General features: G+C 46.5%; 44 protein-coding genes and 2 tRNA genes (1 of these 46 running past the window's edge). 27 read left to right on the top strand and 19 right to left on the bottom strand.

Annotation, left to right across the window (positions count from 1 at the left end):
- Positions 1 to 2,091, top strand: the 3' portion of a protein-coding gene (locus tag IX315_RS00830; RefSeq protein WP_211837087.1) for a carboxypeptidase-like regulatory domain-containing protein. The gene continues 549 nt to the left of window position 1, outside the view; the window shows 2,091 of its 2,640 coding nt (coding positions 550–2,640); its start codon lies beyond the left edge, outside the window; it ends in the stop codon at positions 2,089 to 2,091.
- 7 nt (positions 2,092 to 2,098) lie between these two features.
- Here IX315_RS00830 and IX315_RS00825 read toward each other — a convergent pair whose 3' ends face one another.
- From IX315_RS00825 to IX315_RS00815, 3 genes are read right to left on the bottom strand one after another with little or no spacing between them, the layout of a single operon-like run.
- Positions 2,099 to 3,739: an alpha-amylase family protein gene (locus tag IX315_RS00825; protein WP_134849058.1), complete on the bottom strand. Its 1,641-nt coding sequence runs from the start codon at positions 3,737 to 3,739 to the stop codon at positions 2,099 to 2,101.
- 14 nt (positions 3,740 to 3,753) lie between these two features.
- A complete protein-coding gene (locus tag IX315_RS00820; protein WP_211637850.1) occupies positions 3,754 to 4,770 on the bottom strand; it encodes a M28 family peptidase in 1,017 nt (338 codons plus the stop codon).
- A 1-nt stretch (position 4,771) separates the two neighbouring features.
- Positions 4,772 to 6,001: a M16 family metallopeptidase gene (locus IX315_RS00815; RefSeq protein WP_211837086.1), complete on the bottom strand. Its 1,230-nt coding sequence runs from the start codon at positions 5,999 to 6,001 to the stop codon at positions 4,772 to 4,774.
- A gap of 451 nt (positions 6,002 to 6,452) precedes the next feature.
- Between IX315_RS00815 and ileS the strand changes: the two genes are divergently transcribed.
- The 5 genes from ileS (at position 6,453) to IX315_RS00790 (ending at position 14,049) form a co-directional block, all read left to right on the top strand.
- Positions 6,453 to 9,851, top strand: coding sequence for an isoleucine--tRNA ligase (gene ileS, locus IX315_RS00810; protein WP_211837085.1), 3,399 nt, complete (start codon positions 6,453 to 6,455; stop codon positions 9,849 to 9,851).
- A gap of 20 nt (positions 9,852 to 9,871) precedes the next feature.
- A complete protein-coding gene (locus tag IX315_RS00805) occupies positions 9,872 to 10,252 on the top strand; it encodes a TraR/DksA family transcriptional regulator (RefSeq protein WP_026215612.1) in 381 nt (126 codons plus the stop codon).
- 7 nt (positions 10,253 to 10,259) lie between these two features.
- A complete protein-coding gene (locus IX315_RS00800; protein WP_244973041.1) occupies positions 10,260 to 10,967 on the top strand; it encodes a lipoprotein signal peptidase in 708 nt (235 codons plus the stop codon).
- A complete protein-coding gene (locus tag IX315_RS00795; protein ID WP_211837084.1) occupies positions 10,948 to 11,799 on the top strand; it encodes a DUF4296 domain-containing protein in 852 nt (283 codons plus the stop codon). Before IX315_RS00800 ends, IX315_RS00795 begins: the two co-directional genes overlap by 20 nt.
- A gap of 99 nt (positions 11,800 to 11,898) precedes the next feature.
- The gene (locus tag IX315_RS00790; RefSeq protein WP_211635700.1) at positions 11,899 to 14,049 is read left to right on the top strand and encodes a M3 family metallopeptidase; all 2,151 of its coding nucleotides are present in this window, start codon (positions 11,899 to 11,901) and stop codon (positions 14,047 to 14,049) included.
- A gap of 76 nt (positions 14,050 to 14,125) precedes the next feature.
- On the opposite strand, the gene IX315_RS00785 is transcribed toward IX315_RS00790, so the two are convergent.
- Together IX315_RS00785 and greA are read right to left on the bottom strand one after the other, a co-directional pair.
- Positions 14,126 to 14,518 (bottom strand): HIT family protein, encoded by a 393-nt coding sequence (locus IX315_RS00785; RefSeq protein ID WP_018358079.1) that lies wholly within the window; start codon positions 14,516 to 14,518, stop codon positions 14,126 to 14,128.
- Positions 14,519 to 14,525: 7 nt separating this feature from the next.
- Entirely contained in the window at positions 14,526 to 14,996 is a 471-nt protein-coding gene (gene greA, locus IX315_RS00780; RefSeq protein WP_018358078.1) for a transcription elongation factor GreA, read from the bottom strand.
- A gap of 408 nt (positions 14,997 to 15,404) precedes the next feature.
- On the opposite strand from greA, the gene IX315_RS00775 reads away from it, so the two are divergent.
- From IX315_RS00775 to IX315_RS00760, 4 genes are all read left to right on the top strand, one after another.
- A tRNA-Met gene (locus IX315_RS00775) sits at positions 15,405 to 15,476 on the top strand.
- A gap of 106 nt (positions 15,477 to 15,582) precedes the next feature.
- On the top strand, positions 15,583 to 16,863 hold the full coding sequence (gene eno, locus IX315_RS00770; protein ID WP_018358077.1) for a phosphopyruvate hydratase: 1,281 nt from the start codon (positions 15,583 to 15,585) through the stop codon (positions 16,861 to 16,863).
- A 351-nt stretch (positions 16,864 to 17,214) separates the two neighbouring features.
- Positions 17,215 to 17,718 carry a flavodoxin FldA gene (gene fldA / locus IX315_RS00765; protein WP_018358076.1) on the top strand — a complete coding sequence of 168 codons (504 nt, stop codon included), beginning with the start codon at positions 17,215 to 17,217 and terminating at the stop codon, positions 17,716 to 17,718.
- A gap of 24 nt (positions 17,719 to 17,742) precedes the next feature.
- Complete coding sequence (locus IX315_RS00760; protein WP_134849062.1) at positions 17,743 to 18,072, top strand: DUF2023 family protein; 330 nt, start codon at positions 17,743 to 17,745, stop codon at positions 18,070 to 18,072.
- 243 nt (positions 18,073 to 18,315) lie between these two features.
- Here IX315_RS00760 and IX315_RS00755 read toward each other — a convergent pair whose 3' ends face one another.
- Both IX315_RS00755 and IX315_RS00750 read right to left on the bottom strand, forming a co-directional pair.
- Complete coding sequence (locus tag IX315_RS00755; protein ID WP_211637841.1) at positions 18,316 to 19,944, bottom strand: M56 family metallopeptidase; 1,629 nt, start codon at positions 19,942 to 19,944, stop codon at positions 18,316 to 18,318.
- A 2-nt stretch (positions 19,945 to 19,946) separates the two neighbouring features.
- Positions 19,947 to 20,327: a BlaI/MecI/CopY family transcriptional regulator gene (locus IX315_RS00750; RefSeq protein ID WP_018358073.1), complete on the bottom strand. Its 381-nt coding sequence runs from the start codon at positions 20,325 to 20,327 to the stop codon at positions 19,947 to 19,949.
- 485 nt (positions 20,328 to 20,812) lie between these two features.
- Here IX315_RS00750 and serS point away from each other — a divergent pair, with 485 nt between their 5' ends.
- From serS to IX315_RS00720, 6 genes are all read left to right on the top strand, one after another.
- Positions 20,813 to 22,105: a serine--tRNA ligase gene (gene serS, locus IX315_RS00745; protein ID WP_018358072.1), complete on the top strand. Its 1,293-nt coding sequence runs from the start codon at positions 20,813 to 20,815 to the stop codon at positions 22,103 to 22,105.
- Positions 22,106 to 22,148: 43 nt separating this feature from the next.
- Positions 22,149 to 22,952, top strand: coding sequence for a DUF3108 domain-containing protein (locus IX315_RS00740; protein ID WP_018358071.1), 804 nt, complete (start codon positions 22,149 to 22,151; stop codon positions 22,950 to 22,952).
- 7 nt (positions 22,953 to 22,959) lie between these two features.
- Entirely contained in the window at positions 22,960 to 23,538 is a 579-nt protein-coding gene (locus IX315_RS00735) for an HD domain-containing protein (protein ID WP_018358070.1), read from the top strand.
- A gap of 117 nt (positions 23,539 to 23,655) precedes the next feature.
- Positions 23,656 to 24,648, top strand: a complete 993-nt coding sequence (gene trpS / locus IX315_RS00730) for a tryptophan--tRNA ligase (RefSeq protein WP_134849069.1) — start codon at positions 23,656 to 23,658, stop codon at positions 24,646 to 24,648.
- A 46-nt stretch (positions 24,649 to 24,694) separates the two neighbouring features.
- A complete protein-coding gene (locus IX315_RS00725; RefSeq protein WP_240704045.1) occupies positions 24,695 to 25,171 on the top strand; it encodes a DUF3127 domain-containing protein in 477 nt (158 codons plus the stop codon).
- A gap of 249 nt (positions 25,172 to 25,420) precedes the next feature.
- A complete protein-coding gene (locus IX315_RS00720; protein WP_211837083.1) occupies positions 25,421 to 27,382 on the top strand; it encodes a DUF7017 domain-containing protein in 1,962 nt (653 codons plus the stop codon).
- Between the two features lie 78 nt (positions 27,383 to 27,460).
- On the opposite strand, the gene IX315_RS00715 is transcribed toward IX315_RS00720, so the two are convergent.
- A complete protein-coding gene (locus IX315_RS00715; RefSeq protein ID WP_211837082.1) occupies positions 27,461 to 28,516 on the bottom strand; it encodes an ecotin family protein in 1,056 nt (351 codons plus the stop codon).
- Positions 28,517 to 28,692: 176 nt separating this feature from the next.
- Positions 28,693 to 30,051 carry a dihydrolipoyl dehydrogenase gene (gene lpdA, locus IX315_RS00710; protein ID WP_134849065.1) on the bottom strand — a complete coding sequence of 453 codons (1,359 nt, stop codon included), beginning with the start codon at positions 30,049 to 30,051 and terminating at the stop codon, positions 28,693 to 28,695.
- 501 nt (positions 30,052 to 30,552) lie between these two features.
- Between lpdA and IX315_RS00705 the strand changes: the two genes are divergently transcribed.
- The 3 genes from IX315_RS00705 (at position 30,553) to IX315_RS00695 (ending at position 34,532) form a co-directional block, all read left to right on the top strand.
- Positions 30,553 to 31,710, top strand: coding sequence for an NAD(P) transhydrogenase subunit alpha (locus tag IX315_RS00705; RefSeq protein ID WP_018358064.1), 1,158 nt, complete (start codon positions 30,553 to 30,555; stop codon positions 31,708 to 31,710).
- A gap of 72 nt (positions 31,711 to 31,782) precedes the next feature.
- The gene (locus tag IX315_RS00700; RefSeq protein WP_018358063.1) at positions 31,783 to 32,091 is read left to right on the top strand and encodes an NAD(P) transhydrogenase subunit alpha part 2; all 309 of its coding nucleotides are present in this window, start codon (positions 31,783 to 31,785) and stop codon (positions 32,089 to 32,091) included.
- Entirely contained in the window at positions 32,088 to 34,532 is a 2,445-nt protein-coding gene (locus IX315_RS00695; protein ID WP_134849246.1) for an NAD(P)(+) transhydrogenase (Re/Si-specific) subunit beta, read from the top strand. Before IX315_RS00700 ends, IX315_RS00695 begins: the two co-directional genes overlap by 4 nt.
- Before the next feature lie 135 nt (positions 34,533 to 34,667).
- Here the strand turns inward: IX315_RS00695 and pruA are convergent, their stop codons facing one another.
- The 8 genes from pruA to tyrS form a co-directional block, all read right to left on the bottom strand.
- Positions 34,668 to 36,296: an L-glutamate gamma-semialdehyde dehydrogenase gene (pruA, locus tag IX315_RS00690; RefSeq protein ID WP_211639692.1), complete on the bottom strand. Its 1,629-nt coding sequence runs from the start codon at positions 36,294 to 36,296 to the stop codon at positions 34,668 to 34,670.
- 28 nt (positions 36,297 to 36,324) lie between these two features.
- On the bottom strand, positions 36,325 to 37,254 hold the full coding sequence (gene ctlX / locus IX315_RS00685) for a citrulline utilization hydrolase CtlX (RefSeq protein ID WP_211837081.1): 930 nt from the start codon (positions 37,252 to 37,254) through the stop codon (positions 36,325 to 36,327).
- 9 nt (positions 37,255 to 37,263) lie between these two features.
- Positions 37,264 to 38,502, bottom strand: a complete 1,239-nt coding sequence (gene rocD, locus IX315_RS00680) for an ornithine--oxo-acid transaminase (protein ID WP_134849248.1) — start codon at positions 38,500 to 38,502, stop codon at positions 37,264 to 37,266.
- 193 nt (positions 38,503 to 38,695) lie between these two features.
- On the bottom strand, positions 38,696 to 39,808 hold the full coding sequence (locus IX315_RS00675; RefSeq protein WP_211639690.1) for a TlpA disulfide reductase family protein: 1,113 nt from the start codon (positions 39,806 to 39,808) through the stop codon (positions 38,696 to 38,698).
- 300 nt (positions 39,809 to 40,108) lie between these two features.
- Positions 40,109 to 40,372: a GNAT family N-acetyltransferase gene (locus IX315_RS00670; RefSeq protein ID WP_134849250.1), complete on the bottom strand. Its 264-nt coding sequence runs from the start codon at positions 40,370 to 40,372 to the stop codon at positions 40,109 to 40,111.
- A 92-nt stretch (positions 40,373 to 40,464) separates the two neighbouring features.
- The gene (gene aroC / locus IX315_RS00665) at positions 40,465 to 41,526 is read right to left on the bottom strand and encodes a chorismate synthase (RefSeq protein WP_211636055.1); all 1,062 of its coding nucleotides are present in this window, start codon (positions 41,524 to 41,526) and stop codon (positions 40,465 to 40,467) included.
- Entirely contained in the window at positions 41,526 to 42,758 is a 1,233-nt protein-coding gene (locus IX315_RS00660) for a nucleoside recognition domain-containing protein (RefSeq protein WP_018358849.1), read from the bottom strand. Before IX315_RS00660 ends, aroC begins: the two co-directional genes overlap by 1 nt.
- 3 nt (positions 42,759 to 42,761) lie before the next feature.
- Positions 42,762 to 44,060, bottom strand: a complete 1,299-nt coding sequence (tyrS, locus tag IX315_RS00655) for a tyrosine--tRNA ligase (protein ID WP_018358848.1) — start codon at positions 44,058 to 44,060, stop codon at positions 42,762 to 42,764.
- Positions 44,061 to 44,197: 137 nt separating this feature from the next.
- Between tyrS and IX315_RS00650 the strand changes: the two genes are divergently transcribed.
- From IX315_RS00650 to murQ, 8 genes are all read left to right on the top strand, one after another.
- Positions 44,198 to 44,743 (top strand): pyruvoyl-dependent arginine decarboxylase, encoded by a 546-nt coding sequence (locus IX315_RS00650; protein ID WP_018358847.1) that lies wholly within the window; start codon positions 44,198 to 44,200, stop codon positions 44,741 to 44,743.
- 136 nt (positions 44,744 to 44,879) lie between these two features.
- Positions 44,880 to 46,925 (top strand): M13 family metallopeptidase, encoded by a 2,046-nt coding sequence (locus IX315_RS00645; protein WP_018358846.1) that lies wholly within the window; start codon positions 44,880 to 44,882, stop codon positions 46,923 to 46,925.
- 173 nt (positions 46,926 to 47,098) lie between these two features.
- Positions 47,099 to 47,173 (top strand) — tRNA-Val (locus IX315_RS00640).
- Between the two features lie 195 nt (positions 47,174 to 47,368).
- A complete protein-coding gene (gene rlmD / locus IX315_RS00635; protein ID WP_018359123.1) occupies positions 47,369 to 48,793 on the top strand; it encodes a 23S rRNA (uracil(1939)-C(5))-methyltransferase RlmD in 1,425 nt (474 codons plus the stop codon).
- 93 nt (positions 48,794 to 48,886) lie between these two features.
- A complete protein-coding gene (gene rsfS, locus IX315_RS00630; RefSeq protein WP_018359124.1) occupies positions 48,887 to 49,255 on the top strand; it encodes a ribosome silencing factor in 369 nt (122 codons plus the stop codon).
- A 54-nt stretch (positions 49,256 to 49,309) separates the two neighbouring features.
- Positions 49,310 to 51,304 (top strand): ATP-dependent zinc metalloprotease FtsH, encoded by a 1,995-nt coding sequence (gene ftsH, locus IX315_RS00625; RefSeq protein WP_244973044.1) that lies wholly within the window; start codon positions 49,310 to 49,312, stop codon positions 51,302 to 51,304.
- Between the two features lie 119 nt (positions 51,305 to 51,423).
- Positions 51,424 to 52,887 (top strand): sodium:solute symporter, encoded by a 1,464-nt coding sequence (locus tag IX315_RS00620; RefSeq protein WP_211642212.1) that lies wholly within the window; start codon positions 51,424 to 51,426, stop codon positions 52,885 to 52,887.
- Positions 52,888 to 53,689: 802 nt separating this feature from the next.
- Positions 53,690 to 54,505 carry an N-acetylmuramic acid 6-phosphate etherase gene (gene murQ, locus IX315_RS00615; RefSeq protein ID WP_134849865.1) on the top strand — a complete coding sequence of 272 codons (816 nt, stop codon included), beginning with the start codon at positions 53,690 to 53,692 and terminating at the stop codon, positions 54,503 to 54,505.
- An 86-nt stretch (positions 54,506 to 54,591) separates the two neighbouring features.
- Here the strand turns inward: murQ and IX315_RS00610 are convergent, their stop codons facing one another.
- Positions 54,592 to 55,560, bottom strand: a complete 969-nt coding sequence (locus IX315_RS00610) for a YeiH family protein (protein ID WP_211636097.1) — start codon at positions 55,558 to 55,560, stop codon at positions 54,592 to 54,594.
- A gap of 85 nt (positions 55,561 to 55,645) precedes the next feature.
- Positions 55,646 to 57,424 carry a 30S ribosomal protein S1 gene (gene rpsA / locus IX315_RS00605; RefSeq protein WP_211636104.1) on the bottom strand — a complete coding sequence of 593 codons (1,779 nt, stop codon included), beginning with the start codon at positions 57,422 to 57,424 and terminating at the stop codon, positions 55,646 to 55,648.
- Positions 57,425 to 57,671: the final 247 nt, after the last annotated feature.

The following is a 57,671-nucleotide window of genomic DNA, read 5'->3' as shown; positions in this document are numbered from 1 at the left end:
GCTACCAAGAACCTTCGGGCAGAAGATATTTCGGTTGTGCAAGTGCTCGAGAATTACCAACCTATCAAGATGATGGATGGGATAGAAGTAACTCCGGATGCAGCCATTAACCTCAAGCTAAGGGAAGGGGCTAAGAATGTATTTTCACTACAAGCGCTACTCGGGGCGGGTATTGATAATAAGCTGCTATGGAAAGGAGAGCTTGTAGGGATGCTTTTTAATAGAGCTAATCAAAATATTACTACAGTAAAGAGTAGTAATGCTATGGATATTTCTTCTGAAGACGCTACAGATCTAAAAGGGCTGAATGAGATAGAAAGCCTCGCTCTAACGGATATCGCCATACCCGCAAGTCCTCCCATTAAGAGGGATAGATATATAGACCCTGTAGCTCATTCACTGGGCTCGAACCAACTATTTAAGCTAAAGAATACCGCGGAACTAACTCTAAACCTTCAGTTTACTAATCGCACGGAAAACCGACATAGCTATGCATCGTCTACCTATGATATACCTAATTCGGAGGCAACAGTAATTGAGGAAGAGTTATTTGCCCACTTGAAAAAGAATACTCTACAGGGAGGCATTTCGTATACTCTAAATCGGGATAACTCCTTTTTGGGGAACGAAACAACATTTATAGCGGACTGGCTCGATAATAGAGGGGAGTCTATCAATAAGGAGGTTATCAAGCAAAGACTCAGTGGTAAGTCTTTAGCTCTATTCAACTCTATCCAGTGGGGGATCAAGAATAAGGAGAATAAAGGCTTTGCGCTCCAGTTCGACAACGCTTTCCGCACCCAACCACACAACCTTTATTTACATCCAGGATTATATCCAGAGCTAATTAATGGAGGTGCACCATACACCTCTACGACCCAAACAATTAGGCGTAGTGCTTTCTTGTCTGCACTTCAGGCAAAAACACTTTCGATACTATCCTTGGGTTCAATTAATATAGACCCTACGCTCAATGTGAGGATAAATAACGAAACACTATTCTCAGATATTTTGAGAAATAGTTCTGAGCGACTGCTTGAGCCAAAGTGGAGTAATGATATGTCGTTTCTGATCTTCGATGCTTCACTGGGTATTGAACTGAAGTACCTGAGAAGAAATTTGAGTGTCGCCCTTCGGCTACCACTTTCTTATAGGTATGCCCGTGTAGATTATAGAGCGCAAAAACCAGAAAATACGATTCATCAAACATTTAAGTTACTGCCTAGCATAAGCGTAACTAATAAGTCTAGGAACCTCCAATGGGATATATTGGCTGCTTTATCAAGCTCCACACCAGGGCTCGACAACCTATACAAAGGCTATATCCTACAGAACTACAGAGTGCTTAATCGGTATGCTTCCAAGATTTTCGATACCCATACGTGCTATACGTCAGCGAACGTAGGTTACAAACTTGTCGATCATATACTCTTCCTCAATAGTAAACTTTCGTACAGGAGGATGTGGAGTAATGGCATACTCTCTCAATCCTTTCAAGACCAACTCTCGGTAACCGAGCTAGTAGAGTTTCCTAATAAGAGTGATTACCTATATACCTCGCTCGAAGCCAGTAAGGGTTTTTATTGGAAAGACTTAATTATCTCCCTACTCGGATATTGGAGCTCTTCTCGGAGCAATATCCTTCGTCAAGGATTGGATATACAGCACATCGGAAGTGGATATGGGCTTCGAGCCAAAGTGAACATAGCTCCATTTGAGTGGTGCAATACGGAGTATGTACTCAATTGGAATAGCATTGGAGGACGCGATACTTCGGGGAAAACGGTTGAACGTATCCACAATATGGATCAATACTTATCGCTTATTTTCGATGTCACACCTGATATTTCGCTTACAGCCAAGGGTGAGCATTATTACAATGGCTACACTCAAGGTACCCGCAACTTCTTTCTCGCCGATCTTTCGATGGTCTACTCCACTCCAAAAGTAAGGTATCAACTGGACTGGAACAATATCTTCAACACCAAGACCTTCGCTACCTACGGATATGGGTCCATGAGTACATTCTATTCGCTATACCATATTCGCCCAGCTGCTCTCATACTGACCATGCGCTTCAAAGTCCTATAGTTGGGACTCAAAGGGTGGTGAAGTGATGGATTGTAGCAGTAAGTGGATAGGCAGTGAGTGCGTAGTGCATATCTGGCGATAGGGTAACAAAGGTAGTCCGATTGCTATTAAGCTCGGTGCTACGATAGACCTTACCAGAACTGATACCCAAGGTACCCAGAGCGTGCTGTGGTATTGTTATCGCCAGCGCCACACTCTCTTTTCCGAAATTAATCGCCACTAGCGCAACCTCATGATGCAGCGCACGGAGGAACACCAATAGTCCACGCTCAGAGAGCGACCTATCGGTATAGGTAAGATCATAGAGTGTTCCTTGTGCGAATATTGGCAGCTGCGCAGTATGAAGTAGCCATTGGTACTGCGTTCGAAGCGCAAACGACTTTCCTTCGAGCCACTCTCGAACACTCTCAATAGCCCAGTAGTCGAATATAGTAGTGCGACCATCCAGTCCCGAAAAGCCTTCTTGATCCATCCCTCTCTCTCCCAGCTCTTGACCAAAGTAGGTCATCACAGGATTGCCATCGATAAGAGCGGTAGCGCACATGGCAGGAAAGGCAGTAGCGCCATCACCTACCACGAAATCCGAAGCGAGCCTTTGCTCATCATGATTTTCCATAAAACGGAGGAGGTGTTGCTTGACCCTCTCTTGCTCCCCGAGCACTCCGCTAATCTCAGAAGTACTTGCCGACCCTTTCAATATCTGTATAAGCTTATCATAGAGTCCTACCTTATCGTAGAGATAATCGAACCCAGCCTCTATGTACTCCTCATACCGATTGGGTTGGTATACCTCTGCGATGAAAAGAAGTTCTGGAAATCTCTTGCGGACTTCACCGATTACCCAACGCCAGAAAGGGCTTGGTACCAGCTCCGCCATATCACAACGGAAACCATCGATGCCCTTTGCAGCCCAGTAGCATAGGATATCCAGCATCTTTTGCCACGTGTCAGGGATGGGGTCGAAGTAAGATTGCCAATCGCCCTGTAGGTCAATCCCATAGTTGAGCTTGACCGTCTCGTACCAGTCATTCCGTGACGGAGTTGCGCTGAATACGTTGTTGCCTGTCGCCCTTGCGGGATACTCAGTGTACGGAACCGCTTCCCCGCCTTGAGCTGACGCAAGGGTCAAGGTCTCCTGTGGCAAGTAATAAAAGTTATTCTGCGGAGAGAAAGCGAGGGTTGGGTCATCCTCCGCCCCGAAGTCACGGATACCCTCAGGCTTAGCATCGCTCCGATAGGTTCTTGAGAGGTGATTGGGCACAAAGTCGATAAGCACCTTCAAACCTGCACTATGGGTACGCTCAACGAGTGCCTCAAACTCTGCCATGCGCTCCTCAGGCTGTGAGGCCAGCGCAGGAGCTATATCGTAGTAGTCGGAAATAGCATAGGGCGAACCAGCTTCGCCCTTGACGATAGCAGGATGATGAGCAGGAATAGAAGAGCCAAAGGCCGTCTTGGTCGCATGCTCTATGACCCCAGTGTACCAGATATGGGTACAACCGAGGTCTTTTATTGCCTCAAGCCGAAGGGGCGTGAAGTCATTGAGTTTTCCAGAACCGTTCCTCTCGTAATCGCCATACGGTTGGGGCGCGCTACAGAGGTTGCCAAATAGTCGAGGGAGTACTTGGTAGATAGATATCCGCTTCATTGAATAAGTTCCTCTTATTGTATGTGCCCTTGGTCTACATCCTGTAACACCTGCCAAAGGGTCTCACCCACAGCTTGGAGTGTCTCCTTACTTATGTTGTCCATATTATCATTATGGGTATGCCAGTAGGGCGCAAAGTCTCCGTCGTAATTGATGATATCGACACAAGGTATACGGAGGTTGCGAATAACGAAGTAGTGATCATCCGTAATCGCACCGCCCATCTTATTCACGAAGAAACGCTCATGCCCTAGCTCCGCAGCCGTGCGCCATATATCTGTAACCCTATTGCCTGCCGACTCCTGAGAGAAGTACTCACGCAAGAAACGTGCATCTTTGGCTCCTACCATATCCAGAAGAATCCCAAACTTCGGCATGTATCCCTCAGTGTGTAGGTTCTTAGTCCAGTATTGTGTACCAAGCGCCCAAGTATCGGTATGGTCGGCACCTGGGTCTCCTGCCCAATCGGGCTGCCCATAGTCCTCTGCATCGAAGAACATCAGGTCTACTCCAATATTTTGTAGCCCCACTTCCGATAGTAGGCGAGCTAGCTCCAGCATCACCCCCGGGCCACTGGAGCCATCATCGGCTCCGGGGATTGGACGAAGACGAAGCGCTTCATCGCTCTCCCTATCTGCCCATGGACGAGTGTCCCAGTGCGCGAAGAGCATCACACGCTCCTTAGCCTCTGGTCGGTAAGAAGCGATGATATTAACAATCTCTAGTGCAGTACCATCGTAGGCGGTTATGGTCGCCTTTTGCTCCGTTACAGGAATCCCCCACCCCGCCAGCACTTGAGTAAAGTAGGTCGAAGTTGCTTTGTGCCCAGGGGTATTGGGCACGCGAGGGCCTTGAGCCACCTGATACGCCACATGCTGATAGGCACTATCGGCTGAGAAAGGCGATGGTGCCAGAGTCCGAGCCTCTGTCGTGCTCTGTGTATTTTGGTTCTCTTGCTCTTGCTCATCGCAGGAAGCCGCACTCAGAGTGAGCGCGAGGGCTGCGAGAGATAGTAGAATAAACTTATTCATATTACTTTCCGAGGTATATTAGTTGTGAAATGTTTTGGGAATCAAATAACTTTTGTGCGAGCGCCTGAAGGCGGTCTGGAGTAACGGCATCTAGCCTAGAGAAGAGCTCGGAGAGGTCATTATAATGCCCCTTGAGTAGGAGTTGGCGCCCGAAGTTGAGAAATACAGACTCGCTCTGCTCGGTACCCATCTCGGCTTGTCCCTTTGCCTGCTTTATGCGAGCACGCAATGCTGTAGGCGTGAGGGGCTCATCTTGCAAGCGTTTCAGCTCATCGAGTGTTACTTGGAGGGCTTTCGAGGCATTCGCAGGATCGCTTCCGAAGTAAATCTGCCACCATCCGATATCGGGGAGGGTAGTGAGCGACGACTCCACGCCATACACCCATCCCCGCTGCTCCCTTAGCTGAATACTGAGTCTGCTATTCATCCCAGGTCCAGCTAGGATATTCATTAGGAGAGCCGCCTCAGTCCTCTCACGATCTGCGAGTGTGGGAGCGCCACCACCTATAAGGGTATGCGCTTGGTGGGTAGAGGTCTTCAGTGCCTCTTCAAACCTGACCATCACTGGGGCAGGTATCGGTGGGCATGGTGTGCGCTCTAGGAAAGGCTCCGATAAGAGTTGCGTACAAAGCGTATCGAACCTGAGGTCGGAGACCTGCCCCATACAGAAGAAAATCATCTGGCTAGGGTGAAAAGCCGAGCGGACATAATCGATACAATCCTGAGGTTGCATCCGCTTGAGGCTTCGGCTATTGCCCAAGATAGGGTGTGCCATAGGGTGCCCCGCAAATATCCGCTCCTCGAAATCATCGAAGATGAGATCCGATGGGGAGTCTTTGTAGATATTGATTTCGTCTTCGATAACTACCTTTTCCTTCTCCAGCTCTTGGGCAGGAAAGGTAGCGTGACGGATAAGGTCATTGAGGAGCTCTACGCTTCTCCTGAGTGCTTGTCGGGGTGCCGCAGTATAGACGAAGGTAGTATCCTTCGTGGTATAAGCATTGAGCTCACCGCCCACTAGCTCCATACGGTTGATGATATGCCAAGACTTGCGCCGAGTGGTGCCCTTGAATATGGTGTGCTCCACGAAATGTGCTAGTCCTGGCAGGTGCTCCGGATCATTGCTACTCCCCGAGTGAATGGCAAAGCCGCAGTAAACGACCTTGCTCTTGGTAGGGAGGAGTGCCACCCTAAGACCATTAGGGAGCTTATTTATCTTGTACTGTCTCAATCTGAAATCTTACTCTTTAGATACATAATACCCACTATACATCCTGTATAGATACCGCAAAATTAATCAATTAATCGCATAATTGTATAGAGCGGTCTCAGCAATAGGTGAGACCCAGACCAATGCTTCTTGGAATCAGGTAGGCTTCTTTTACGCAAACCAATAGGATGTACCAAAAGCAAAGATCTATACTCCTTCATGCCCCCCCATATACAGAGTCCTATTTTCCAAGGTTGGAAAGATAAGTTTCCAACGTTGGAAATAAAAGTTTCCAGGGAGGGAACGCTACCTTTCCAATATTGGAAAAAGAAATGGAAATACCAGCTTGATTCGCACGATGCCCATACGACACATTGGCAGCACCTAAGGAAAGAATTGGATAGTGTGTATCTAAATGAAAAGATGTATATTTGCGCACATTATATTAAAATAGGACAGGACTACAGCTAGTATGGGGCATAATAACAAATTTGCTGAACAAAGCGGACTCAACCTCTCTGAGGTAAATAAAGATATGCTTGCGAAGTGGCAAGCAGAAGATCTATTTAGAGCTACACTCAAAGAACGTGAGGGGGCTCCTCGTTTCGTATTCTACGAGGGACCACCTTCTGCCAACGGCATGCCTGGTATCCACCACGTGATGGCTCGTACCATTAAGGATATCTTCTGTAGGTACAAGACCATGAAAGGCTATCTCGTGGAGCGAAAAGCCGGATGGGATACGCACGGACTACCAGTGGAGCTTGGTGTGGAGCGCAACCTAGGGATTACCAAGGCGGATATCGGCACCAAGATTTCGGTGGATGAGTACAACGATGCTTGTAGGCGTGAGGTAATGAAGTACACCGCTGAGTGGCGCAATCTTACCGAGCAGATGGGCTACTGGGTAGATATGGATCATCCCTATATTACCTACGATAATAGATACATTGAGACCCTATGGTATCTCCTGAAACAGCTTTACCAAAAGGGACTCCTCTATAAGGGCTATACCATACAGCCCTACTCTCCTGCCGCAGGTACGGGGCTAAGTTCTCACGAGCTCAACCAACCTGGCACCTACCGAGACGTAAAGGACACCATGGCAACAGTGATGTTCGAGATTAAGTCGCCCGAAGCAGAACTTACGAAGCATGGGACACCATACTTCATTGCGTGGACAACTACGCCATGGACCCTTCCATCCAACACAGCGCTTGCGGTAGGTGCGAAGATTGACTACGTGGCTGTAGAGACCTACAACCCCTACTCTCTCGAACCTATGACCGCTATCCTAGCTAAGCCGCTTCTGAGGTCTTACTTCGCTGCCGAGGGTGAGGAGCTCCCAATGGAGGCTCCTGAGAAGGGGGCTAAGGTAATACCCTACCGCATCATCAAGGAGTACTCAGGGAGTGACTTAGTGGGCATGGAGTATCAGCAACTCTTCCCATGGGTTAATCCTGGAGAGGGCGCATTCCGCGTGATCTCTGGCGACTTCGTTTCTACCGAAGATGGTACCGGTATTGTGCATATAGCACCTACATTTGGTGCAGATGACCAGAAGGTGGCGCAGGCTAATGGTGTGCCTGGGCTACTTATGGTGGACAAAGACGGTAAGGAGCGCCCTATGGTAGACCTTCAGGGTAAGTACTTCCTCATTGAGGAGCTAGACCCAGAGTTTGTAGCTGCACGTATGGATAAGAACGCGTACGGCGAGTATGCGGGCAGATACGTAAAGAATGGCTACGACCCTCAACTATCCGACAAGGATGAGACGCTTGATATCGCCATCTGTATGGCTCTAAAGCAAAGAGGACTTGCCTTTAAGATTGAGAAGCAAAGCCACAGCTACCCACACTGCTGGAGGACAGATAAGCCTGTGCTCTACTACCCACTTGATAGTTGGTTTATCCGTAGTACGGCACTCAAAGATAGGATGCAAGAGCTCAATGACACGATCCACTGGAAGCCAGCTAGCACTGGTAGCGGACGCTTCGGCATGTGGCTCAAGAACCTTCAGGATTGGAACCTCAGCCGCTCTCGCTACTGGGGCACCCCACTGCCTATCTGGCGCACTGAGGATGGTCGTGAGGAACTATGTATTGGTTCGGTAGAGGAGCTCATCACGGAGATTAAGAAGTCCGTAGCCGCTGGTGTAATGACGGAGAACCCGTATGAGGGCTTCGAGGTAGGCAATAATAGTAGCGACAACTACGATAAGATAGACCTACACCGCCCTTACGTGGACAACATCGTGCTAGTAAGCCCTAGTGGCAAGCCTATGATGAGGGAGACCGACCTGATAGACGTATGGTTTGACTCTGGTGCAATGCCTTATGCACAGCTTCATTATCCGTTTGAGAATAAGGAGCTCATAGATGAGCGCGGCTTCTACCCTGCCGACTTTATTGCGGAGGGAGTAGACCAAACCCGTGGTTGGTTCTTTACCCTACACGCCTTGGGGACTATGATTTTTGATAGCGTTGCATTTAAGAACGTTATCTCCAATGGTCTAGTCCTCGATAAGGATGGTAATAAAATGAGCAAGCGCTTGGGCAATAGTGTAGACCCATTCGAGACTATAGATCAGAAGGGTTCAGACCCACTGCGCTGGTATATGATTAGCAACTCCTCTCCATGGGATAACCTTCGCTTCGATATTGATGGGGTAGACGAGGTGCAGCGTAAGTTCTTCGGCACATTATATAATACCTATTCTTTCTTTGCGCTCTATGCTAATCTGGACAACTTCGACCCAGAGACCGAGCAGGTACCTCATGCTGAGCGCCCAGAGCTAGACCGCTGGATTATCTCTGCGCTGAATAGTCTGGTGAAGAAAGTGGAGGAAGATTTGGATGACTATGAGCCTACGAAGGCCACTCGTGCTATCTCGGACTTTGTCAATGACCAGCTCAGTAACTGGTATGTGCGCCTTGCACGTAAGCGCTTCTGGGGCGGTGGTATGAGCCAAGATAAGCTCTCGGCATATCAGACGCTTTACCTGTGCCTAGTAACGGTGAGCAAACTGATAGCACCTGTAGCGCCATTCTATGCCGATAAGCTATATAGAGACCTTGGGGAATCTGTAAGTTCGGTACACCTAGCTATGTTCCCCGCAGTCGAAGAGGAGCTAATAGATAAGGCGCTCGAGGAATCTATGAGCTATGCACAGCGTATCAGTAGTATGATACTTGCCCTCCGCCGCAGGATGAATATCAAGGTGCGCCAGCCACTAGCGAAGTTCTTGGTGCTCACCAATGACGAGGAGGTTCGCACCTCTATCGATAAGGTAAAAGACCTTATCCTCAATGAGGTGAATGTGAAAGAGCTTGTCTTTGCGGATATCTCTGCAGACGTAGTGGTGAAGCGCATTAAGCCGAACTTCAAAGCACTTGGCCCTATCTTCGGCAAGGAGATGAAGCAGGTTGCTGCACACCTATCCGATCTTCCAAAGTCCGATATTCTCGCCCTCGAGCAGAGCGGCAAGATGGAATATCTAGGCAAGGAGATACTACTAGAGCATGTAGAGATTATCTCGGAGGATGTACCGGGCTGGTTGGTACAAAATGAGGGAACAATCACTGTGGCTCTCGACGAAACGATTACCCTAGAGCTAAGACTCGAGGGCTTGGCTCGTGAGCTCGTTAATCGTATACAAAACATTAGAAAGGCTCAGGACTTTAATGTCTCAGATAAGATCAAGGTAGTTCTACAACACCAGCCAGATATTATCGAGGTACTCAAAGCCCACGAGGAGTATATTGCAACACAAGTTCAGGCACTCAGCATCACTACCGAGGAGAAGGTAGAGGGAGAGGCATTGGAGCTTGACGACAACCTTTCTGTAATGGTAAAGGTTATCAAAGGGTAATAGAAGATTATATAAATTGAATCATGGAAAAGACTCAGTACTCACCCGAGGAGCTCCAGGAGTTCCGAGAGATCATAGAGAAGAAACTAAAGAAAGCGCGCCGTAATTATGATATCCTCGTATCTTCGCTAGACTCCAATGACGGTAATGATATCACTGACACTACCCCTACGTACAAGAACCTCACGGAGAGCGCTGTATTGCTCTCCAAGCAGGAGACAGCGAGTCAGGCAGCGCGCCAGCAAAAGTTCATTAAGAACCTAGAGGCTGCACTCGTTAGGATAGAGAATGGCACCTATGGTATCTGTCGTGTTACAGGTAAGCTGATTCCGAAGGAGCGCCTTCGTGCAGTCCCTCATGCTACCCTAAGTATTGAGGCTAAGGAAGCGGGAAACAAGTAAAGGCTCTATGTCAGAACAGATTGGACACACACAACAGCTATCTTCTACTCCTTTCTGCCACCCAAAGTGGCGTGAAAGGAGTGGAATAGCTATAGGGTTCGCTCTCCTACTCCTTGTGATAGACCAGACTATTAAGCTGTGGGTGAAGAGCCACATGATGCTAGGAGAGAGCAAAAGGATTACGGATTGGTTTTTTATCTACTTCACAGAGAATCCTGGAATGGCTTTCGGATGGGAGTTCTTCGATAAGATGTTCCTCACGATATTCCGTATCATTGCCAGTATCATTATAGCATGGCTTATCGCTAAGGTTATTAAAGGAAGGTACAATATCGGGTTCTTACTCTGCATGGTGGCAGTATTCTCTGGTGCAGTAGGCAACATCATCGACTCGGTATTCTATGGACACTTCTTTACCCATAGCTATGGTCAAGTAGCCACCTTCCTCCCCGAAGGTGGTGGTTACGCCACATGGCTACACGGCAAAGTAGTGGATATGTTTTACTTCCCTATTATCAATACTGTGTGGCCCGATTGGATGCCATGGGTAGGTGGGGAAGAGTTGGTATTTTTCCAACCTATATTCAACTTTGCTGATGCTTGTATATCGGTAGGAGTAGTAATACTAATCATTTTCTACGCCCATTCTTTTACTGAGCTACTCGGTGGAAGTGGGAAAAAGAAGGCTGTAGAGCATGATGCTGAAGAGGCTTAGGATCATACCCGTAGTACTCCTATTGGCACTGGCATTCGCCCAGTGCCAAAAACCCTCTTTCGTGCTCGGTCAGAAAAAGATGGCTGAGGTAACTAAGGATATGCTCCTTACCGACGCATACATACAGCATAGTTACCCACCCGATAGTGTGGCAGCACTATATTACGAGAGTGTATTGGAGAAATACGGTATCTCCAGAGAGCAATACGACTCTTCGGTAGTGTGGTATTCGGAAAATGCCTATCGACTTGCAGATATCTACGCTTTGGTTGAGAAAGAACTGACGGAGACCAAAAACCTCACCGATACATTTCTCGCCGATTCTCTCCATCGATACCGTATAAGGTTTGAGCGCCCTAGTCTAGAGAATGGCAACCTTTGGGCTAATAGTACGAGGCTAGTTATCCCAGCAAAAACTACTTTGTGGGCATACTCACAGAGTGTAAGCCCTATCGAAGCGTTTGAGCCTTCGGATACGATTCGATGGTCAGCGGATTTCATAGGGACACCGCCCGATAGCCTCAGCCTTTCGGCTCAACTGCTAATAGTATCGGAACTAGGGTACCGTTACCAGAAAATAAGCAACGCTGCGACTATTCAAGGGCAAAGGTGGGAAAGCACCTTTGTACTGCCAGACTCCCTCCCTACGTCTCCTCGCTATACGCTGACCTTACTTCTAAGGAAGTCGACTAACCCACTGAGGCTACAGCATATATCTCTAGGGAAACCCCAAATTCCTCAAACCCCTTCTGAAGGGCAAGTACAGATGACAGAAGCAGAAGGTTCTGAAGCTAATAGTGAGTTGGAGCCTCTATCTCAGGCACCTGAATAGTAGGTATTCACAATTGGGATGTTGGCATTTGATAGTTTTTAAGTAGCTTTGTGTGATAGAGTAATAATAACTAACTAATACTTTAAGAGAAGAAAAGTTATGTCTAACAAGTTTAAATCAATTCTCTTTGGCGGTTTTGTAGCTGTAGCTATGCTATCGGCAAGCTGTGGAGGAGAGCAAAAAGACCCTATGGAAGGTAATCCTTTTAAGGAGCCAAGTACACTAGCTTTTGGTGCACCTGACTTCTCAAAGATTAAGAACGAGCACTACAAACCAGCCTTTGAAGCTGGTATACAACAACAACGTGAAGAGATTCAGGCTATCATAGATAATCCTGAGGCTCCTACATTCGAGAACACCATCCTTAAGTATGAGGATAGTGGTGCTCTTCTGGAAAGAGTATCACAGACGTTCTTCAATGTTTCTAGTGCAGATGGTACTGACGAGATTAAGGCAATTGAGAGCGAGGTAATCCCTATGATTACTGCTTGGGGCGACGAGATGTCGTTCAACCAGGCTCTCTTCGACCGCATCAAGGTGGTATATGATAATGAGTATGCTACCCTTCAGGGCGAGGACAAGAAGCTACTCGGTGAGATTTACGATGGCTTTGTACGCTCTGGTGCTAATTTACCTGAGGATAAGAAGAAGGAGCTAGAGCAGATCAACGCTCGTCTAGCAGTCCTCCAGCAAGACTTCGTAAAGATGAATATCGATGCGCGCAACAATGCTATCGTACCTATCGAGACGGTAGAGGAACTTGCTGGTCTTAGCGAAGGCGAGATTGCTCAGAGCAAGGCTGATGCAGAGGCTAGCGACAAGGTAAGCACTCCTTACGCTATCGTGATCTCCAACACTACCCAGCAAGACATACTTTCACGCCTAGACAATCGTGCTACTCGCGAAAAGGTATACAAGGCATCTTACCACCGCTCTGATAACACTGGTAATCAGAACACCTACCCTATCATTGCGGAGATGGCAAAGCTTCGCCACCAGAAGGGTAAGGTACTTGGATTCAATAATTATGCTGAGTACTCTCTGCAGAATACAATGGCAAAGACACCAGCTATTGTTACCGACTTCCTTAAGAGCCTGACCGACCAGTACAAGCCCGTTGCAGCTAGAGAGACTGCAGAGATAGAGGCTTATGCTCAGAAGACTATGGCTAGCGACTTCAAGCTAGAGCCATACGATCGCTTCTACTATTCTGCTAAAATGAAGGCTGAGAAGTACAACTTCAATGCTGAGGACGTAAAGCCATACTTCCAGGTAGACTCAGTCCTCAAGAATGGTGTATTCTTCGCTGCTGAGCGTGTATACGGTCTCAAGTTTGAGGAGCGCACAGATATCCCTGTGTATCACCCAGAGGTACGTGTCTACGACGTTAAGGATGCAGCTACTGGCAAGCAGATTGCCCTCTTCTACACCGACCTATTCCGTCGTCCTACTAAGGGTGGTGGCGCTTGGATGAGCGAGTTTGCTTCACAGAGCCGTCGTAACGGCCAGTTGCCTATCATCTACAACGTTTGTAACTACGTTAAGGCTCCAGAGGGTCAGCCTAGCCTACTCTCTTGGGATGATGTTACTACGCTCTTCCATGAGTTCGGTCACGCCCTTCACGGTATGCTATCCGATGTTGAGTATGCTAGCCTAAGTGGCACCAGCGTACTTCGTGACTTCGTAGAGCTTCCAAGCCAGTTCAACGAGTACTTTGCTACAGTTCCAGAGGTATTCTCTAACTACGCTAAGCACTATGAGACAGGTGAGGCAATGCCTGAAGAACTAAAAGCAAAGATGCTTGAGTCTATCACTTACCATGCTGCTTATTCACTTGGCGAGAACCTTGCAGCTTCATCTGGTGATGTTGCATTCCATATGCTAACCGATGAACAGGCAAATGCTCTTACAGCTGAGACCGTTGAGCAACTAGAGAATGACGTACTAAGTGGCTTCGGTCTACTTGACCCACAGATTCCACCTCGCTACCGCACTAGCTACTTCAACCACGTATGGGGTGGTGGCTATGCATGTGGTTACTACAGCTACCTATGGGCTGAGGTACTTACCGTAAACGTAGCACAGGTATTTGATCGCGAGGGTTCACTCAACCCTGAGGTAGGTAAGAAGCTCCGCGAAACTATCCTAAGCAAGGGTAATACCGTTGACCTTGGTGAAGCATTCACTGCTATGACAGGACTAGCTCAGCCAGACCCAGCTCCACTTCTACCAGCTCGTGGAGTAAAGTAATAAGCTTACATACAAATAATAGAGGGTGTGTCCAAATGGGCACACCCTCTATTATTTGTATACAAACCGATAACTATTAGAGATTAGACTTAATCTTCTCAAGCATCTCCACCATCTTCGCCTTCTCGGGCTCGGATATCTTGTGGTTAAAGTCCATATCCCTTTCTTGAGTTATAGGCACTAAGTGTATATGCGCATGTGGCACCTCTAGTCCTATTACTGCCATACCTACTTTACGACAACCAGTAGCTTTCTGGATACCGGCTGCTACTTTCTTTGCGAATACCATCATACGCCCCAACTCCTCATCGGTGAGCTCGAAAAGATAGTCTTCCTCGCGCTTTGGGACGACTAAAGTATGTCCATACTGCACAGGAAAGGCATCGAGGAAAGCACAGAACTCCTCGTTCTCTGCCACGATATAGCCAGGTATCTCGCCCTGGATTATTTTAGTAAATATCGTTGCCATAGTAATATCAGATCGAAATCTCCTCTATCTTAAAGGTTACAATACCGGCTGGCACCTGGATATCTACTATGTCACCCACCTTCTTACCTATTATACCCTTAGCTATCGGTGTAGAAATTGCCATCTTACCCTTTTTAATATCGCTTTCGGTATCAGAGACTATGGTATAGGTCTTCACCTGATTGTTAGCCATATTACGGATAGTCACCGTATTGAGCATCTGAACCGTGTCGGTACTCATCTTACTCGTATCTATAATACGAATATTCTGCAGCTGCATACGTAGCTGACCTATCCTATCCTCCAACAGTGCTTGCTTCTCCTTCGCTGCAGAATACTCTGCATTCTCGGATAGATCCCCCTTGTCACGAGCCTCAGCAATCGCTTGAATCACCTCAGGGCGCTCCACCTCCTCCAGTTTCCTAATTTCCTCTAGGAGGTTCTGGTACCCCTCCTCAGTCATGTAAATGTAGTCCATAAGTATCTTATCTCTCAAGTAAACTCCCTGACGAACATAGTAAAAAACAACAATTCCAAGCAAGGACTACCACAAGGGTTCCTGCCATGGAATCGCTACCATTCTCCTCTCTATTGTCCTAATCGAAGGTGCTTCTAACTTATATTCTTAACTCTTAATGTATTAACACTCAATATTCGTCTCTCTACTGCAAAGGTAATTCCTTTTAGCGACTATTCCAAATATTCTGCTACTTCGTCATAAAATAGTCGAACACCTTTCCCCATTATCCACATCACGTGATAATCCCAGCCCATCTATAATCTCCCCAACACTTAATCTATAGTGGTATGCCTTACGAGAAATGAGATCTAATCAGAGAAATATTTGGTAGTGTAAAAAATTGTCTGTATCTTTGCAATCAGAAATCGCGGGGTGGAGCAGTGGTAGCTCGTTGGGCTCATAACCCAAAGGTCAGAGGTTCGATCCCTCTCCCCGCAACTATTTATAGTGACAAGTCGCTTTTCGGAGTAGACTTGTCACTATTTTTTGTATCTTTGTGCGACAAAAAAGGTAACTAAATTATTTTAAGTAACAAGATTTGATTATGGAGATTATTAGCATTCACGGACGTGAAATCCTTGACTCTCGTGGCAATCCAACCGTAGAGGTGGATGTTGCACTCGCTTGTGGCGCATTTGGTAGAGCTGCTGTTCCTAGCGGCGCCTCTACTGGTGAGCATGAGGCACTAGAGCTTCGTGATGGCGACAAGGGACGTTATTTAGGTAAGGGTGTCCAGAAGGCAGTTGAGAATATTAATACAATCATCGCTCCAGCTCTGATTGGTGAAGATGCTAGCAATCAGCGCCTAATTGATATGAAGATGCTTGAGCTCGATGGCACTTCTACCAAGAGTAAGCTTGGTGCAAATGCCATCCTAGGTGTTTCAATGGCTGTTGCGAAGGCTGCTGCCGACGCTTTTGGTATGCCACTCTATCGCTATATCGGAGGAATCAATGCACATACACTACCAGTACCTATGATGAATATCATCAACGGTGGTAGCCACTCAGATGCTCCTATCGCATTCCAAGAAGTAATGATTCGCCCTATCGGAGCTTCAAGCATCAAGGAGGCTGTTCGTATGGGTGCCGAGATATTCCACAACCTCAAGAAGGTACTCCACGATCGTGGTCTTAGCACTGCTGTTGGCGACGAGGGTGGCTTCGCTCCAGCACTCGATGGCACTGAGGATGCTCTTGATAGCGTACTCAAGGCAATTGCCAACGCTGGCTACAAGGCTGGTGAGCAGGTAACCATCGCTCTCGACTGTGCATCTAGTGAGTTCTACAAGGATGGTGTATACGATTACACCATGTTTGAGGGCGACAAGGGTGCAAAGCGCAACCGTGAGGAGCAGGTAGCATACCTCCAAGACCTCGTAACTAAGTACCCAATCGATTCTATCGAGGATGGTATGAGCGAGAACGACTGGGAGGGTTGGAAGATGCTCACCGATGCTATCGGTGGCAAGTGCCAGCTCGTAGGTGACGACCTATTTGTAACCAATGTAGACTTCCTACGCAAGGGTATCGCTGAGGGTTGTGGCAATTCAATCCTTATCAAGGTAAACCAGATTGGTACACTTACCGAGACTCTTGACGCTATCGAGATGGCACACCGCCATGGTTACACAACCGTTACTAGCCACCGTTCTGGCGAGACCGAGGATTCTACCATCGCTGATATCGCTGTAGCAACCAATTCAGGTCAGATCAAGACTGGTTCACTCAGCCGTACTGACCGCAATGCTAAGTACAACCAACTTATCCGTATCGAGGAGGAGCTTGGTGAGACTGCTAACTTCGGTTACAAGCGTATTAAGTAATACGTCATACGATAATCACAATACAGGCTACGTGGGTTTCCTACGTAGCCTATTTTTATTTTATCTTCGATTGAGTCCGTCTCACAACATACCTACAACAAGGTAATAGATGCAATAATTGCGGGAAGTAGAGAGGTCAAGACCTCTATTTATAGCCATTATAAGTGCAATATTCAATAGATATCCCTATTATCATCACGCAAATCAGAGGCTACGACAGTCCAAAACTACCAAAATTAGGTATTGACACACCATAACTTATTCCCTACCTTTGCCACTGAAACGATACAGAGGGCTATCCCCCCTATCGTACTAAGTGGCATTTTACCATTATAATAACAATAAGAAAGTATGAAGAAGATTTCTATTATCTATGGCTCGTGTACCGACCATACCAAGGACGCAGCAGAGCAGATTGCCGCACTTCTTGCCGAGTACTCCCCCGAAGTACTAAATGTAGCTGAGTGCAATGCCGAAAGTTTCACGAGTGCAGACTTCTTGATCCTCGGCACCTCTACTTGGGGATGTGGAGATTTGCAGGACGATTGGGTAGATGTTCTCGACCAGCTAAAGACTACAGACCTATCGGGCAAACGTGTTGCGCTCTTTGGTCTAGGTGACTCATCAAGTTTCTCCGATACGTTTGTCGATGGTATGGGCGAGCTCTATGAGTTCTTCAGCGATAAGAATTGCCAGATCGTGGGTAGCGTTTCTGCCGATGGCTATTCATTCGATTCATCTCGTGCTTTTATCAATGATGAGTTCGTAGGATTGCCATTGGATAGTGACAACGAAGACCATCTTACCAAAGAGCGTATCGTTGCTTGGGTAGGGGGTCTCAAGTCTTCATTATAAAGTCAATACCCTATGAATAGTGCTATGGAAGTGCTGTCACACTTAACGTACGAATATCATAAAAAGCTAAGGAGCTTAGCGCTCTATACCTTTTACTCATCTAGGAGAGAAGAAGTGGAGCAGTGGCTTCGTAGCCGTCATATTGATTATATCTTGCAAGAGGTTACACCCCTTAAGTACAATGTATTTTTCGGAGACACTCCTTGCCTCGATGTCATTCGCCACATCGGCAACGATAAACCGCTCGCCCAATATACTCCAGAAGAAGATTTCATGCTGGGCATTATGCTGGGTTACGATCGGCTAGAGCAATGCAGGAGGTACCAACATAGAGTGGATTTGTGCAAAAAGTAAGCCCCTTCCCTCCCTTCCTTTTTCATGTCACCGTCACAATTCGCAATACATCATCACTGTCGTATGGGTCGCCCGTTGGGTTATCGGGTTGGACAGCAATAGCGAAATAACTAGGAGGGTTGGGTGCTTCTTTTTGATCATACCACGAAGAGAGTGTACAACGGCTGAATAAGCTACAATATATCTACAAAAGGGCTACGTAGCATGGTGCTACGTAGCCCTTCTTAAATAAGGGACCCCCTATTATTTGCTTTCGTTTTGATCTGGCGTATCGGTTTTCTCTTTTGCGAACCTAAATTGTACAGGCAACACAAATGCTACTCTAGCCAAGGTACCATCCTTAAGCGATGCAGGCTTCCAATTAGGCATCATCTTCACCACTCTTATCGCTTCAGCATCCAAAGCTTCGTGCACCCCTTTTACTACTTTAACATCAGAGAGAGAGCCGTCGGTCTCTATAACAAAACTAAGCATTACTCTTCCCTGAATATTCTCCTTCACTGCTACATCTGGATACTTGATATTCTCACTAAGCCACTTCATCATTGCAGCCTGTCCGCCAGGAAATTCAGGCACATTATCGACATAATCGTATACCTTATCCTTCTCTCCTTCTGTCACCTTGTTCTTAAGAGCAAAAGAAATAGGTAGCGTAAAGCGAACTCGAACTGGCTTGCCCTCAGCCTTACCTGGTGTCCACTTCGGCATAGCTGCTACTACTCGCACAGCCTCGGCATCTAGCGATTCATGTACACTTCTAGCTATTTGAGGATTAGAAACGGAGCCATCTGTCTCTACCACAAAGTGTACCATCACTCTTCCCTGAATATTCTGCTTTTCCGCCTCCTCTGGGTACTTGATATTTTCACCAAGCCATTTCATGAGAGCGTCAATACCTCCAGGGAATTCCGGCATATCTTCGACAAACTCGAAAATTTCACCATCCTTTTCTGGCGGAGGAGCGACCTCTGTAGTCTCGGTAGCTAATGCTTCCTTCACGGTTATCATTTGCGTACCTACAAGTAGGAGTGCAACAATAGGCAGAGCTGCTACAGCGTACAGAACCGCTAAGCTCTTATGGCTTTTCTTATTACTATTCATCATCACAATTCTTTGTTTTAGGTTTTGCATCGAAAAAGATAGGGAGGGCAGTTGTACCATTCGACCTATTGTGCACGCCAGTAGATGATACTGATAGGTCTTACGGTCCTTACCCAAGCGCAATACACCTTGGTCTGCTAGGTACTCTAGGGTATTGCGTTGCTGTTGGAGCATACTCCATGCAAATGGATTCCACCACTGGACCAGCTGCAGCACACAGCCCAATAGCATATCTATATAGTGTCGTTGCTGTATGTGCTCCAGCTCATGCAGCAGTATGGAGTCTATGATTGTGCGGTCGTTCAGCGACCGAGGGATGTAAATAGACTTACCGAAGGTAAAAGGGGCGAGCTCCGCTTCAGTCAGGTAAAGGTTCACAGAATTAGGTAGATGCTGGTGGTCGGCATGGCGCTGAATCCGAAAAATGCTCACGATACCCACCAATAGCCAACCTCCCGTGACTAAGATGCCCGCCAACCAAACTAACTTAGCCACACCCCACCAGTCTATCGACTGGCTCTGTTCGGCCGTAACCACAAACTCATCCTCTAGGATAATTGTAAAAGTGGGGATATTGGCCTCTGCCACTCGAGACTGCCACCAAGGTGTAATCTCAGGCAAGAGAGGAAGAAATAGGCTTGCCACTATGGCAATGACATAGTAGTACCTCTGAGTCCGGAGTAGTGTACTTTTCCGGAGTATAAGCCTATCTATCAAGTAGAATAGAGCTATACCAAGCCCTGAGAGTGCCAAATATCTAAGTAGTACCATATTTACTCCTCCCCTTCATCTATCATCCGAAGTACCTCCTCTATCTCTTCGCGGCTTACCTTATCATGGCGCGCAAAGTATTGTACCATATTCTTATAAGAACCGGTAAAAAAGTTAGAAACCAAGTATTTGAGCGTCTTCCCATAATACTCCTCTTGTGAAATAAGGGGGGCGTATACGTGACCACGCCTTTTACCTACCTTTTGCACGTAATCCTTCTCTTCCAACTTTGCCACCACCGATGCGATAGTTGTATAGGGTGTATTACGATACTCCATCAACTTGATAGCATCGCTAATCTCTCCCTCGCCTATAGCCCAAAGTGCCCTCAAAAAGTCCTCCTCCATAGGGCTCAGACCGTTTAGAAACTCCTTATTACTCATATCAATATACGTGTATTACGAACTCTTCGTAGCAAATCTACGAATTATTCGTAAGTAGGACAAATATTTCGTGAAAAAATTACACTTTGCACCTAAAACGCCTCAGTAGAGGAGATAAAAATTTCCGGCATACTAGAGAAATTTATTCCTAGGAATAAATAAATTTATTTGTACAGATAAATATTTTTATTCCTAGAGAAAAATAAATTTATTCCTAGGAATAAATTTTGCCACTCGCGCCATTCACAATGCCTTCGTGCTAGAGCGCACTTTGGTCTTATACTATGAGCCATTCCTACTCATAGCTCTGACAGCACAAAACACCATTACAGCCACATCGTTAGTTGAATTGGAGGAGCGTAAAAAAATGCATTTGAAATAGCTGAGATAGCTACGTAAGGGAAAATAGGTATATTTGTGGAAATATTTGAGTGATCTATCGGTCACTGCATACACATATATAATATATAGGAATAGGAATCCAGATGCTAACGATTAAGTACCTTTTGGAGAATACCGAAGAGGCGATTGAGCGCCTGAGGGTAAAGCATGTAGAGGCTCGGGAAGTGATAGAGAAACTTCGTGGGCTGGATGAGGAGCGTAGAAATACACAGAGTGAATTAGATAATTCTCTTGCTGAGCAGAATAGGCTCTCCAAGGAGATTGGTGCCCTTATGCGTGAAGGTAAGCGCGAAGAGGCTGACCAAAATAAGGCAAAGGTAACTGAGCTCAAAGAGAGCTCCAAGGCATTGGATGCTCGGAAGAAGGAGCTAGAGGAGACCATTCAGCACATTCTAGTAGAGCTCCCTAATGTACCTCATGCATCGGTGCCAGAAGGACGCGTGGCTGAGGACAATGTAGTGGAACGCACTGGTGGGGATAAGAAAGTCTTTGCCAATGGCATGGAGGTACTGCCTCACTGGGAGCTTACCAAGAAGTATGACCTGATTGATTTTGAGCTAGGTGTCAAGATTACTGGTGCTGGTTTCCCTGTGTACAAGGGCATGGGTGCTAGGCTTCAGCGTGCACTGGTCAACTTTTTCCTCGACAATGCTAGGGAAGCCGGCTATCTGGAGATACAACCACCTTATGTTGTGAATGAGGATTCTGGTTATGGCACAGGACAATTACCCGATAAGGAGGGGCAGATGTACCACTGTGGGCTGGATAACCTCTATCTGATTCCGACGGCTGAAGTACCAGTGACCAATATCTTCCGCGATGTGATTGTAGATGCTAAGGATTTCCCAATCAAGTGTGCCGCATATTCGGCTTGTTTCCGTAGGGAAGCCGGTAGTTATGGTAAGGATGTGAGGGGACTTAACCGCCTGCACCAGTTTGACAAAGTAGAGATTGTGCGTATCGATCACCCTGAGCACTCTTACGAATCACTCTCTGAGATGGTAAACTATGTAGAGACCCTAGTGAATAAGCTAGAACTTCCTTACCGTATACTACGTCTTTGTGGAGGAGATATGAGCTTTACTTCGGCACTTACTTTCGACTTTGAGGTATATTCTCAAGCCCAAGAGCGTTGGCTAGAGGTTAGCTCTGTATCCAACTTTGAGAGCTTCCAAGCCAATAGGCTCAAGTGCCGCTTCAAGAATGAAGAGGGACGTATGGAGCTTTGCCATACCCTCAACGGTAGTGCACTAGCGTTGCCTAGAATAGTGGCTGCCCTTTTGGAGAATAACCAGACTCCTGAGGGAATTGTTATACCAGAGGCTTTGCGCCCATATACAGGGTTTGATATCATACGCTTACCCGAGGCAAAGTAATACAATGATACACGCCACTTAGTAGCGGTTAAAGGTCAATGATATGAATATTCGTTCGAAGCAACTACTTATAATAGCCTTACTGGCACTACTGCCTATCGGAGGTATGTGGGCACAGTCGGCTAGGATACAGAGGTCTGCCGCTTTTGAGCGCAAGGAAGTCATGAAGTACAAGGTGAGCTTCAAGTGGGGTTTACTTAGGGGCAAGTTGGCAAATATTACGCTAACCTCTGGTTCTGCTTCTGGCGGACAATACTTTAGTCAGTTGACGTTGCGCACCACTGGTATGGCGGAGACTTTCTACCCGATGCGGGACACACTGGAGACACTGTATGGAGCCAACAAGTTGCCTAGAAGGTTTGAGAAGCGCATTAATGACGATGGGTATCGAGCTCAGGATGTGATTACCTTTACTTACAATGGGGATCAGGTGCGGGCACAAAGCAAACAGAGGGTGAATGGGAACCTAGAGATAGATACCACACTATACCTAAGCAGCGCCAATGCGGAGGTGATAGACATGCTCTCTACGCTTATGCTGCTACGTACATACGACTTTGTAAATACGGACAATGTAGCGCCTGTAAGGGTCTATATACCCTTAGGCGCTGACAAACACCTGGTGGAGTATGTCTACGATGGGGTGGAGCGTATTCAGATGCCCGATGGCACCAAACGCCAGGCTATGAAGATCAACATCAATGTGAATGATAAGAACTTCAAGAAGAAGAGGAACTCTGTGACAGCGTGGATTACTCGAGATAAAGAGCAGGTACCGGTGAAGGTCGTTTCGGAAATATCAATAGGCTCAGCGGTTATAGACCTTGTAAGCTACACGAAGAGGTAATCTATTGATGGCAAAGGATAGGTCGGTTAAGCCTCCTAAGGGTGCGCGCAATGTGTATGATTTACTGGAGAAGTATTATGATTCTACTTCTAAGGCATATCAGATATTAGTGACACACAGTGAGCTTGTGGCGAAGAAGGCTTTGGAGATAGAGAAGCGCCATAGGGATTGGGGGCTTGATCGCATATTTATCTACGAGGGGGCAATGCTCCATGACATAGGGATTTACCTCTGCAATGCGCCAGGGATTGACTGCCATGGTGTAGAGCCGTACATCCGCCATGGCATATTGGGGCAAGAGATATTGGAGCGAGAAGGGCTTCAGGAACTCTCCCTCATCTGCGAACGACATACAGGTGTAGGGCTTACTCTAGAGGAGATACTGAGCCGAGAATTGCCTCTTCCTCATCGCGAGATGGTACCTATATCGCTGGAGGAGCAGATCATTTGTTTCGCCGATTGCTTTTACTCTAAGAGCGGTGACCCTGAGGAGGAAAAGACTGTAGCACAGATAAGTAGGAGCATGGCGAAACATGGGCAAGACGATGTACGAAGGTTCGAAGTGTGGTGCAAGCTATTCCTGTAGAAGCTAGTAATAATATAGTAGAGTAAAAAAGATAAGGGTATGGATATTTTGGTATCTTTGCCCAACTACGGTTACCCTAGGTAGCAATAACTTAGTAAGACATTAAGACACTAAATGATGGAGACAGTATTGAGTGGTATTCGCCCAACGGGCAATTTACACTTAGGTAATTATTTCGGGGCGGTGAGGAGCTTCCTAAAGATGCAAGATGAGTATAAATGCTATTTCTTTATAGCAGATTGGCACTCTCTTACGACTCACCCACATCCGGATAATATCCTCAATAATACCCACACAATACTGGCAGAGTACCTAGCTTGTGGATTGGATCCAGAAAAGGCCACTATCTATGTGCAGAGCGATGTAAAAGAGGTGCTGGAGCTATATATGTACCTCAATATGAATGCGTACCTCGGGGAGCTAGAGCGCACGACTACGTTCAAGGAAAAGGCGCGCAAGCAACCAGAGAATGTCAATGCTGGTCTACTCACCTACCCTACTCTCATGGCAGCCGATATCCTGATGCACAGGGCACACAAGGTACCTGTGGGAAAGGATCAAGAGCAGAATATGGAGATGGCTCGCAAGTTTGCACGCCGCTTCAATCACATCTATCAGGTAGAACTATTCCCCGAACCAAAGTCCTTTAGCTTTGGTAAGGAAGCGCTAAAAATACCAGGGCTAGATGGTTCGGGCAAGATGGGAAAAAGCGAAGGTAACGCTATATATTTGATTGACGACGAAAAGACGATCAAGAAGAAAGTAATGAAGGCAGTCACAGACTCAGGTCCTACAGAGCCAAACTCAGTGAAGCCCGAAGCGATTGCCAACCTATTTACTTTCCTTGAGATAGTGTCTACGCCAGAGACCTATAAGCACTTCAATGAGGCATATAACAACTGTAGTATCCGCTATGGCGACCTCAAGAAACAGCTAGCAGAGGATATCAACGCTTTCTGCGCACCTATCCGCGAACGCATATTGGAGCTAAGGAGCAATACTGATCTACTTGAGCGTGTTGCCCGCGAAGGAGCTGAAAAGGCAAGAGCTAATGCCAAGATAACCGTAGATATGGCGAGAGAAATCATTGGGTTTCCCCGCATGAGATAAGAGACTAGTAGTAAAATAAAAGATAAAGAGAAGAGAAGATACGAAGATGAACGGAATGCATGACAATCAAAACACATTATCCGGGAAGGTAATCAAGATCCTAGAACTAATCAGTGGAGACAGTAAGCGAAACCCGGGTGAGAAGTGGTATCGCCAAGAGTTCGTGATTGAGACGTACGCTCAGTATCCACGCCAAGTGTGTTTCCAGATATGGGGCGAAGATAAGATTAAGGCAGCCAACCTCCAGCTAGGCGAGGACGTTACGGTTACTTTCGAACTATCGAGCCGTGAATACATGGAGAAGTGGTACACCAGCGCAGAGGCACGAAACATCATGAAGGGTATACCTCAGCAGTATGCGCCACAGCAGCCTCAGGGTATGGGCTATGGCGCTGGCTATCCTCAGCAAGGTGGATACCAGCAACCTCAAGGTATGCCTGGCACCAATGTACCATTCGGCGGTGGTATGCCACAACAACCACAGGCGCCACAACAGGGAGGCAGTGACGATCTCCCATTCTAAAGAGAGTTAGTAGACTATCACCCGTAGCTGACTCCTACGGGTGGTAGTCGATTTTTATATCATAATGAGGTTTACTAGGCTTTGGGAAAAGCCTATGTCCACCCCCGTGACAATGGGGTGCTAAAGTATACATAACAACCTGGTAGTATAGCTTCTAACCCAAGAAGATCTACCTAGAAGTTGGACACAAAAGCTAGTGTCCGTGACCTGAAGATATACAAGACAATAAAATTAACAGACAACAAGATTATGGGATTTAAGGAGGTAATGGCGCTGAGGCAAGGAGGCAACCTAACAGAGGCTCTAGTTCTTGCTCGCGAAGATTATGCCACTAGGCAAGACCAGTGGTCAGCATCGGCACTCTTTTGGGTGCTCAAGGATATGGCTTCAGAGATGATAGCTGAGAAAAACACCTCGGATGCCTCGTCTCTTATCGCGGAGATGGAGCAGATAGTAGGCAATATGGGGGCGACTACCAATGTAGCAATGGAGGCTCTTGCAGTACTCCAGAAGGAGGTCATACCCTATTTCAATGAGTTGGCTAGCTTGGCCAATGAGATTGAGAAGACAAAGAACAGAAACCGAATCAAGGAGATCTTTACACAGGTGACCGATTGGTTTACAGGCGAAAACGTCACCTATCCAGACGAAGCTCTGCATGAAGACTATGCTAGAGTACTGTATGCTTATCTCGACTGCTACTACCAGCACATCCCCTATGAGGATTTTCAAGAAATCTACAATAGGTATCTCGATCTTAAGAACCTACGTCCGTCACAGATACATTCGAAGTTCCTCAAGCTGGGTCTATCTGCTAAGCGAACTTTCGGGCACCACCTAGACTTCAGCGACCTAGTCTCAAGGTGGGATTTATCCATGCTCACGGCTTCCGACTGGGAACAGCGCAAAATGGGAGCTAACGAGGTACGGAAGTCGCTTGCCGAAGAGGTGCTCTTTGAGGTCTCCTCTGAGTTCGTTGTAAGAGAGGATCAAGTAGAAGTGCCTCAGGCTATTCAGCAGCTCCTAGTGGATGCTCTCATTGCCTTCCCTGATGATCCAGTGGTTCAGCTTGTGCAAGCACGTGCCATTGTGATGGATGGTGACAGCAAGGAGGGCATAGAGCGCTACGAACAGATACTGCAGGATATAGAAGTGCCGATGGCTTGGTCGGAGTACGCCTTTCTTATTGAGGACAATGACGAACTGCGTATGGCAGCTCTCAGTATGGCACTTAGGGAGGAAAAGGACGAGTATCTGCCTTACCTCAAAAGAACCCGACTCGACCTCGCTCGTCTGTTGATAGACCGTAAGCTCTACGCCAACGCCCTTCGGGAACTCTCGCTCGTGGCACAAATCTGTCTTGAGAAGTCTACCGAACTTCCTAAGGAGCACGAGAAGCTAATGAAGAAGATACCAGCTGGCACGGAGCAGAGCAAGGAGAATAAAGAGCTCTACTATCAGTGGTCTCGACCTGTACTCAGCCATATCTTCCGCGCTCTTCCTGACATCATAGTGATGGTCTATGACGTGATGGCAATGCGACTAAAAGAGGAGAATCAGGTAGTCCCCATGCTTAAGCTGATAACGCCCCAAGGCAAGACATCGCTTGTCACGCCTAAGGAAGCAGGTATCCTTCCTGGCGACAATCGTGGGCGCATCTACGAAGTAAAGCTACAAGAGCGCCATCGCAAGCATACTCGTGTAGTGCTACTCACCCATAGAGAAGACATCGACCCACTAGCAGAATTCCCTACTCAAGTAGGTATCATCAATGGCTATAGCGAGTCTATGCACGCTTACCACCTAATGGATAGCAATAGCCGGCACCATTACCTCAATGGTCAGCCTAATGAGTACATGCAAGGAGAGTTTATCAAGTTTGTCATTCTTACGGAGAACCAACAGCGTAAGAACCAACCACCAACACCTCCTCGCGAGTACATTTACCATGTAGAGCGCATCGACCCACAAGAGGCGATACTCTCCTTTGACCCTATCAAAGCAACCGTAGAGCAGGTACGAGGCGACAACTACTACCTACGCACAGAACGTAATGTGCAAAGCATTGTCAACCAGTCTGTCGCTCCTGTCGAACTAGAGCTGGGCGAGAACGTTATCATCCGTGGATTCCAGCAGAGGTACAAGGATCGCCACACAGGACAAGTCACCTATAGCTTTGTTACCCTAGCCATCGAGCCCTATTTCGAGTAAGGACTAGCAATCAGAATACCAAGAAGGGCTACGTAGTTTCACAAAGTCTACGTAGCCCTTCTTGTATTCAATTGGTTATCAGAAGACGACCTGTGTCTCCACGTTACAATGCTTCTTCACCCACTCAGCATCAAACTCCGCAACCTCATGTCGTCTACCCTTATAAATATAGTAGACCGATGGCGTAGGTTCAGCTTTCGACTCGGGATCCGTAACCATGGGCATCCTATTCTCTATGATAGAGTCTGGACAGTCTTGAATCTTGGGTATCATTTTCAATACGTACGTATGCTTATACCCGTTGGCACGCTCCTCTGTTAGGATAAGTTTATTGCCTTCGATAGCATAGGACATACCCTGCTCCAAGCCCTCGATGACAATCATTGGCAACTTACCTTTGACAAATACAGAGCCATCATTACCCAGCCTATAGCGCCCACCTGGGGTCATCTCCCCATCCATAAACTTCTGGAATCTACCATCCTTATAGAAGGTGTACCTTTTGCTTAGTCCTGTTTGCTCTAGCGGAACGAAGCTATTTGTAAAGCTATCCAAAGAGCTTTTCCACTCCCAAGTTTGAAAAAGTGCTTCATGCCCTGCTTGTGGAATATATTCTGGATGATCAGGGTCTAAGAGCGTCCCCGATGTCCATATTCTATACCTCAATTCAAACCCCTTTGGCAGGTACACAACTATCGGTAACCGGCTATTGTAATCTATCATTAGAGGCTCTGCCGCTACAAAAGCTTCATGCTTACTCTCCTCAGGGCACCCCATCATGGTGCTCCATGCTTTGCCATCAGAAGTAAACGTGTAATACGTGTAATACGTGTACCCCATCCCTTCCACAGTCTTTTTCTCCCAAGAGCCATCCAGACCATGCCTATTGCAGTCGACGGTCATCGTCTTACCACCTATAAGCTCCACCTTGTAATTGCTTTCCATTGATAGATCTTCCTTGGCTGGTAGATGGATCACTACTTGCCTCTGATCGGAAGAGACTGTTGGGTATACCGACCTATCAAAGTCCAACTCACTATTTATCTCTCTTTGCTCTTGCCCCATGGCCGACACGGAAATGAAGAGCACGCAAGCCAATGTAATTAATTGCTTTGTCTGCATATTGTACTTCATAATCTGATAAAAACTCAAGTAACAAAATAATAAGTGATAATTGCTATTTTGAACAAATATAGTGATATTTCTGTCCAGACGCGTTATAATATCAGCTCATTAACGTTAGTTGTATATACACAACGAATATCCCATGATAATTGGAATAATATATCATATCGAATCAGAGTATGAGACTATTCGAACAGTGCTTCGTGAACTATCTCAGCAACAGTTGGGTGTGGGAATACATGGCTCTTAAAGTCCTCCACAGTGAGGTTCTCAGTCATAGCCATGCCTACCGTCACAATAATCTCAGAAGCTGGGTTCCCAATCATGTGACCACCTAAAATACGTTGGCTCTGCTTATCCACCAGGAGTTTGAAGTAGCCATTGCCGCCCTCATTCTCCACCACAAATCTGCCTGCATAGCTCGCTGCTAGACCAAGCACCTCATAGTCTATTCTAGTCTTTTGTAGCTCTTCCTCCGTAGCACCGACACCAGCAATCTCAGGATGAGTGTATACCACGCCTGGAATAACATCGTAGCGCATTGGGTCGCCTTCTCCATGTAGGATATGCTTGATAGCCACCTCGCCCTCTCGGTAGGCTGTATGTGCAAGCATCGACTTCCCATTGGCATCTCCTATGGCATAGACTCTAGAGTTAGAGGTTTGCAGATACTCATCTACCACTATGTTACGCTCCATCTTTAGGCCAAGTGTCTCCAATCCGAAGCCATTTAGTACAGGACGACGCCCAGCACTCACTAGGATACGTTCTCCCTCTAGCTCCTGCTTTGTGCCGTCTGATAGCTCAATCGTAAGTCCGGTAGCTGAAGCTGCCACGACCTTTGTATTGAGATAAAACTTTACGCCCCTCTTTTCGTACTCTTCTTGTAACTGGGAAGAGATAGCGCCATCCATAGGACCAAGAATCTTTGGGAGCATCTCCACCACAGTCACCTCTACGCCAAAGCTATTGTACACACTCACAAACTCCATGCCAATAACACCGCCACCAACAATAAGGATACTAGCAGGCAACTCCTTAGCATCTAGTGCTTCTCGGCTCGTCCAGAACTCTACATCCTTGAGACCTTGAATAGGTGGCACGAATGCTTCCGAGCCAGTCGCAAGAATCAATTTATCGGCAATATAGGTCTCCCCATTCGCCTCTATTTTGATACCCTCAGGCGTCTCGCCAGCAAGTGTAGCCAGACCCTGAATCGTCGTTACTCCAGCATTAGAGAGCTTTTGTCCTACACCAGCGACTAGTTTGCGTACAATCTTGCCCTTTCGTGCCGCCACCTTCTTGTAGTCTCCAGTTACTTCACCCTCTACGTTGATTCCATACTTCTTAGCCTCCTTGAAAGCATCCAGCATATTGGCACTATGCAGAAGAGCTTTTGTGGGGATACAACCTTCATTGAGACAGCAACCGCCCACTTTATTTTTCTCGAATAGTACAGTCTTTAGTCCAGATTTACTGGCAATAGCAGCGGCATTGTAACCACCAGGTCCTCCGCCAATCACAGCTACGTCAAACTTATTCATATTTACTCTTATGTTTTTAACGTTAGAAATTCTATCTGCACACAAGATACCTATTTTCTCTATTAGTAAGTAATCTGAGTGTTCCAATTGTAAGTCGGTCAAATCATAAATTTCTATACAAATCTCTACATATGAGACCTTTAGAAACAAGTATATTAAAGTACTCATCCATACTCTACATAGCGGCAAATCTAAGTCCCGCGAGCAGCCAAATTTATTCCTAGGAATAAATTTATTTTTCTCTAGGAATAAAAATATTTATCTGTACAAATAAATTTATTTATTCCTAGAGAAAAATAAGTTTAATATGGCGAGCCACAATTGGTATTCGCCTATCACACACTATATAATATATAGTAGAGTCACTGGGAAGAACTAAGAAGGAATGAACAGATGTCAAATATTGCTCTATAACAACAATAATGTTTTGGTCAGTCAGGCGCTTTTCTCTACATTTGTCGTTGGATAAATAAATTACTTTACCTATTAGATACGATAACTATGATTATTTGTATACCAAGAGAAATTATGCATGGTGAGGACCGCGTAGCGGCCACTCCCGAAACGGTCCAAAAGTTTGTCGCTGATGGTGCTACCGTGTATGTAGAGGCTGGTGCTGGTGAGCCTTCATTCCACCACGATGAAGATTATGCGAAAGCAGGTGCTACGCTCCTTTCAGATACAGCAGAACTATTCCAGAAGGCAGACGTTATCCTTAAAGTGAAGGAACCACTATTCAACGAAAAGTTGGGCAAACACGAGGTAGAACTGATGCACGAGGGTCAGATACTCATTACCTTCATCCACCCAGCATCTCCTGTAAACCACGAAATGGTACGCAAGTTGGCAAAACAGGGTGTGATTGCACTTACCCTTGATGGAGTACCACGTATCTCTAGGGCTCAAAACCTGGATGCACTCACTTCTATGAGTACCTGCGCTGGCTATAAGGGTATCCTACTAGCTGCCAATGAGCTTGCTTACTTCATGCCACAGATGTTTACCGCTGTTGGTCAGATCAAACCAGCCAAGGTAATGGTCATTGGTGTAGGTGTGGCTGGTCTTCAAGCTCTAGCTACTGCTCGCCGTCTGGGTGCTATCACTTATGCTGCCGACATCCGTCCAATGGCTCTTGAGCAAGCAACTAGTCTTGGCGCTAAGCCTGTTGAGACTGGTGTGCCAGCTGAGCTAGCTATTGCTGAGGGTGGTTATGCAAAGAACTTGCCTTCTGATGTATTGGCAAAGGAGCGTGACCTACTCTTCCCTACTATCAAAGATATGGATATTGTATTCTGCTCTGCACTTGTACCAGGCAAGATTGCTCCTACCATTATCACTGAGGAGATGGTAAAGCAAATGAAGCCAGGATCTGTGATTGTGGACATCTCTATCGACCAAGGCGGTAACTGCGAAATCACCCCTCCTGGAGAGACTGAGCGCAAGCATGGAGTTACCCTTATCGGTATCAAGAATATCCCTGGTCTACTTCCAAATAGCTCTACTTGGATGTTCGCACAGAACATTTACAACCTAGTGAAATACCTCACCAAGGATGGTAAGATTGAACTAGATATGACCGATGAGATTTGCCGAAAGATACTCGTAACTCGTGACCACGAGATCGTGCATGAGGGTACGCTTGAAGCAATGAATAAGTAATTACTAAGATAATTAGGAGGTATACTAGAGGGCTCGCCCTCGGTATGCCTCCTTTTGCTATATATTATACTCATGACAAACCCTATCGTTCTGGTATTGGTGTTCATTGTATCCTCTCTCGTAGGGTACTTTGTCATCAAAAAGATACCTAGTCTACTCCATACCCCGCTGATGTCTGGTATGAACGCACTTTCTGGCATCACTGTCATTGGTGCCATCATCGTATTACTCTTATCCATGGGTATGCGAAATAATGCACTAATTATTATTGCCGGACTTGCTATTGTACTGGCTATGATAAATGTTGTAGGTGGCTTTGGCGTTACTGAGCGGATGCTACGCATGTTCCGCAGCAATAAGAAGAAGGGAGGTGAATCATGATTAACTTCCTCAATATCTTGATACCAATACTCGTTGTTATCGGTCTTTGGCTGATGAGCCGCGTACCTTCGGCCGTGAAGGGCAATAGGCTAAGTATGTTTGCAATGCTTCTGGCTATCGTCATTGCTCTTTCTACAGGGACATTGGTACCAGTACTAGTAAGCATTCTCTTTATTCTTATCGGCAGCTCTATTGGTTTCCATCTTGCAAAGAAAGTAACCATGATACAGATGCCACAGACTGTAGGCTTGCTTAATGGTCTAGGTGGTGGAGCGTCTGCGCTTGTAGGTATCGTAACGCTCATGACGCCTGTAAATAAGTTTGAGGCCTTTACATCGGTGCTGGCAGTAGTGATTGGTATGCTTACCCTCACTGGTAGTCTGGTAGCTGCTGGTAAGCTCCACCGTGTGCTCAAACAGAAGCCAGTGGTGCTCCCTAATCATAGCCTCATCATGATTGTTTTGCTTGCACTACAAGCTGTCATGCTGATATGGGGCGGTTGGTTTATCACTGCCGACAATGCGATTCTAATTATTCTACTCACGGCTATCTTCGCAGGCTTATTCGGATGGGTATTTACTATCCGTGTGGGAGGTGCAGATATGCCAATTACTATCTCTCTCCTCAATTCCCTCAGTGGTGTAGCTGGAGGTATTGCTGGTATGGCAATTGGCAACATCATGCTGGTAGCTATCGGTGGGATTGTAGGTGCTTCGGGACTGTTACTTACTCAGGTGATGTGTAGAGCGATGAACAGAAGCCTACTGGATATTCTCTTGGGTAAGACCTCTGCACCAGCAGGCAAGGCTTCTACCGTAAAGAAGGTAGAAAGCAAGAAGCCACAAGCTGTAGTATCTACGAATACACTAGCAGATGATTTACAAGGTGCTAAGAATGTGATTATCGTACCGGGATATGGTATGGCGCTTGCGCAAGCTCAGATACAGGTGAAGCAGCTCGGTGATGCCTTCGAGCAGAATGGCGCTAAGGTACGCTACGCTATACACCCTGTCGCTGGTCGTATGCCTGGGCACATGAATGTACTACTTGCCGAGGCTAATGTCGATTACGAGCAACTGTACGAGATGGAGCAGATTAATGACGACTTTGCCAATACCGACCTTGTTGTCGTTATCGGGGCAAATGACGTCCTCAACCCTGCCGCTCGTGAGGCTGAGGGTACACCTATCTATGGTATGCCTGTGCTCAATGTAGACCAAGCGAAGAAGGTAATCATCTGTAACTTCGACCTCAACCCTGGTTACGCTGGTGTACCTAACCCACTTTATGAGGATAAGGAGAAGGTAACCCTTATGCTAGGTGACGCTAAGGAAAGCCTACAGAAGCTCCTAAAGGAGCTACAGTCAGCTCCGGCTACCGCTGCCGCTCCTACCGTGAGCGATACTACAACAGTAATGCAGAGTGCTAAGAATGTGATTATAGTACCGGGATATGGTATGGCGCTTGCGCAAGCTCAGATGCAGGTGAAGCAGCTCGGCGATGCCTTCGAGCAGAATGGCGCTAAGGTACGCTATGCTATACACCCTGTCGCTGGTCGTATGCCTGGGCACATGAATGTACTACTTGCCGAGGCTAATGTCGACTACGAGCAACTGTACGAGATGGAGCAGATTAATGACGACTTTGCCAATACCGACCTTGTTGTCGTTATCGGGGCAAATGACGTCCTCAACCCTGCGGCTCGTGAGGCTGAGGGTACACCTATCTACGGTATGCCTGTGCTCAATGTAGACCAAGCGAAGAAGGTAATCATCTGTAACTTCGACCTCAACCCTGGTTACGCTGGTGTACCTAACCCACTCTATGAGGATAAGGAGAAGGTAACCCTTATGCTAGGTGACGCTAAGGAAAGCCTACAGAAGCTCCTAAAGGAGCTACAGTCAGCTCCGGCTACCGCTGCCGCTCCTACCGTGAGCGATACTACAACAGTAATGCAGAGTGCTAAGAATGTGATTATAGTACCGGGATATGGTATGGCGCTTGCGCAAGCTCAGATGCAGGTGAAGCAGCTCGGCGATGCCTTCGAGCAGAATGGCGCTAAGGTACGCTATGCTATACACCCTGTCGCTGGTCGTATGCCTGGGCACATGAATGTACTACTTGCCGAGGCCAATGTCGATTACGAGCAACTGTACGAGATGGAGCAGATTAATGACGACTTTGCCAATACCGACCTTGTTGTCGTTATCGGGGCAAATGACGTCCTCAACCCTGCGGCTCGTGAGGCTGAGGGTACACCTATCTACGGTATGCCTGTGCTCAATGTAGACCAAGCGAAGAAGGTAATCATCTGTAACTTCGACCTCAACCCTGGTTACGCTGGTGTACCTAACCCACTTTATGAGGATAAGCAGAAGGTAACCCTTATGCTAGGTGACGCTAAGGAGAGCCTACAGAAGCTTATTAAGAAACTAATGTAGTCTACTACACTTAATACATCTTAGCGGTGTGGTACTAAGTACCGCACCGCTTTATTTGTACCCTCACACAAACGATATGCGAAAAGGGCTTCGAGCGACAATGCCCGAAGCCCTTTCCTTATCCTAATTTATGGTTTACTCCTTACTAAGAAATGGATAGGTGTAATCTACTGGAGGATTAAAAGTCTCCTTGATATTACGAGGATTGATCCAACGCACGAGATTAAGCGGACCGCCCGCCTTATCATTGGTGCCTGAAGCACGAGCCCCACCGAATGGCTGTTGTCCTACTACAGCTCCAGTAGGCTTATCATTGATATAGAAGTTCCCCGCACTGAAGCGAAGTTCTTCAAGTACTTGGTTAGTTACCATACGGTCGCGAGAGAATATTGATCCAGTAAGACCATAAGCCGAACTCGTATCTACTAGTCCCAGTACCTCCTTCCACTTATTGTCGTCATAGACGAAGACGGTAAGCACAGGTCCGAAGATCTCCTCCACCATGCTCTTGAAGTGAGGATTAGTAGTAAGTATTACCGTTGGCTCCACGAAATAACCGACACTCTTATCGCAACCACCTCCTATAACTATCTCCGCATCAGTCGACTGCTTAGCGTAGTCGATATAGCTCTTGATATTATCGTACGACGCCTCGTCGATTACCGCATTCATGAAGTTAGAGAAGTCTCGGACATCACCCATCTTAATCGTCGATATCATCTCCTCTAGATAAGTCTTCACCTCGCTCCACTTACTCTTAGGGATATAAGCCCTCGAAGCTGCCGAGCACTTCTGACCTTGGTACTCGAAAGCACCACGCACTAGAGCCACGGCTACTTCACGGGAGTCTGCAGAATTATGCATCAAGACGAAGTTCTTTCCTCCCGTCTCTCCTACAATCACAGGATAAGAGCTATAATGACCAACATTCTTTCCGATCTCGCTCCATAGATGATTGAAGGTAGCTGTGGAACCAGTGAAGTGAAAACCAGCAAGGCTCTTAGCCGCAGTTACTACCTTCCCGATAGTAGACCCCTGACCGGGGATAAAGTTCACCACACCTGCAGGAAGCCCAGCCTCCTCAAATATCTTCATGATAAGATAGTTCGAATGTAGTGCGGTAGTGGAAGGTTTCCACACAGTAGTATTACCCATCATCGCAGGTGCGAGATTGAGGTTACCTGCGATAGAGGTAAAATTAAACGGAGTAAGCGCAAATACAAAGCCCTCTAGCGGACGATACTCTAGCCTATTGAATACTCCTGGTACCGATAAAGGCTGGTCGGCATATATTCTCGAGGCATAGTACGTACCGAAAGTAAGGAAGTCTATAAGCTCACATGGAGCATCTATCTCTGCCTGCATAGGGTTTTTACTCTGCCCAATCATCAGAGACGAATTCAGCACATACCGATACTTAGTAGCGAATAGGTCAGCTATCTTCATCATAATAGAAGAACGCTCTAGCCATGGCATCCGAGACCACTCCTTATGCGCCTTATTCGCCGCATCGATAGCCATTTGCACCTCTTTCTCTCCTGCCTTGTGATAGGTAGCAATAGTATGCTGATGATTATGTGGCTCTACCACCTTGCCTATATTGCCAGTGCGAACCTCCTTCCCGCCAATAATCAGCGGAATTTCTATCTCGCTATTCCAGTTATTTATTGCCTTCTTCAGCTCCTCCCGCTCCTTTGTTCCAGGAGCGTAGGAGAGTACTGGTTCATTCTTTGGTCTTTCGAAATTATAAAGGATATTATCCATAGAATTATCTTTAATCTTTTGTCAAATATTAATCGTATCTATATAGTTCACCCATCATACAGCGAGCCGAGCCGCCGCCGAGATCCTCTATAGTAGTGAGACTAGGTGCGATAATCGTCATGCTCTTCTCTATCATCGCCCTCTGCTCATCAGTAAGCGAGGCAAGCGCTCTTTGGCTCATCACCATAAATTGCTTCCCCTCTCGATTCCGCACGCTGAGCATATTACCTGCGAACTGGTACACCTGCTCCATCGTGATATCACATATCTCATGCCCAGACGATCTAAGAGAAGTAAGTACCCTACTCCTCTGTTCTTCTGGGACAGATGCTACACAAATCACCGCTACATCTTCAGCCAAAGCCATCATCACATTAGTGTGGTAGATAGGCTTACCATCTCTATCCAAGGCGTCAAATACCTCAGCTGTATAACCGAACCTTTGGCAAACCATCTCCAGTAGCCTCTCCGACATCCTATGCGAACGACAGGCATATATCACCCTATGTGGGCGATCTATAATCATCGTGCCAGTACCCTCTAGCACTTCACCTATCTCCTCCGATATCGGGCGCATATCCCATATATCCTGAGGTTGACAAACCTCTAGGAGCCTATTGAATAGTACCGTTTTATGACTCTCTGCATCCCTACTTGGCGCATACATCTTAAATAAGGTCAGATGACCTTCATCATCAGTAAGGAACCAATTATTAGGGAATATTGAGTCTGGGGTATGTGGCTCTGGCGTGTCCTCAGCCACTACTACCTCTACACCATGTGTTCTTAGGAGTTCTACAAAACTATCAAACTCCCTACGTGCGCGCTCATTAGCATCATCAGTCTTCCTCTCCGCTACCTGGAAGTGATTATCTCCCAATGTCTCCGGATTGGCCAGAAAGCGACAAGGGCGTACCATAAACACCCTATCTGTGGTCTGTTGTCTAGCCCTTTCCATAGCAGAAGACTATTTGTCTACAAACCGCTCGAGAGACTTCCGAATAATCTCCAAGCCCTCGTGGAGTTGCTCTTCGGTAATCACTAGCGGTGGAGCAAAACGGATGATATGCTGGTGGGTAGGCTTAGCGAGAAGCCCATTCTCCGCCATTATCTCACAAAGATCCCAAGCCTCCTTACCATCTGTAGGCTTAATAACAGCGGCATTTAGTAGCCCTTTACCACGGACAAGCTCTACGGCAGGTGAGTTCATTGCCTTCAGTTCCTCCCTAAATATCTTACCCAACCGTTCCGCGTTCTCTGCCAGGTGCTCATCCTTAATCACCTCGAGCGCTGCTATCGACACCTTACAAGCCAATGGGAAGCCGCCATAGGTAGAGCCATGCTCTCCCGGCTTAATAGTCATCATAATCTCATCATCAGCTAGCACTGCCGACACAGGCAATACTCCACCTGAGATAGCCTTACCAAGAATAAGGATATCAGGGCGCACACCTTCGTGGTCGCAAGCGAGCATTTTACCTGTTCGAGCAATACCGGTCTGTACTTCATCGGCAACGAAAAGGCAATTGAACTTATCACATAGTGCCCTAATCCCGCTAAGGTATCCATCATGAGGCACATACACACCAGCCTCACCCTGAATAGGCTCTACTAATACACCTGCTACCTTGTCGCCCTTTTCCATAAGGACAGCCTCAATAGCATCAAGATTATCATAAGCCACACGCTCAAAGCCTGGTGTATATGGTCCATAGTGCTCGTAAGCAGAAGGATCATTAGAGAGTGTAACGATAGTAATTGTACGACCATGGAAGTTCCCCTCACAGACAATGATGATAGCCTCATTAACAGGGATACCTTTCACCTTATAACCCCACTTGCGCGTCAGCTTCAGTGCCGTCTCTACTGCTTCGGCGCCACTATTCATAGGTAGCACTTTATTGTATCCGAAGTACTTAGTTACATACTCTTCGTATGGACCAAGCGCATCATTATAGAAAGCTCTAGAAGTAAGGCATAGGGTATCCGCCTGATCCTTTAGCGCCTTAACAATCCTAGGATGACAATGACCTTGGTTTACTGCCGAATAGGCAGATAAGAAGTCGAAATACCTCTTTCCATCTACATCCCATACAAATGGACCTTCTCCGCGAGAAAGTACCACGCCAAGTGGGTGATAGTTGTGTGCCCCATACTTGGCTTCCTGCTCCATAAAGCTCCTTGCTTTGTCTGTAATTGTCAGCATTAGATATACAAATAAATGGTTATAAAATAGCTGCATATTGCGACATATCGCAATAATTCTCACCTATTGAGAATAATTATGCACACAATATTAGCAAAATGATTTCAATTACCCAAACAATAGAGACATAAAATAGAGACTGGCACTAACAATTGCTAGTGCCAGTCTCTATTAGATAGTAAGCTACTATTTCTTACTTATTCAGCTCACGTAGCTTAGTCTGTACAGCCTTGATATCATGACCGCGCATCAAGATCTCACCCTCTGGTGATACTAGGATGAAAGTAGGCACACCCATTAGACCGTAAAGCGTAGCAGCATCGCTCTTGCTATCCTGGAAGGTTGGCCAAGTAATATTCATATCCTTTACAGCCTGAGCGTAAGCAGCACCATCGGTATCCTGCTCCCATACTGCGATACTTGCAGAAGTAAGCACGTTGGCAAACTCCTTCTCAATCTCGGCAATAACTGGCATAGACATCTTACAAGGGCCACACCAAGAAGCGAAGAAGTCAAGTAGGAAGTACTTGCCCTCAGCACGGAACTCACTAAGCATCTTAGTCTCACCTGCTGGATTAACTAGCTCATAGTCTAGGAACTGCTGACCTACATCGGTTCTAGCGGCAGCCTGCATCGTTACATACATCTTAGCCAAGTCCTTGTCATTCTTAACAAGGCTACCGGCAGCGTCAAAGTTCTCTACAAACTCTGCTGGAGTCCAGGAGCCTGCTAGCCCCATGAAGGCATACCAGTCAATCATCTTATTGCCACCCTTAGTATAATAGCTGTTGTAGATATCCTTAGAGTCTGCAGAATACTTCTCGCGAAGATCGCTAAGCTGCTGCATCTGCTCCTCTGTTGGCTCAGCTTCACCGATTGCTGCAATAATCTTCTCGCTCTCAGCGTTGAGGCTAGCCCTTAGCTCGTTGATCTTACCCTTCATCTCCTGAGCCTTCATGATAGAAGAATTGGCATCACCATCACAACGTAGGTTAGCTGCACCAGTAGCCTCGTCAGTAGTGTAGGTCAGTGTGAAGTCACCCTCCTCATTTGAGAGAACCATAGAGCTCTCACCAAGTACTAGAGTGCTGACAACAGTGTCATTAGCTGGAACAACATAGTTAAAGGTACCGTTCTCGATAAGTACAGAATCCTTAACGTTCTGATCCATGTCATAGAACTTTGCATAAGTCCCATTAAGAGTCTCAGGAAGTCCAGTTCCAGAGAGCTTAAACTCTTTTGCTGCTGGAGTACAAGCAGCAAGAGCTAGAGCAGCAGCTACTGCTGCAAAAAACATCTTATTCATTTTCAGTAATTTATATTGTGAATACTATATCATCCAATTAGGCTGCAAAGGTAAACAAAAAGTGGAGATCACCAAAAGGAATTTACCCTTTTACTACTATTCTTTCTGCGAATATACCGACGAGTAAAGCTGAATACCGCGAGCACTGAAATTTATCTGTACAAATAAATAAATTTATCTCTAGGAATAAATATTTTTATTTGTACAGAAAAATAAATTTATTCCTAGAGATAAATTTTCATACTCAGGCGCTCCACAATCTCTACTCTATAGAGTGAGAATGAGTGCTCTAGCTCTTCGTTACTTATTTGCTAATACCTTAGCAGCATACGAACAGACTGAAGAGAGCTCCAATTGCTCTTGCTGAGCATACTTCTCTGCTTCGTCTACTAGATAACGGCCCAGACCTTGACCTCCGAACTCCGGATTCACACCCGTATGATTGATAATCATCCGATTGGGATGAGCGAAGACAAACTCAATCTCTCCAGCACGTACATCATCTACATAAAGCAAGAGCGCTCCATGACGATCGCTTTTTTGTAGTTCTACTCTCTTATTCATATCCTTCTATTCTTTTAGTATTATGAAACCTTATATAGGGTAGAACAAGTCGTAATTGATATTGGTTCAGCGACTACTAGTATTCAGAGCGATCAGCGCACTAGCCTCTGCGCCAGCATTTCATCCACTAGCACGAGAGCTGTCATCGACTCCACAATTGGCAAGACTCTAGGAAACACAGACCCATCATGCCTACCCTCTATCGTTAGTGACTGCACTGTTCCTGCCGTATTTACGGTCTTTTGGGGGAGAGCGATAGATGCTATTGGCTTGAAAGCTGCCCTAAAGAGGAGCGGAGCGCCACTAGAGATACCGCCTAGTACGCCACCAGAGTGATTGGTTTCCGTAACAGGCACACCATCAATGGAGGTAAAAGGGTCATTGGCAGCGCTTCCAAGCATCGAGGCGAGTGCGAAACCATCTCCAATCTCAAAGCCCTTGCAGGCATTGATACCCAACATTGCCTCTGCCAGCCGCGCATCCAACTTACTATACAGAGGGCTGCCCCACCCTGGTGGCACACCATGTACCACCACAGAGACTACGCCGCCAAGGGTATCTCCAGCCTCTCTAGCTTGGAGCAAAGATTGGTACATTTGCTCATCCACCTCTGGTATGGGGCAACCCACTTTACTACCCCCTTGAGCTATTTCTAGAAGGTAACCTTCAGGTAGTCGTATGTGCCCCAGTTGTGAGGTATAAGCTGTAATTTTGACCCCCTGTTCCCCCAGTATCTGCATAGCTATAGCACCAGCCACTACGCGCACTACAGTTTCACGTGCACTTGCTCTCCCCCCTCCTCTATAATCACGTATCCCATACTTTGCTTGATAGGTAAAGTCGGCATGAGAGGGTCGATACACTTCCGATAGATGGTCATAGTCACTGCTCTTTCGCTCTTTATTGGCAATAGTAAATGCGATTGGCGTACCAGTGGTAACGCCATCAAATAAACCCGAGAGGAATACGGGCTGGTCATCCTCCACCCGTCCTGTGCTTATACCACCTGCGCTTCTACGGCGCTGGAGTACCGAAGTGATGAACGCCATATCTAGGCGAACCCCCGATGGACAACCATCTATCACACCGCCAATCACACTACCATGAGATTCGCCAAAGGTGGTAATGCGAAAATATCTGCCAAATGTATTCATTATGAATAGAAGAGATATGCAATTGAGACTGCCGCAATCATACCAATAAAATCGGAGAGGAGAGAGACACCAAGTGTGTATCTAGTCTTTTTAATAGACACACTACCATAATATAGGGCAAGGATATAAAATGTGGTATCACTAGAGCCCTGCACCATACAAGCCAATCGCCCCACGAAGGAGTCGGGACCAAAAGTCTCCATGGCATCTATCATCAGTCCACGAGCACCACTTCCACTAAGTGGTTTCATCAGCATGGTAGGCAAAGCATCTACCCAAGTAGTATCAAGCCCTACGAGATGGACTAGATAGGAGACCCCACCCATCAGCCAATCCATAGCGCCACTTGCACGGAAGAGACCGACACCCACGAGCACAGCAACAATGTAAGGGATAATCGTGACCGCTGTCTTGAAGCCATCTTTTGCTCCATCTATAAAGTCCTCGTATACGTTGCGCTTTGCCAAAGCACCGCTACCAATGAACAAGACAACCATGCTAAGGAGGACAAGATGGCTCACCATTGTGGATTGTGAGGTGAGAGTAGCTCGGTCTACATTCCCCGCCCAATAGATTATCCCTACGACTAAAGCTAGAAATAGTAAGAGAGGGATAACGAAAGCTTTCCTAAGGAGGTTTATCTTTTGCTTATACGACACCATCAGTATTGCTGCCAATGTACTAGCTCCAGTGGCGAGTAGGATGGGGACAAAGATATCTGCCGGAGAGGTGCTTCCCAATTGAATCCTGTACATTATGATAGTGATTGGGATAAGGGTAAGCCCACTAGCATTGATGGTGAGGAACATAATCATTGCATCCGAGGCTGTGTCCTTCTTGCCATTCACCTCTTGCAGCTCACGCATGGTCTGTAATCCTAGTGGTGTGGCAGCATTATCCAGTCCCAGTAGGTTGGCACTAAAATTCATGAGCATGGTACCAGTCACAGGATGGCCCTTGGGAATAGAAGGGAAGAGTACGTGAAAGAAGGGCGCCGTGGCTTGGGCGAAGCGACCGATAAGCCCACTCTTCTCCCCTATACGAAGAAGACCCTGCCAGAGTGTAAGCACTCCGGCAAGGCCTATAGATATCTCGAAACCCGTGGTAGCTGCACTGAAGAGCGCATCTACCATCGCACTAAATATGGTGCCATCGCCCGTAGTCACTACTCTGATGATAGCGACAAGAGCGCCCACGAGGAAGAAGGCTACCCATATATAGTTGAGCAACATGTATTACACTAGCTTCACTAAGTAGAAGTTCTTCTTACCTCTTTGGATGAGCATATAGCGACTATTGAGAAGATCTTGCTCACTTGGGACGTATTGGAAATCTGTTACCTTCTCTCCATTGAGGCTCACACCTCCGCTCTGTATAAGCTTACGGAGCTCGCTATTGCTAGCAAAGAACTTGCACTCACCCACGAGCAGATCCATTAGTCCCATTTCTCCATTGACCTTTTCCCTCGCTACCTCTGCCATTGGCACGCCTTCAAAGACACTCAAGAATGTGCTTTCGTCTAGCTTATGCAGTGTCTCTACAGAAGAGCGACCGAATAGGATTTGAGATGCTTGTACTGCTGTCTCGTAGTCCTCTCTGGAGTGAACCATAACAGTTATCTCCTCTGCGAGCTTAGACTGTAATAGGCGCTTGTGTGGCTCCTCGGCATGTGCCTTCTCGAGTGCCTCGATCTCTTCCTTGGCTAGGCTGGTGAAGATACGGATAAACTTACCAGCATCTTCGTCCGAGACATTCATCCAGAATTGGTAGAACTTATATGGAGAAGTATAACGAGGGTCGAGCCAAACATTGCCGCTCTCGGTCTTGCCGAACTTAGTACCGTCAGCCTTCGTGATAAGTGGGCAAGTAATCGCAAATGCTTGACCATCTACTTTGCGGCGAATCAGCTCGCAGCCAGTAGTAATATTGCCCCACTGGTCAGAACCACCGAGCTGTACACGACACCCCTCATGCTCGTAGAGGTGGAGGTAATCGTAGCCCTGCAGGAGCTGGTATGAAAACTCTGTAAAAGAGAGACCATTGCTCCCTTCGCCAGCTATGCGCTTCTTCACAGAGTCCTTTGCCATCATATAATTGACGGTGATATGCTTACCGATGTCGCGAATGAAATTGAGGAAAGAGTAATCCTTCATCCAATCGTAGTTATTAACAAGGACAGCAGCATTTGGGGTATCACTCTCAAAGTCGAGGAACTTACTTAGTTGCTTTTTGATTGCCTCTTGATTGTGTCTCAAGGTTGGCTCATCTAGAAGATTACGCTCAGCAGACTTCATTGAGGGATCACCAATCATACCCGTAGCCCCACCTATTACGGCAATAGGGCGGTGACCCGACTGCTGGAAGTGTCTCAGCATCATCACTCCTACCAAGTGACCGATATGCAAAGAGTCGGCTGTAGGGTCTATTCCGAGATAACCAGAGGTTTGCCCTTTCATTAGCTCCTCCTCAGTCCCTGGCATGATAGTGTGAATCATCCCTCTCCACTCCAACTCTTTTACAAAATTCTTCTCCATAAATCTTGTCTGTAAACCTATATTATATCCAAACAGGTTACAAAGCTACCAAATTTACACCACTATGCGTGACTCGAATAAAAATAGTATCTTTGTATTGTATTTGAATAATAACCCTATAGATAGCAATAAGAAAGATGAGTAAGATTGTATCCAACCTGACCCCTAATGTATTCTTCGTAACAAAGGGGAGTGGAGAATCGGATCTGGAGCTACATGCTGGTTCATACCACATGGCACTCTATGATGCGGGTATCAATGACTACAATATCATGGTTTACTCCTCCATCCTTCCCAAGACTGCTCGTCTGGTAACTATGGATGAGATAGATCTCCCTCCATTTGGTTCGGAGATGAAGACTATCATGTCGGTATCACACGGTACTCAGGATGAGTTTGTATCGGCAGGTATCGTATATGCTTGGATGTATGCCGACGAAAACTTCGATGAGAAGATAGGTGGTCTTGTGTGCGAGGTAAATGGTCGCTACCGCATCGAGGAGCTAGAGGCTAGGCTCACTAGAGTAATCCTAGACCTTCACGATAAGACCTATAGCCAGTACTACCTAGGTGAGCTTAACTTCGTCACCGAAGGTATCACTATCGAGAAGCGCTATGGTACCGCACTTGTGAGTCTATGCTTCATGGACTTTGTACAAGCTGAGAGCACTATCGGAGAGTAATCTTGATATTACAATATGATAATGAGACCTAGCCCAAGTGGGATGGGGTCTCATTACTAATATAAGGAGGGACATAAATCTCACAAATTATCCCTACATTTGCGCACAAATATATACCACATATTAGATACTTGATATGAAAAAGATTCTTATGACTTTAACGCTTGCATCTATGGCGCTCAGTATTGGGGGCTGTAAGGAGGATGCGAAAAAGGAGACAACGACAGTCGAAGCTATCCCAGCGATTGATCTTACCGCAATGGATACCACTGTAATGCCCCAACAGGACTTCTACATGTATGCCAATGGTAATTGGATAGCAAATAATCCGCTTCCTGCTGGTTATGCTCGTTATGGCAGCTTCGATATGCTTAGGAAGAACGCTCTAGACGCTACAAAGGGTATCCTCGATGAGATGAAAGGCAACACCACTGCTGGTAGTGACGAAGAGAAGGCTTACAAACTGTACGAGATGAGCCTAGACACTGTTAAGCTAGATAATGACGGTGCTCAGCCTATCCTTGCTTACCTAAACGAAGTGGATGCCATCGATTCCAAAGATGCGCTTGTAGACTATATGGCAAAGAGTGGCAACTATGGGGAGTCTTACTTCTTTGGCGTATTCGTAATGGCAGACGAGAAGGATAGTAAGAACAATCTACTCCAGCTATTCCAGCCAGGTCTTATCATGGGCGTGCCAGACTATTATGCAGATAATGCAGACCTAGCTAAGCAGCAAGCAGACTATAAGACCTATGTTGCAAAGCTCTTTACCCTTACCGGCACTCCAGAGGCAGATGCTGAGACACTAGCTAGCAAGGTATACGACACAGAGAAGAGCCTTTCTAAAATCGTCTATACTATGCTAGAGCGTAGAGATAGCCAGCGTAATTACAATAAGATGAGCATGGAGGAGCTTTACAAGACCTTCAAGTTCCCTTACCAACGCTACTTCGAGGGACGCAATGGTCTATCTGCTGCTAAGGAGCTTAATGTAGCACAGAAGGATTACTTTCACCGCTTCGATAAGTGGTTTGAGACAACCTCGCTTGACGATCTAAAGGCACTTATCAAAGCTCAGATACTTGATGGCGGTGCCAACTACCTCAGCAAAGACTTCCGCGATGCTTCATTTGCTTTCCATAATACCTCTATGACAGGTGTTTCTGAGCAAAAGCCTCTATGGCAGACCGCTGTATCACGTGTAAACGACAACTTTGGCGATGTAGTTGCTCAGCGCTACGTGGCTAAGTATTTCCCTGCAGAGGCAAAGGAACGTATGATTACTCTAGTAGACAATCTGATTGCTTCTCTTGGTAATCGTATCGATAACCTAGCTTGGATGAGCGACGCCACAAAGAAAAAAGCACATGAAAAGCTAGACACCTTTATCGTAAAGGTAGGTTACCCTGATAAGTGGTGGACTTATGAGAAGGCTGAGCTAGTAGAGAGCTCTCTATATGAGTACATGCGAGCACTAGCTCTATTCGCTACGAACCGTAACCTTGAGGATCTCGGTAAGCCTGTAGACTTCGACCGCTGGCTGATGAACGCCCATGAGGTTAATGCCTATTACAACCCAACTACCAATGAAATCTGCTTCCCTGCAGGTATCCTACAGTCTCCATTCTTTAACCTCAATGCCGACGATGCTGTAAACTACGGTGGTATCGGTGTGGTTATTGGTCATGAGATGACTCACGGATTTGACGACCAAGGTAGCCAGTACGATGCTTATGGCAATATGGTTAACTGGTGGTCTGAGGAGGATGCAAAGACCTTCAATATGGCAACTAAGAAGTTGGCAGACCAGTTTGATAAGGTAATGATTCGCCCAGACCTCAAGGCTAATGGTCAGCTCACCCTTGGTGAGAACATCGCAGACCAAGGTGGTCTATTGGTAGCTTATGATGCACTAATGAGAGCTACAGAGGGTAAGGAGTATCCAGTGATTGACAACTTCACTATGGCACAGCGCTTCTTCATTGGTTACGCTCGTCTGTGGGGTCAGAATATCACTCCCGAGGAGGAAACTCGCCTCACCAAGGTAGACGTACACAGCCTTGGCAAGCTTAGGGTAAACCAAGCGCTTCGCAATATCCCAGCCTTCTACGAAGCATTTGACGTAAAGGAGGGAGACGCTATGTGGCTTGCTCCAGAGGAGCGAGTTATCGTTTGGTAATGCTTATTACCACTTAGTAAAAACTAGAGAGGTCTGTATCTTAGGGTGCAGACCTCTCTAATTATTTACCGAGGGTAGCAAAGTACCCAAACACCACCAAAGCCCTTTCCCAAAGCATAACCTATGGTAATCTCGCTATTATTGGGTATCTTTGCTGTAAGACAACAAGAAATGAATCTTTAGCTCAGTTGGTTTAGAGCACTACCTTGACAGGGTAGGGGTCGGCAGTTCGAGTCTGCCAAGGTTCACTCAAGCAAGAGAAGAGGCGGGTAGCAGACAATGATTGCCACCTGCCTCTCCTCTTTTTCTTTTCCATCAATGGCTCTTCTCTGGTATGTTTCTCTTAAAACTCCTACTTGGGGAATTATAGGACTTAAATGAATGTGTATTAGGTAGTGCGGTGGGAAAAGTGTAAATTTGCGTCTACGTAATATAAGGAATATATGGCAAGAAAAAAGAAAGCGCCCGTAATAGTAGAGGGAGTAAAGATAGAGAAGATGGCAGGCGAAGGTAAGTGTATCGGACACCTACCTGATGAGCGTGCGGTATTTGTCCCCTACTCTGCTCCGGGTGATATACTAAACATCCGCTTGGGCAGAAGCCGTAAAGCGTATGCAGAAGGGGTGATAGCGGATATTGTAGAACCATCGCCCGAGAGAGTGGAGCCTAGGTGCGAACACTTTACCATTTGTGGAGGCTGTAAGTGGCAACACCTCCCCTACTCTATGCAGCTGGAGGGGAAACAGCAACAAGTCTATGATCAGCTGGAGCGTATCGGACACCTTGCGATAGAGGATAAAAGACCGATACTCGGGGCAGAGCAAATATATAACTATCGCAATAAGCTTGAGTACACCTTCTCTAACCGCAGATGGCTGACTAGTGAGGAGTTGGATATGAATAACGATGAAGCCAACGTGCACTCTATGGATGGACTAGGGTTCCATATCCCAGGCATGTTCGACAAAGTACTGGACATCAAGGCGTGTCACCTACAAGGGGAGATCAGTAATCGCATCCGTCTATTTATCAAGGACTATTGCCAGAGTCACAAGGGGTATGAGTTTTACAACCTCCGCAACCACGAGGGCTTTATGCGCACGCTGATGATTAGGACGAGTTCTTTAGGAGAGCTGATGGTGGTGGTTGTATTCGCAAATGAAGCAGAAACTAAGCGCATAGCTCTACTCTCTGCTATTAGGGAGCAGTTTCCTGAAATCACCTCCCTGATGTATGTTATTAATACTAAGCTCAATGATTCGTTTGGCGACCTTGAGGTACTCCCATTCGCTGGGGAAGACCATATTTGGGAGGAAATGGAGGGGCTTAAGTACAAAATTGGGCCAAAGAGTTTTTACCAAACTAATAGTCGACAGGCTCTTCACCTCTATGAGCAAGTGAGGGAGCTAGCACAGCTTAAGGGAGATGAACTCGTCTATGACCTATACACTGGCACAGGTACCATTGCCTCTTTTGTCAGTCGTAACGCAAAAAAGGTCATCGGTATAGAGTATGTACCAGAAGCTATAGAGGATGCTCGAACCAATATGGCTGTAAATGGTTTAGATAATATGGAGTTCTTCGCTGGGGATATGAAAGATATCCTTACCGATGACTTCATAGCAGAGCACGGTCATCCAGACTTACTCATTACCGACCCACCAAGGGCTGGTATGCACGCTGATGTGGTGGCTACGATTCTGCGGACCGCTCCGAAACGTATCGTATACGTAAGCTGCAACCCTGCTACTCAGGCTCGAGATGTAGAGATGATGGCAGAGGATTATAATGTAATAGTGACACAGCCAGTGGATATGTTTCCACATACAAGCCATGTAGAGAATATCCTTCTCCTAGAGCGCAAGTGAAGCTGTGGCACAGTTATTGCCCAATAAACTTAGTGGACGTATAGTCCCTAAGCACTACGACTTAGAAAGTATAACATTAAATAGATAGAATTCTTGAAGACAAAGAATAGCACAACGACTGCTCTCGTAGAGACAATCGTGGAGGGAATAAGGGAGAAAAAAGGTAAGCATATTACCATACTAGACATGGGTGGAATAGATGATGCTTTCTGCGACTACATGGTAGTGGCAGAAGGCAATACTCCTACTCAGGTCAATGCGCTAGAGGACTCTGTATGGGATACCGTACAGAAAAAACTAGGGGACAAACCCATACATACCCATATAGGTGGCGGCGAGTGGATTGCTATGGACTATGTGGATGTAATGGTACATCTATTTGTGCCAGAGCAACGTAAATATTACGGGCTGGAGCAGATGTGGGCCGATGCCAAGCAAACATCCCTCCCCGATGAAGATTGATAGACTTGGTAATAAGGTAGCTAATACATGAGCAATAATAACTCAAAGAAGCAAATGCCCAATAATACCCCTCCACGTTTCCCCAAACGCAAGAGAGGAGGACTGGCATGGCTATATGCCCTCATGTTCCTTTCTATTATTGGAATATTTCTATTCTCCAGAAGTGATTCGGGAGAGAAAGTAGAGTGGAGTCGCTTCCAATCGATGCTCCAGAAAGATCTTTTCGAGGAGGTCACCGTTTACAGTACTCAAGGCAATGTCGTGGCAGTAGTAAAGAAGAAGGCTGAAAAGGAAGCCGAGAGCTATGGCATATCATCCAGCAGGAGCGAAGGAGCACGCACAGCTCTACTGCAAAGGGTTGAGATAGAGTCTCAGATTCCTGGTGCTAACGCATTCAACGACCTCTATCAAAGCATTATGGCTAGCGATAAGCCTATTGATGCCAAGGTCTCTTATGTCAATAGCTCCAATGGATTACTAACTGTACTACTCAACTTCCTACCCTTTGTCCTACTCATCCTTTTCTGGGTGTGGATGAGTCGTCGCATGATGAGTGGTGGCGGCAACTCTGGCGGAGGAGGTGGTATATTCAATGTAGGTAAGTCTAAGGCACAACTCTTCGACACAGAGAATAAGGTCAATGTAACCTTTAAAGATGTCGCTGGCTTGAGTGGGGCAAAGCAGGAGGTAGAAGAGATAGTACACTTCCTCAAGGAGCCTCAGAAATATACCGAGTTAGGTGGTAAGATACCCAAGGGCGCACTTCTAGTAGGGCCTCCTGGTACAGGTAAGACGTTACTAGCGAAGGCAGTAGCAGGAGAGGCTGGTGTACCTTTCTTCTCTCTCTCTGGTTCCGACTTCGTAGAGATGTTTGTGGGGGTTGGTGCATCACGAGTACGCGATCTATTTAAGAAAGCCAAGGAGAAGTCGCCTTGCATCATCTTTATCGATGAGATAGATGCTATAGGTAGAGCGCGAAGCAAGAATGCCGGGTTTAGTGGTAATGACGAGCGCGAGAATACCCTCAACCAACTACTCACAGAGATGGATGGCTTCGGAACCAATAGCGGTGTCATCATACTTGCCGCTACCAACCGAGTAGATATCCTAGACAAGGCCTTGCTCCGTGCGGGACGATTTGACCGCCAGATCAGTGTTGAGCTACCCGATGTACATGAGCGTAAAGAGATATTCCAGGTACACATGAGGGCTCTAAAGATGGACGAATCGGTAGATATCGATTTACTCGCTCGCCAGACCCCTGGTTTCTCTGGTGCGGATATCGCCAACGTATGTAACGAAGCCGCTCTACATGCAGCACGCTCCAATAAGAAGGTTATCCAAAGTAGCGACTTCATGAGCGCTATTGATAGGATTGTAGGTGGTCTGGAAAAGAAGACTAAGATTACTACTGAGGAGGAGAAGAAGGCTATCGCTATCCACGAAGCTGGGCACGCTACAGTAAGCTGGCTATTGGAGCATGCCAATCCGCTTATCAAGGTAACCATTGTACCCCGTGGACGCGCACTTGGTGCCGCTTGGTACCTACCTGAAGAACGACAGATTACGACTACAGAGCAATTGCTAGACGAGATGTGTGCTACTCTTGGAGGGCGTGCAGCTGAGTATATCACCTTCGGTAAGATATCTACTGGTGCAGCCAACGACCTCATGAAGGTGACACGTATGGCACAGGCTATGGTGACCTACTTTGGTATGAGTGAGAAGCTCCCGAACATCAACTATGAGGACAACCAGAACGAATATGGTTTCACTAAGCCATACAGTGAGGCAACCTCTAAACTCATCGATGAGGAAGTCCTTTCCATTATCAATACTCAGTATGAACGAGCTAAACAACTGCTTACTGAGCATAAGGAAGGGCATAAGGCTATTGCAGATCTCCTTTACTCTAGAGAGGTAATATTTACAGAGGATGTCGAGAAGATACTCGGCAAACGACCTTGGAAGTCTCGTGCAGATCAGCTACTAGAGAGCGAAAGAGCTGACAACGCAGAGAAGATCGAATCTGAGAGCACAGAGGAATAAGCCCTCCCAAATTGATATGAGGCATCGGGTATAGAAGTGTTCTATTCCCGATGCCTCTTTTATGTCATGGCTATATTATGTATCTTTGGAGGGAGTAATCATAATTAGTAACAATCACTATGTCGCCATACCTAATACTCGGACTACTTATTGGCTATTTTGTCCTGCTCTTTGGGGTCTCCTACTTTTCGGGGCGCAAAGCCAACAATGCAGGCTTCTTTGTAGGGAATAGACAAAACCACTGGCTCATTGTAGCCATTGCCACAATTGGTTCCACCATCAGTGGGGTCACCTTTGTATCTGTCCCTGGAATGGTCTCTGGGGCAGGCTTCTCCTACCTACAGATGGTTTTAGGCTTCGTAGTCGGACAAGCCGTCATCGCTTTCGTCCTATTACCACTTTTCTACCGGCTCAACCTCTTCTCCATCTACGAGTATCTCGACAAGCGATTTGGCATAAGTGCGTACAAGACAGGTGCATGGTTTTTCTTTATCGCCAAAATGCTCGGCGCCTCAGTTCGTATCTTTCTGGTTGTACTTACAATGCAACTATTAGTATTTGACCCACTCGGAAGCCCCTTCTTCATCAATGCCCTTCTTACGGTCTTCCTTGTCTACATCTATACTTTCTTCGGTGGTGTCAAGAGTGTCATAAGCACAGACGTACTCAAGTCTGTTTGCCTTATTCTCTCCGTAGTCCTCAGCATCTACTTTATCTCCGAGGCACTCCAACTCGAATTCGGGAGCTTCACCACTCTTGTCAAAGAGAGCGATATGAGCCGAGTATTCTTCTTAGATGATATTAATGATAAGCGCTTCTTTTGGAAACAATTCCTAGCTGGAGCCTTCACTATGATTGCGACCAACGGACTAGACCAAGACATGATGCAACGCAATCTCAGTTGCAAGAGCTACAAGGAGAGCCAGAAGAATGCAATGCTAAGTATCGCAATGCAGTTGGTGGTCATCACCCTCTTCCTGCTCCTTGGGCTACTCTTATACACCTATGCTGCTCAATTCAATATCGTCCTTCCTGCGAAAGGAGATGAAGTCTTCCCATTCATAGCTACTGGCAACTTCTTTCCAGTAGCCCTGGGTATCGTCTTTATTATTGGACTGATTGCCGCATCCTACTCCGCTGCGGGTTCAGCGCTCACTGCACTTACCACCTCATTTACTATCGATATTCTTGAGGGTAGATCCAAAAGCGAAAGTAACCTCACGAGGCTCCGTAAGCGTGTCCATATTCTTATGGCAGTCATCATGGCACTATGTATCTATGGCTTCAATATCGCCAATAGTACCTCCGTTATCGATGCTGTTTATATCCTTTCGAGCTATACTTATGGCCCGATACTGGGGATGTTTGCTTTTGGCATGATAAGCCATCGTCCAGTTCGAGACCGATGGGTACCAGTCGTAGCGATTCTCTCCCCTATCCTCTGCTTCATCCTCGATCACAACTCCGAAGCATGGTTTGGCGGCTACCGATTCAGCTACGAGATATTAATTATCAACGCCCTCTTCACCATAGTGGGGCTAGCAATGATTAGCAAGTCATATGAAACAGATACTACTCGCTGATAGTGGCTCGACCAAGACTACTTGGAGACTAGGCGCATTGGAACTACGTACCAAAGGTATCAACCCATACTTCACCACAACTACAGAGATCGTCGAACTACTCGAGAAAGAGCTATGCCCCCTCCTCCCTTCCAACACATTCGATGAAATCCACTTCTATGGGGCAGGATGCACCCCAGAAAAGTCTCCCATAGTCTCCTCAGCTCTTCACCAAGTGTTTATAGCACCAGTTATCTCTGTACAATCGGATATGCTCGGGGCTGCAAGGGCACTATGTCAACACCAGCCAGGCGTAGCATGTATACTCGGCACGGGTTCCAACTCCTGTAGCTACGATGGCGAGAATATGGTACAGAATGTATCGCCTCTCGGATATATCCTAGGGGACGAAGGCAGCGGAGCCGTATTAGGTAAGCTCTTCGTTGGCGCAGTATTGAAAAACCAAATGCCTCTTGGGCTTAAGGAACACTTTCTCGAGCACCACAACACCAATCCTGCCGAGCTTATCGACCGTGTCTACCGTCAACCACATCCCAATACCTACCTTGCCTCCTTCGCCCCTTATATAGCACAGCACCTCAATCTACCAGAGGTTTATCATCTGGTTGAAGATGCCTTCCGATGCTTTATTATTCGGAATGTACGACAATACCCTATTGCTTCGTCTACTTCAGTGCACTTTGTAGGTTCAGTCGCCTACCACTTTCAAGCGCCATTGCGCTCAGCATGTGCAAAAGAGCACATCACCATTGGCACCACCGCCAAAGAACCCATAGATGGACTCTATCAATACCATTACCCAATGAACGACTTTATCAAAATAACAGAGAGCTCCTCTCTATATAATAATCTTGAACACAAAGAAGTTGGAGAGATTCTCCGCGAGATCAATCAAGAAGACCATAAGATAGCCGATGCCGTAGCGCAGACGATTCCAGTCCTCCAGAGATTCGTAGAGCAAGCCCTTCCCCGTATAGAGAGAGGTGGGCGTATCTTCTATATAGGTGCTGGCACTAGCGGACGTCTTGGCGTACTAGATGCTTCAGAGATTCCTCCCACCTTTGGTATGCCACCGACTCTTTTCGTAGGGCTCATAGCTGGAGGGGATCACGCACTTCGACATCCGGTTGAGAATGCCGAGGATAGCAAGAATCAAGCTTGGGAAGACCTACAGCAACATAATATAGCTTCGAATGACACCCTTATAGGCATAGCTGCGAGCGGAACCACTCCATTCGTTATCGCAGGGCTACAGGAAGCTCGTAAGCGAGGTATTCTAACGGCTTGTATCACCTCCAATCCTGGAAGTCCTATTACCGAAGCAGCAGAATATGCAATAGTAACCATAGTCGGCCCGGAATATGTTACAGGTAGCTCTCGCATGAAATCGGGGACAGCACAGAAGATGGTACTCAATATGATATCCACCTCTCTAATGATCAAGATGGGACGAGTAGAGGGCAATAGGATGGTGAATATGCAGCTTAGCAATCAAAAACTCATCGATCGAGGCACACGCATGCTAGTAGAAGCTCTAGGTCTTACCTACACGGAAGCCCGTGAGCAACTCATACAGGCAGGCTCTGTTAGAGCTGTATTAGACAAGTATCAGATATAAATGACATTCCCTGTAAGATAATGATAAGGGGTGGATAGGTTGCGCTAACCTATTCACCCCTTACTATATATAATATGTATCCTCTATTACAAGAAGAAGATATAAGCAAGTGTACTTAGAGAGATTATCAACCACAGTGCTACACCTAGCAACATCGCCTTCACACCTACAGACTTCAGCACATCCAAAGATAATCCAGCTCCAATAAAGAATAGTGCTATATTCAGACCATGCTTAGAGATGCTGCTTACTACCTTACCAAACTGAGGGTAGTCCTGAAGAAGGAAAGTATTAATCAGCATAGCTAGTATAAAGAAGAAGATAAACTTTGGCACAGAAATCCTCTGGTCTTTCTTCTTGAATATCCAAGCCGTTACCAAGGCTAGTGGCATAATCCAAAGTGCTCTCGTTAGTTTCACGGTAGTCGCAATCCTAAGTGCCTCGTCACCGTAAGCTTCGCCTGCACCCACTACCGAACTGGTATCATGAATTGCAATTGCAGCCCAAAGACCGAAGTCGGCTTGGCTCATACCTATCGCTCTACCTATAGGCGGGAAGATAAAGAGTGCCACTGCATTAAGGATAAAAATCACACCAAGAGCCACAGACATCTGACCACTCTTAGCATCTACTACTGGTCCCACTGCAGCAATAGCGCTACCGCCACAGATAGCAGTACCCGAACTAATCAAGTAGCCAGTCTTATAGTCCACCTTAAATACATACTTTGCCAATAGCCATCCTAGTACCATTGTCCCAATCACAGAAGCAATGGTAAAGAGCATACCTTCTTTTCCCGACTCCAGCGAAGCATATAAATTCATTCCGAAACCAAGACCCACTACTGAGTACTGAAGTAAATACTTACTCATAGACTTATTGAGCTTCGGATTCACATTACCGAAGGTCAATGCAATGACCAAACCCATAAGAAGGGCTACAGGAGGGGTAATCCAACTACCGAGTCTCTCCAACCCAGGTATATATGTACATGCTAGTCCAAGTACGACTATTGCAATCAAAGTATAATAGATTATATGCTTATATCTTTCCATAACTTACAAATTAAGAGGGGTGACTCGTCATGAACTTGACAGCCACCCCTCAAATGTCTATACTCTAAAGAGACAAGTAATACAATTACTTACCCTCTAGCTTCTCACGTAGTTCTGCGAGTGCATCGATATCACCAAGGGTAGACTTCTCGGCCTGTGTAGCATCCTGACGGATAGCCTCACGAGTAGCCTGCTTTGCAGCACGCTCCTCTTGGCGAGCACCCTTCTCCTTATCCTCACGGATACGGCTGTGGCTTAGGATAATGCGCTTTGACTCGCTATTAAACTCAATAACCTTGAACTCTAAAGTCTCGCCCTGCTGAGCCTGAGAGCCATCCTCCTTAGTGAGGTGCTTAGGAGTAGCGAAGCCCTCAATACCATGAGGAAGCTCTACTACTGCACCACGATCAAGAAGCTCTACAATCTTACCCTCGTGGATAGTACCTACAGAGAATACACTACCTAGGTTCTCCCATGGGTCAGTCTCAGTCTGCTTGTGACCAAGGCTTAGACGGCGATTCTCCTTATCAATCTCAAGTACCATTACCTCGATTGGATCGCCAATCTTAGTAAACTCACTTGGATGCTTGATTCTCTTAGTCCAAGAAAGGTCGCTGATATGGATTAGACCATCAATACCATCCTCAAACTCTACGAAGATACCGAAGTTAGTGAAGTTACGAACCCTTGCTGTGTGGCGTGAACCTACTGGATACTGGTTCTCAATAGCCTCCCATGGATCTGGAGTAAGCTGCTTGATACCTAGGCTCATCTTACGCTCCTCACGGTCTAGAGTAAGGATCTGAGCCTCTACCTTTTCACCTACCTTTAGGATATCGTGTGGGCTACGTACGTGCTGAGTCCAAGACATCTCACTTACGTGGATAAGACCCTCAACACCTGGAAGCACCTCTACAAATGCACCATACTCAGTGATAACAACCACAGTACCCTCTACCTTGTCACCTACAGTGAGGTTCTCATCAAGGCTATCCCATGGATGTGGGGTAAGCTGCTTAAGACCAAGTGCGATACGATTGCGCTCCTCATCAAAGTCTAGGATAACCACATTGATCTTCTCGTCTAGGGTTACCACCTCCTCTGGAGTACGGATACGGCCCCAAGATAGGTCAGTGATGTGGATAAGACCATCTACACCACCAAGATCTATAAATGCACCATAAGGAACGATATTCTTGACAGTACCCTCAAGTACCTGACCCTTCTCAAGCTTAGAGATAATCTCAGACCTCTGAGCCTCTAGCTCCTCCTCGATCAGTGCCTTGTGTGATACCACTACATTCTTGTACTCCTCATTAACCTTGATGATACGGAATTCCATAGTCTTATCTACGAACTCATCAAAGTCACGGATAGGCTTAACATCGATCTGCGAACCTGGCAAGAAAGCCTCGATACCGAAGATCTCTACAATCATACCACCACGGGTACGATTCTTGATGTAACCCTTAACAACCTCCTGATTCTCCATAGCCTCATTGACACGCTCCCAAGCACGAGCAGCGCATGCCTTGCGGTGAGAAAGAATCAGCTGACCATCCTTATTCTCTTGTACCTCAACGAATACCTCTACCTCATCACCTACTGCTAGGTCTGGGTTGTAACGGAACTCATTAGCTGATACAACGCCAAAGGACTTAAAACCTACGTCGACAATCACTTCGCGCTTGCTGATAGACTTGATTGTACCCTTTACAATCTCGCCCTCAGATACTTCTCCCATAGTAGCAGCGTACTGCTCCTCCATCTTCTTGATGCTCTCGGGAGACTCCTCCGTAGCACGCTCGAAGCTGTCCCAATCGAAACCCTCAAGAGGCTTCACTTCTTCGTAGTAATTCTTCATTTAAAAACTGGTGAATAAAATAATGTTACTATCTCTATCCCAACCTCATAGGTCGAGACATCTCTCGAGCCATACACCCTCGGTTATCCTCCGGATATAGACTTCCGCAAAGATACAAAAAACTTTCAGTCCCACAATAAGTTACATTACTTTTTCATCAACACCCCATAACCAATATACATAACCAATAGATACGCCTCTATATACTCGCCAAAAATACTATGGCCTAGATTCCGCAAAGTGTGCT

Origin of the sequence: Porphyromonas levii, assembly GCF_018206105.1 — a bacterium.
Taxonomy (GTDB): domain Bacteria; phylum Bacteroidota; class Bacteroidia; order Bacteroidales; family Porphyromonadaceae; genus Porphyromonas_A; species Porphyromonas_A levii.
The sequence above is the reverse complement of the archived record's forward strand: the minus strand, read 5'-3'. Positions and strand labels throughout refer to the sequence as shown.

Excerpts from the sequence above, each read along its gene's own strand:
- IX315_RS00825 (WP_134849058.1), bottom strand. The coding sequence starts at position 3,739 with ATGAAGCGGATATCTATCTACCAAGTACTCCCTCGACTATTTGGCAAC.
- IX315_RS00820 (WP_211637850.1), bottom strand. The coding sequence starts at position 4,770 with ATGAATAAGTTTATTCTACTATCTCTCGCAGCCCTCGCGCTCACTCTG.
- ileS (WP_211837085.1), top strand. The coding sequence starts at position 6,453 with ATGGGGCATAATAACAAATTTGCTGAACAAAGCGGACTCAACCTCTCT.
- IX315_RS00800 (WP_244973041.1), top strand. The coding sequence starts at position 10,260 with ATGTCAGAACAGATTGGACACACACAACAGCTATCTTCTACTCCTTTC.
- IX315_RS00795 (WP_211837084.1), top strand. The coding sequence starts at position 10,948 with ATGATGCTGAAGAGGCTTAGGATCATACCCGTAGTACTCCTATTGGCA.
- IX315_RS00790 (WP_211635700.1), top strand. The coding sequence starts at position 11,899 with ATGTCTAACAAGTTTAAATCAATTCTCTTTGGCGGTTTTGTAGCTGTA.
- IX315_RS00785 (WP_018358079.1), bottom strand. The coding sequence starts at position 14,518 with ATGGCAACGATATTTACTAAAATAATCCAGGGCGAGATACCTGGCTAT.
- greA (WP_018358078.1), bottom strand. The coding sequence starts at position 14,996 with ATGGACTACATTTACATGACTGAGGAGGGGTACCAGAACCTCCTAGAG.
- eno (WP_018358077.1), top strand. The coding sequence starts at position 15,583 with ATGGAGATTATTAGCATTCACGGACGTGAAATCCTTGACTCTCGTGGC.
- fldA (WP_018358076.1), top strand. The coding sequence starts at position 17,215 with ATGAAGAAGATTTCTATTATCTATGGCTCGTGTACCGACCATACCAAG.
- IX315_RS00760 (WP_134849062.1), top strand. The coding sequence starts at position 17,743 with ATGGAAGTGCTGTCACACTTAACGTACGAATATCATAAAAAGCTAAGG.
- IX315_RS00755 (WP_211637841.1), bottom strand. The coding sequence starts at position 19,944 with ATGGTACTACTTAGATATTTGGCACTCTCAGGGCTTGGTATAGCTCTA.
- IX315_RS00750 (WP_018358073.1), bottom strand. The coding sequence starts at position 20,327 with ATGAGTAATAAGGAGTTTCTAAACGGTCTGAGCCCTATGGAGGAGGAC.
- serS (WP_018358072.1), top strand. The coding sequence starts at position 20,813 with ATGCTAACGATTAAGTACCTTTTGGAGAATACCGAAGAGGCGATTGAG.
- IX315_RS00740 (WP_018358071.1), top strand. The coding sequence starts at position 22,149 with ATGAATATTCGTTCGAAGCAACTACTTATAATAGCCTTACTGGCACTA.
- IX315_RS00735 (WP_018358070.1), top strand. The coding sequence starts at position 22,960 with ATGGCAAAGGATAGGTCGGTTAAGCCTCCTAAGGGTGCGCGCAATGTG.
- trpS (WP_134849069.1), top strand. The coding sequence starts at position 23,656 with ATGGAGACAGTATTGAGTGGTATTCGCCCAACGGGCAATTTACACTTA.
- IX315_RS00725 (WP_240704045.1), top strand. The coding sequence starts at position 24,695 with ATGAACGGAATGCATGACAATCAAAACACATTATCCGGGAAGGTAATC.
- IX315_RS00720 (WP_211837083.1), top strand. The coding sequence starts at position 25,421 with ATGGGATTTAAGGAGGTAATGGCGCTGAGGCAAGGAGGCAACCTAACA.
- IX315_RS00715 (WP_211837082.1), bottom strand. The coding sequence starts at position 28,516 with ATGAAGTACAATATGCAGACAAAGCAATTAATTACATTGGCTTGCGTG.
- lpdA (WP_134849065.1), bottom strand. The coding sequence starts at position 30,051 with ATGAATAAGTTTGACGTAGCTGTGATTGGCGGAGGACCTGGTGGTTAC.
- IX315_RS00705 (WP_018358064.1), top strand. The coding sequence starts at position 30,553 with ATGATTATTTGTATACCAAGAGAAATTATGCATGGTGAGGACCGCGTA.
- IX315_RS00700 (WP_018358063.1), top strand. The coding sequence starts at position 31,783 with ATGACAAACCCTATCGTTCTGGTATTGGTGTTCATTGTATCCTCTCTC.
- IX315_RS00695 (WP_134849246.1), top strand. The coding sequence starts at position 32,088 with ATGATTAACTTCCTCAATATCTTGATACCAATACTCGTTGTTATCGGT.
- pruA (WP_211639692.1), bottom strand. The coding sequence starts at position 36,296 with ATGGATAATATCCTTTATAATTTCGAAAGACCAAAGAATGAACCAGTA.
- ctlX (WP_211837081.1), bottom strand. The coding sequence starts at position 37,254 with ATGGAAAGGGCTAGACAACAGACCACAGATAGGGTGTTTATGGTACGC.
- rocD (WP_134849248.1), bottom strand. The coding sequence starts at position 38,502 with ATGCTGACAATTACAGACAAAGCAAGGAGCTTTATGGAGCAGGAAGCC.
- IX315_RS00675 (WP_211639690.1), bottom strand. The coding sequence starts at position 39,808 with ATGAATAAGATGTTTTTTGCAGCAGTAGCTGCTGCTCTAGCTCTTGCT.
- IX315_RS00670 (WP_134849250.1), bottom strand. The coding sequence starts at position 40,372 with ATGAATAAGAGAGTAGAACTACAAAAAAGCGATCGTCATGGAGCGCTC.
- aroC (WP_211636055.1), bottom strand. The coding sequence starts at position 41,526 with ATGAATACATTTGGCAGATATTTTCGCATTACCACCTTTGGCGAATCT.
- IX315_RS00660 (WP_018358849.1), bottom strand. The coding sequence starts at position 42,758 with ATGTTGCTCAACTATATATGGGTAGCCTTCTTCCTCGTGGGCGCTCTT.
- tyrS (WP_018358848.1), bottom strand. The coding sequence starts at position 44,060 with ATGGAGAAGAATTTTGTAAAAGAGTTGGAGTGGAGAGGGATGATTCAC.
- IX315_RS00650 (WP_018358847.1), top strand. The coding sequence starts at position 44,198 with ATGAGTAAGATTGTATCCAACCTGACCCCTAATGTATTCTTCGTAACA.
- IX315_RS00645 (WP_018358846.1), top strand. The coding sequence starts at position 44,880 with ATGAAAAAGATTCTTATGACTTTAACGCTTGCATCTATGGCGCTCAGT.
- rlmD (WP_018359123.1), top strand. The coding sequence starts at position 47,369 with ATGGCAAGAAAAAAGAAAGCGCCCGTAATAGTAGAGGGAGTAAAGATA.
- ftsH (WP_244973044.1), top strand. The coding sequence starts at position 49,310 with ATGCCCAATAATACCCCTCCACGTTTCCCCAAACGCAAGAGAGGAGGA.
- IX315_RS00620 (WP_211642212.1), top strand. The coding sequence starts at position 51,424 with ATGTCGCCATACCTAATACTCGGACTACTTATTGGCTATTTTGTCCTG.
- murQ (WP_134849865.1), top strand. The coding sequence starts at position 53,690 with ATGAACGACTTTATCAAAATAACAGAGAGCTCCTCTCTATATAATAAT.
- IX315_RS00610 (WP_211636097.1), bottom strand. The coding sequence starts at position 55,560 with ATGGAAAGATATAAGCATATAATCTATTATACTTTGATTGCAATAGTC.
- rpsA (WP_211636104.1), bottom strand. The coding sequence starts at position 57,424 with ATGAAGAATTACTACGAAGAAGTGAAGCCTCTTGAGGGTTTCGATTGG.